The organism is Micromonospora sp. BRA006-A, assembly GCF_033433935.1.
In the GTDB taxonomy this organism is placed as follows: domain Bacteria; phylum Actinomycetota; class Actinomycetes; order Mycobacteriales; family Micromonosporaceae; genus Micromonospora; species Micromonospora aurantiaca.
Map to the genome: position 1 here is coordinate 1,268,407 of NZ_JANCLW010000001.1, position 56,157 is coordinate 1,324,563.

52 protein-coding genes and 1 tRNA gene are annotated in these 56,157 nt (G+C 73.7%); 24 read left to right on the forward strand and 29 right to left on the reverse strand.

The genetic code is table 11. From position 1 onward, the window contains the following. The first annotated feature begins 1,191 nt into the window (after window positions 1-1,191). From NMK34_RS06280 to NMK34_RS06290, 3 genes are all read left to right on the forward strand, one after another. On the forward strand, window positions 1,192-2,076 hold the full coding sequence (locus tag NMK34_RS06280) for a hypothetical protein (protein WP_318332593.1): 885 nt from the start codon (window positions 1,192-1,194) through the stop codon (window positions 2,074-2,076). Window positions 2,077-2,201: 125 nt separating this feature from the next. After that, entirely contained in the window at window positions 2,202-3,104 is a 903-nt protein-coding gene (locus NMK34_RS06285) for a hypothetical protein (protein ID WP_318332594.1), read from the forward strand. 87 nt (window positions 3,105-3,191) lie between these two features. After that, entirely contained in the window at window positions 3,192-3,503 is a 312-nt protein-coding gene (locus NMK34_RS06290) for a hypothetical protein (RefSeq protein ID WP_318332595.1), read from the forward strand. Window positions 3,504-3,524: 21 nt separating this feature from the next. Here NMK34_RS06290 and dacB read toward each other — a convergent pair whose 3' ends face one another. Beyond that, a complete protein-coding gene (gene dacB / locus NMK34_RS06295) occupies window positions 3,525-5,108 on the reverse strand; it encodes a D-alanyl-D-alanine carboxypeptidase/D-alanyl-D-alanine-endopeptidase (RefSeq protein ID WP_318332596.1) in 1,584 nt (527 codons plus the stop codon). A 318-nt stretch (window positions 5,109-5,426) separates the two neighbouring features. Between dacB and NMK34_RS06300 the strand changes: the two genes are divergently transcribed. Beyond that, complete coding sequence (locus NMK34_RS06300; RefSeq protein WP_047894073.1) at window positions 5,427-5,708, forward strand: iron-sulfur cluster biosynthesis family protein; 282 nt, start codon at window positions 5,427-5,429, stop codon at window positions 5,706-5,708. A gap of 2 nt (window positions 5,709-5,710) precedes the next feature. Here the strand turns inward: NMK34_RS06300 and NMK34_RS06305 are convergent, their stop codons facing one another. Then, a complete protein-coding gene (locus NMK34_RS06305) occupies window positions 5,711-6,685 on the reverse strand; it encodes a beta family protein (protein WP_318332597.1) in 975 nt (324 codons plus the stop codon). A 373-nt stretch (window positions 6,686-7,058) separates the two neighbouring features. Between NMK34_RS06305 and NMK34_RS06310 the strand changes: the two genes are divergently transcribed. Further along, window positions 7,059-7,412 (forward strand): hypothetical protein, encoded by a 354-nt coding sequence (locus NMK34_RS06310; RefSeq protein WP_318332598.1) that lies wholly within the window; start codon window positions 7,059-7,061, stop codon window positions 7,410-7,412. A 249-nt stretch (window positions 7,413-7,661) separates the two neighbouring features. Continuing rightward, complete coding sequence (locus NMK34_RS06315) at window positions 7,662-8,054, forward strand: cupin domain-containing protein (RefSeq protein WP_013284343.1); 393 nt, start codon at window positions 7,662-7,664, stop codon at window positions 8,052-8,054. 48 nt (window positions 8,055-8,102) lie between these two features. On the opposite strand, the gene NMK34_RS06320 is transcribed toward NMK34_RS06315, so the two are convergent. Together NMK34_RS06320 and NMK34_RS06325 are read right to left on the reverse strand one after the other, a co-directional pair. Beyond that, window positions 8,103-9,284 (reverse strand): threonine synthase, encoded by a 1,182-nt coding sequence (locus NMK34_RS06320; protein WP_318332599.1) that lies wholly within the window; start codon window positions 9,282-9,284, stop codon window positions 8,103-8,105. 8 nt (window positions 9,285-9,292) lie between these two features. Further along, window positions 9,293-10,327 carry a DNA polymerase ligase N-terminal domain-containing protein gene (locus tag NMK34_RS06325; protein ID WP_318332600.1) on the reverse strand — a complete coding sequence of 345 codons (1,035 nt, stop codon included), beginning with the start codon at window positions 10,325-10,327 and terminating at the stop codon, window positions 9,293-9,295. A 78-nt stretch (window positions 10,328-10,405) separates the two neighbouring features. Between NMK34_RS06325 and NMK34_RS06330 the strand changes: the two genes are divergently transcribed. After that, complete coding sequence (locus tag NMK34_RS06330; protein WP_318332601.1) at window positions 10,406-11,188, forward strand: aldo/keto reductase; 783 nt, start codon at window positions 10,406-10,408, stop codon at window positions 11,186-11,188. A gap of 59 nt (window positions 11,189-11,247) precedes the next feature. On the opposite strand, the gene NMK34_RS06335 is transcribed toward NMK34_RS06330, so the two are convergent. Beyond that, on the reverse strand, window positions 11,248-12,381 hold the full coding sequence (locus NMK34_RS06335) for a GH12 family glycosyl hydrolase domain-containing protein (RefSeq protein WP_318332602.1): 1,134 nt from the start codon (window positions 12,379-12,381) through the stop codon (window positions 11,248-11,250). 329 nt (window positions 12,382-12,710) lie between these two features. On the opposite strand from NMK34_RS06335, the gene NMK34_RS06340 reads away from it, so the two are divergent. Beyond that, entirely contained in the window at window positions 12,711-13,817 is a 1,107-nt protein-coding gene (locus NMK34_RS06340; RefSeq protein ID WP_318332603.1) for an FAD-dependent monooxygenase, read from the forward strand. 127 nt (window positions 13,818-13,944) lie between these two features. Beyond that, window positions 13,945-15,702, forward strand: a complete 1,758-nt coding sequence (ctaD, locus tag NMK34_RS06345) for a cytochrome c oxidase subunit I (protein ID WP_013284349.1) — start codon at window positions 13,945-13,947, stop codon at window positions 15,700-15,702. A gap of 545 nt (window positions 15,703-16,247) precedes the next feature. Here ctaD and NMK34_RS06350 read toward each other — a convergent pair. The 4 genes from NMK34_RS06350 to NMK34_RS06365 are packed head-to-tail and all read right to left on the reverse strand — an operon-like array spanning window position 16,248 to window position 22,101. Further along, entirely contained in the window at window positions 16,248-17,489 is a 1,242-nt protein-coding gene (locus NMK34_RS06350; protein ID WP_318332604.1) for an MFS transporter, read from the reverse strand. A 39-nt stretch (window positions 17,490-17,528) separates the two neighbouring features. Continuing rightward, window positions 17,529-18,110, reverse strand: a complete 582-nt coding sequence (locus tag NMK34_RS06355) for an isochorismatase family protein (RefSeq protein WP_114919561.1) — start codon at window positions 18,108-18,110, stop codon at window positions 17,529-17,531. Window positions 18,111-18,125: 15 nt separating this feature from the next. Further along, window positions 18,126-19,412 carry a nicotinate phosphoribosyltransferase gene (locus NMK34_RS06360; RefSeq protein ID WP_318332605.1) on the reverse strand — a complete coding sequence of 429 codons (1,287 nt, stop codon included), beginning with the start codon at window positions 19,410-19,412 and terminating at the stop codon, window positions 18,126-18,128. A gap of 16 nt (window positions 19,413-19,428) precedes the next feature. After that, the gene (locus NMK34_RS06365; protein ID WP_318332606.1) at window positions 19,429-22,101 is read right to left on the reverse strand and encodes a LuxR C-terminal-related transcriptional regulator; all 2,673 of its coding nucleotides are present in this window, start codon (window positions 22,099-22,101) and stop codon (window positions 19,429-19,431) included. Window positions 22,102-22,324: 223 nt separating this feature from the next. Between NMK34_RS06365 and NMK34_RS06370 the strand changes: the two genes are divergently transcribed. From NMK34_RS06370 to rdgB, 9 genes are all read left to right on the forward strand, one after another. Further along, a complete protein-coding gene (locus tag NMK34_RS06370; protein WP_318332607.1) occupies window positions 22,325-23,836 on the forward strand; it encodes a hypothetical protein in 1,512 nt (503 codons plus the stop codon). 115 nt (window positions 23,837-23,951) lie between these two features. Continuing rightward, the gene (gene clpS / locus NMK34_RS06375) at window positions 23,952-24,242 is read left to right on the forward strand and encodes an ATP-dependent Clp protease adapter ClpS (RefSeq protein ID WP_018786685.1); all 291 of its coding nucleotides are present in this window, start codon (window positions 23,952-23,954) and stop codon (window positions 24,240-24,242) included. Next, window positions 24,239-24,742: a DUF2017 domain-containing protein gene (locus NMK34_RS06380; RefSeq protein WP_318332608.1), complete on the forward strand. Its 504-nt coding sequence runs from the start codon at window positions 24,239-24,241 to the stop codon at window positions 24,740-24,742. Before clpS ends, NMK34_RS06380 begins: the two co-directional genes overlap by 4 nt. A 55-nt stretch (window positions 24,743-24,797) precedes the next feature. Continuing rightward, window positions 24,798-25,286 carry a Mov34/MPN/PAD-1 family protein gene (locus NMK34_RS06385; protein ID WP_013284357.1) on the forward strand — a complete coding sequence of 163 codons (489 nt, stop codon included), beginning with the start codon at window positions 24,798-24,800 and terminating at the stop codon, window positions 25,284-25,286. 67 nt (window positions 25,287-25,353) lie between these two features. Continuing rightward, window positions 25,354-25,692: a MoaD family protein gene (locus tag NMK34_RS06390; protein ID WP_047892373.1), complete on the forward strand. Its 339-nt coding sequence runs from the start codon at window positions 25,354-25,356 to the stop codon at window positions 25,690-25,692. Window positions 25,693-25,704: 12 nt separating this feature from the next. After that, a complete protein-coding gene (locus NMK34_RS06395) occupies window positions 25,705-26,670 on the forward strand; it encodes a PLP-dependent cysteine synthase family protein (RefSeq protein WP_318332609.1) in 966 nt (321 codons plus the stop codon). Window positions 26,671-26,895: 225 nt separating this feature from the next. Next, a complete protein-coding gene (locus tag NMK34_RS06400; RefSeq protein WP_318332610.1) occupies window positions 26,896-27,642 on the forward strand; it encodes an MBL fold metallo-hydrolase in 747 nt (248 codons plus the stop codon). Window positions 27,643-27,713: 71 nt separating this feature from the next. Continuing rightward, window positions 27,714-28,442 carry a ribonuclease PH gene (rph, locus tag NMK34_RS06405; RefSeq protein ID WP_269701793.1) on the forward strand — a complete coding sequence of 243 codons (729 nt, stop codon included), beginning with the start codon at window positions 27,714-27,716 and terminating at the stop codon, window positions 28,440-28,442. Next, window positions 28,439-29,056, forward strand: a complete 618-nt coding sequence (gene rdgB / locus NMK34_RS06410; RefSeq protein WP_318332611.1) for an RdgB/HAM1 family non-canonical purine NTP pyrophosphatase — start codon at window positions 28,439-28,441, stop codon at window positions 29,054-29,056. The genes rph and rdgB overlap by 4 nt, the downstream gene beginning before the upstream one ends. A 67-nt stretch (window positions 29,057-29,123) precedes the next feature. Here the strand turns inward: rdgB and hutH are convergent, their stop codons facing one another. The 6 genes from hutH to NMK34_RS06440 are packed head-to-tail and all read right to left on the reverse strand — an operon-like array spanning window position 29,124 to window position 36,925. Further along, window positions 29,124-30,662 carry a histidine ammonia-lyase gene (hutH, locus tag NMK34_RS06415; RefSeq protein ID WP_318332612.1) on the reverse strand — a complete coding sequence of 513 codons (1,539 nt, stop codon included), beginning with the start codon at window positions 30,660-30,662 and terminating at the stop codon, window positions 29,124-29,126. Next, window positions 30,659-31,825, reverse strand: coding sequence for an imidazolonepropionase (gene hutI / locus NMK34_RS06420; RefSeq protein ID WP_318332613.1), 1,167 nt, complete (start codon window positions 31,823-31,825; stop codon window positions 30,659-30,661). Before hutI ends, hutH begins: the two co-directional genes overlap by 4 nt. Next, entirely contained in the window at window positions 31,825-33,189 is a 1,365-nt protein-coding gene (locus NMK34_RS06425; protein ID WP_318336283.1) for a formimidoylglutamate deiminase, read from the reverse strand. The genes hutI and NMK34_RS06425 overlap by 1 nt, the downstream gene beginning before the upstream one ends. Then, on the reverse strand, window positions 33,186-34,406 hold the full coding sequence (locus NMK34_RS06430; protein ID WP_318332614.1) for an allantoate amidohydrolase: 1,221 nt from the start codon (window positions 34,404-34,406) through the stop codon (window positions 33,186-33,188). The genes NMK34_RS06425 and NMK34_RS06430 overlap by 4 nt, the downstream gene beginning before the upstream one ends. 11 nt (window positions 34,407-34,417) lie before the next feature. After that, window positions 34,418-36,067 (reverse strand): urocanate hydratase, encoded by a 1,650-nt coding sequence (gene hutU, locus NMK34_RS06435; RefSeq protein ID WP_318332615.1) that lies wholly within the window; start codon window positions 36,065-36,067, stop codon window positions 34,418-34,420. A 12-nt stretch (window positions 36,068-36,079) separates the two neighbouring features. Then, window positions 36,080-36,925, reverse strand: coding sequence for a MurR/RpiR family transcriptional regulator (locus NMK34_RS06440; protein ID WP_318332616.1), 846 nt, complete (start codon window positions 36,923-36,925; stop codon window positions 36,080-36,082). A 114-nt stretch (window positions 36,926-37,039) separates the two neighbouring features. Between NMK34_RS06440 and NMK34_RS06445 the strand changes: the two genes are divergently transcribed. Next, window positions 37,040-38,242, forward strand: coding sequence for a hypothetical protein (locus tag NMK34_RS06445; protein ID WP_318332617.1), 1,203 nt, complete (start codon window positions 37,040-37,042; stop codon window positions 38,240-38,242). A 4-nt stretch (window positions 38,243-38,246) separates the two neighbouring features. Here NMK34_RS06445 and NMK34_RS06450 read toward each other — a convergent pair whose 3' ends face one another. Genes NMK34_RS06450 through NMK34_RS06480 form a run of 7 tightly spaced genes read right to left on the reverse strand, consistent with a single transcriptional unit; the run spans window position 38,247 to window position 46,232 of the window. Further along, entirely contained in the window at window positions 38,247-39,926 is a 1,680-nt protein-coding gene (locus NMK34_RS06450) for a glycosyltransferase family 39 protein (protein WP_318332618.1), read from the reverse strand. A gap of 54 nt (window positions 39,927-39,980) precedes the next feature. Next, entirely contained in the window at window positions 39,981-40,856 is an 876-nt protein-coding gene (locus NMK34_RS06455) for a glycosyltransferase (RefSeq protein WP_318332619.1), read from the reverse strand. Next, a complete protein-coding gene (locus NMK34_RS06460) occupies window positions 40,856-41,773 on the reverse strand; it encodes a glycosyltransferase family 2 protein (RefSeq protein ID WP_318332620.1) in 918 nt (305 codons plus the stop codon). The genes NMK34_RS06455 and NMK34_RS06460 overlap by 1 nt, the downstream gene beginning before the upstream one ends. Then, a complete protein-coding gene (locus tag NMK34_RS06465) occupies window positions 41,770-43,104 on the reverse strand; it encodes a hypothetical protein (RefSeq protein WP_318332621.1) in 1,335 nt (444 codons plus the stop codon). The genes NMK34_RS06460 and NMK34_RS06465 overlap by 4 nt, the downstream gene beginning before the upstream one ends. Next, window positions 43,091-44,185 carry a glycosyltransferase family 4 protein gene (locus NMK34_RS06470; RefSeq protein WP_318332622.1) on the reverse strand — a complete coding sequence of 365 codons (1,095 nt, stop codon included), beginning with the start codon at window positions 44,183-44,185 and terminating at the stop codon, window positions 43,091-43,093. The genes NMK34_RS06465 and NMK34_RS06470 overlap by 14 nt, the downstream gene beginning before the upstream one ends. Continuing rightward, entirely contained in the window at window positions 44,182-45,033 is an 852-nt protein-coding gene (locus tag NMK34_RS06475) for a glycosyltransferase family 2 protein (RefSeq protein WP_318332623.1), read from the reverse strand. Before NMK34_RS06475 ends, NMK34_RS06470 begins: the two co-directional genes overlap by 4 nt. 2 nt (window positions 45,034-45,035) lie before the next feature. Next, window positions 45,036-46,232, reverse strand: a complete 1,197-nt coding sequence (locus tag NMK34_RS06480; protein WP_262014852.1) for a hypothetical protein — start codon at window positions 46,230-46,232, stop codon at window positions 45,036-45,038. A gap of 173 nt (window positions 46,233-46,405) precedes the next feature. Between NMK34_RS06480 and NMK34_RS06485 the strand changes: the two genes are divergently transcribed. Next, a complete protein-coding gene (locus NMK34_RS06485) occupies window positions 46,406-47,167 on the forward strand; it encodes a lipopolysaccharide biosynthesis protein (protein WP_318332624.1) in 762 nt (253 codons plus the stop codon). Here the strand turns inward: NMK34_RS06485 and NMK34_RS06490 are convergent. Both NMK34_RS06490 and rfbA read right to left on the reverse strand, forming a co-directional pair. After that, window positions 47,113-47,721, reverse strand: coding sequence for a dTDP-4-dehydrorhamnose 3,5-epimerase family protein (locus NMK34_RS06490; RefSeq protein WP_318332625.1), 609 nt, complete (start codon window positions 47,719-47,721; stop codon window positions 47,113-47,115). The genes NMK34_RS06485 and NMK34_RS06490 overlap by 55 nt on opposite strands. Further along, the gene (gene rfbA, locus NMK34_RS06495) at window positions 47,718-48,605 is read right to left on the reverse strand and encodes a glucose-1-phosphate thymidylyltransferase RfbA (protein WP_318332626.1); all 888 of its coding nucleotides are present in this window, start codon (window positions 48,603-48,605) and stop codon (window positions 47,718-47,720) included. The genes NMK34_RS06490 and rfbA overlap by 4 nt, the downstream gene beginning before the upstream one ends. 86 nt (window positions 48,606-48,691) lie before the next feature. On the opposite strand from rfbA, the gene rfbB reads away from it, so the two are divergent. Together rfbB and rfbD are read left to right on the forward strand one after the other, a co-directional pair. After that, on the forward strand, window positions 48,692-49,693 hold the full coding sequence (gene rfbB, locus NMK34_RS06500; RefSeq protein ID WP_318332627.1) for a dTDP-glucose 4,6-dehydratase: 1,002 nt from the start codon (window positions 48,692-48,694) through the stop codon (window positions 49,691-49,693). After that, window positions 49,690-50,568, forward strand: a complete 879-nt coding sequence (gene rfbD, locus NMK34_RS06505; protein ID WP_318332628.1) for a dTDP-4-dehydrorhamnose reductase — start codon at window positions 49,690-49,692, stop codon at window positions 50,566-50,568. Before rfbB ends, rfbD begins: the two co-directional genes overlap by 4 nt. On the opposite strand, the gene NMK34_RS06510 is transcribed toward rfbD, so the two are convergent. Next, complete coding sequence (locus NMK34_RS06510) at window positions 50,537-51,991, reverse strand: sugar transferase (protein WP_318332629.1); 1,455 nt, start codon at window positions 51,989-51,991, stop codon at window positions 50,537-50,539. The genes rfbD and NMK34_RS06510 overlap by 32 nt on opposite strands. Before the next feature lie 109 nt (window positions 51,992-52,100). After that, entirely contained in the window at window positions 52,101-53,168 is a 1,068-nt protein-coding gene (locus NMK34_RS06515; RefSeq protein WP_318332630.1) for an LCP family protein, read from the reverse strand. A 165-nt stretch (window positions 53,169-53,333) separates the two neighbouring features. Between NMK34_RS06515 and NMK34_RS06520 the strand changes: the two genes are divergently transcribed. Together NMK34_RS06520 and NMK34_RS06525 are read left to right on the forward strand one after the other, a co-directional pair. After that, window positions 53,334-53,633 (forward strand): hypothetical protein, encoded by a 300-nt coding sequence (locus NMK34_RS06520; protein WP_318332631.1) that lies wholly within the window; start codon window positions 53,334-53,336, stop codon window positions 53,631-53,633. Window positions 53,634-53,687: 54 nt separating this feature from the next. Next, complete coding sequence (locus tag NMK34_RS06525) at window positions 53,688-54,737, forward strand: expansin EXLX1 family cellulose-binding protein (protein ID WP_318332632.1); 1,050 nt, start codon at window positions 53,688-53,690, stop codon at window positions 54,735-54,737. Between the two features lie 170 nt (window positions 54,738-54,907). Here NMK34_RS06525 and NMK34_RS06530 read toward each other — a convergent pair whose 3' ends face one another. The 3 genes from NMK34_RS06530 to bcp form a co-directional block, all read right to left on the reverse strand. Continuing rightward, complete coding sequence (locus tag NMK34_RS06530) at window positions 54,908-55,435, reverse strand: GNAT family N-acetyltransferase (RefSeq protein ID WP_318332633.1); 528 nt, start codon at window positions 55,433-55,435, stop codon at window positions 54,908-54,910. A gap of 64 nt (window positions 55,436-55,499) precedes the next feature. After that, window positions 55,500-55,585, reverse strand: a tRNA-Leu gene (locus NMK34_RS06535). Between the two features lie 77 nt (window positions 55,586-55,662). Then, a complete protein-coding gene (bcp, locus tag NMK34_RS06540) occupies window positions 55,663-56,133 on the reverse strand; it encodes a thioredoxin-dependent thiol peroxidase (RefSeq protein ID WP_318332634.1) in 471 nt (156 codons plus the stop codon). Window positions 56,134-56,157: the final 24 nt, after the last annotated feature.

The window sequence follows — 56,157 nt, forward strand, 5'->3', positions numbered from 1 at the left end:
CCCCACTCCCGCCGCCTGTCACCCGCCCGCCGCCTGTCACCCGCCCGCCGCCCGTAGCCCGGCCGCGCCTGCTCCCGTCGATCATGAAGTTGACGGCGTTCCGCGCCCGAAATGTCCCCGCCAACCTCATGATCAACGGGGTCGGCGAGGGGGCGCGTCTGCCACGCCTGGCCGGGGGAGATCTTGGTAGGAATTGGCCCCTATGGGGGCCTAATTCTTCCAAGATCTAGTCCGTGTAAGGGCTCGGCGGGGTGTGGTGCGTGGGAATTGCGAGGACCGATGGCCTTCTCCAAGATCGCTTTCTGTGTCATCCTCCCTACGGCGAGCCACGGGGCCGGGCCGCTCGCCGCCGGTGGCCGAGGAGGGTCGGTGGCTGAGGACGACATCGCGCGGACCGGAATTCGGGTCGGGGGTTGGCTGCCCACACCGGACGAATCGACGGACGCGCTGGAGGAGCGCCCCACCGGTCCACGCCGCCTGCCCGGGGACACCGACCCCAGCGCATCCCAGTCGGTGACGCCCCCGGACGCCGAGCGTTCGCCCTCCGACGCGGACGATCCGGTGCCGCCGCTCGACCTGGATCCGCCCGGTACCGCTGTCTGGCCGCCTCCGCGCGCCGCCGGCCCGCCGACTCCCGAGCTTCCCGCAGGCCCGCTCCCGGCCGACACGTCCGCGCCGGGCACGGGCTCGGCTTCTCCCGTCGTGCCGAACCCCCGTCCGGCGGCTCCCGTCGCGCCCGGCCCGCTCGCGCCTGGCCCGCTCGCGCCTGGCCCGCTCGCGCCTGGCCCGCTCGCGCCCGGCCCGCTCGCGCCCGGCCCACTCGCGTCCGCTCCGCTCGCTCCGGGCCAGCTCGGGCCAGGCCCGCTCGTCCCCGTGGCGTCGGCGCCCGTCGGTCCCGAGCTGCGTCCGAATCCGCCCGGCGGCCGGGTTCCGCTGGTCGGGCCGGCGCCGATCGGACTGCACCTGTCCGGTCCGTCGCCGGTCCGGCCGGCCGCCGTTCACGGTCCGGCCGGCTCGGCCGGGGCTGTCCACGGTCCGGCCGGCACCATCCACGATTCGGCCGACCCGGCAGGCGCCGCCCTCGGCCCGACCGGGTCGGCGGGAGCGGCCCACGGTCCGGCCGAGCCGGCCGGGTCGGGCCCGCTGGCGGAAGCGCGCCCGGGCCGGCACTCCGCCCCGGAGAGTCTGACGGTGCGCCTCGCCGACCTGACCAGCGGGATCGGCGACCTGGCGGGCGGGATCGGCGTCCGGCTGCGCGACGCGGCGCGGACCGGGCTGAGTCGGACGCCCGGTCCGATGCGTCCCCCGCCCGACGCCCCGGCCACCCGGGTCGCGGCGGCCCGGGCCCGGCGTCGACGCCGGCGCGCGGTGCTGGCGGCGGTGGCCGTGACCGGGCTGGTGGCGGCGCTGGCGTACGCGCTCCGGTCACCCGCGTCACCCCCACGGGAGACCGCGCCGGTGGCGGCACCGACGGTGCAGGCACCCGGCGATCAGGCGCCGGTCGTGCCTGTTACCGGCGATCCGGTCTCGCCCGGCGGGCCGCTGCTCGACGTGGACCTGGCGCCGCTGCCGGGGTCGTTGTCGCTCACCGACCTCGGTACGCGGGACTGGCGGCACTGGGGCGGTACCGGCGCGGACAGCTTTCACCGCAAGGCGGGCGGCACCGGCGAGATCCAGGACCCGGGTGGCGAGCGGCTCGAGCACAACGCGGGCGCCTGCGATCTTCAGTGGACCGACGGCACGCCGACGGCGCGTCAGGAGGGCACCCGGGCGGGTGTCTTCCAGCGCGGCGCCGGGAAGAGCTTCACGCTCGGCGTGGCCGGGAGCGGGGATCTGCGTACGGTCCGGTTGTTCGTCGGCACGTTCTCGGCCGGCGCGCGGCTCGACCTGTCGCTGTCCAGTGGTGGTGATCCCGCCGTCCGCGAGGTCGCCCTCGCCGCTGGCGACCGCTTCTACCAGTACGTCATCCGCTTCCGGGCGGCCCCGGGGGAGCGGCTGCTGATCAGGTGGCAGGCCCTGACCGTGACCGGCGGCCAGAACGACGGGGTGGCGTTGCAGGCGATCACGGTAAGCTGAGCGGCCGGTCCGGCGAGCGGTCGTCAGGTAACGAACTGGAAACGCCCGTCACTCGACATATGGCGCAAAGAGCCGTGCGGTGACACCGTGAAGCCCGTCGCGCACCTGTCGTATCCGGCGGTGTCGTGACCGAAGTGGAGGGTGTGGTGGGCCAGGAGGACCGTCCGCGTATCGGCCCCGGCTCGCACCGGCACGGCCTTCCGCGTACCCGGTCCGCGTTGCGCCGGCTGCGCCGCCGGCGTCGGCTGATGCTCGAAGGGCTGGCCGCCCTTCTCTGCCTGGCGGCGCTGGCCGTCTACCTGGGCGTCGAGCGGCACGACGCGCCGCGCGAGGAGCACGCCGGCTTGCCGGTGGCACCGCCCGGCCGGGTCGGGCTGCCGAACGAGGCCGACGACACGGTGGTCAACCCGGGGCTGCGTCCCCGCCAGCGGCCGCCGTCGCCGAGCCCGTCGCCGTCCACGCCGTCACCGTCACCGACGCCCGCGCTGCCGCCGACCGTCACCGTGACCCGCGCCGACGTGCCCGCCACCGTCGATCTCACCGCCGCCGGCCCCACCGACTGGGTCCACTGGGGGCTCACCGGCGCCGACCGGACGGTCCGCAAGCGGGGCGGCTCCGGCGAGATCCGCGACGAGGGCGGCCGGGGGCGGCGGGAGAGCTTCAGCAACAACCCCGAGGCGTACGCCTGGCGTGACGGCAACCCGGTCGCGTCGGCGAGCGGCACCATGTCCGGCGTCTACACCTGCCACCGGGGCAGCGGGTTCAACCTGTCGGTGGCCGCCGACGGGCAGCAGCGCACGGTGCGTCTGTACGCCGGGCTCTGGATGGCCCGGGGCCGCCTCGACGTGCGCGTCTCCGGCGGCCCGGTGACCACGCTCCGGATGGAGGATCCGCACACCGCGCTCACCACCGAGTTCACGATCAGGTTCCGCGCCCCGCGCGGCGCGAAGCTGCTGCTGAACTGGACGGTGGAGGAGTCACTGGGCGACTGCGGCAACGTCAGCCTGCAGGCGGTGGCGCTGCGCTGAGCGGGGACAGTTTGTCCGTCGCGTACCCGGCCGGGCGTCGTACGTTTCGGTTGTCCCGTCCGACCATCCTCTGTGGAGGCCCGACCGATGACCGGCCCTGCACCCGTCGCACCCACCCGCCCGCGCACCGACTGTGACGTGCTGCGCGAGATCCCGATGCCGCCGTACGTGACGGTCGAGGACGTCCAGTTCGCGGTGCGGGCGGTGGTGGTGCACGCGCCGCGGGCCTGGTCGGGCGGGACCATCTGCCGCAACGACGCCAGCCCGCACCCGTGCCGGCTGCACGTGTGGGGCCGCCGGGTGCTCACCCTGCGCGGACTGCCGGCGGCCGAGATCGACGCGCTCGTCGAACGCGGCGACCCCGCCGCCGACCCGCGCCCGTACCGCCCCGGTGCCTGAGCACCGGGGCGGCCGGACCGGTCAGCAGAGCGCGGGCTTCACCCAGGAGCACTCCCGCCCCTCCGGTACGCGCGGCGACTCGGGCGCGACCGGCACGGTCCGCCGGGCGGTCGCCGTCTCCTTCTCGGTGTACGAGGCGAGCGCGATGGCGATCTGGTCCTCCAGCCCCTTCACCGACGAGGTGAGGTAGTTGTTCAGCACGATCGAGAAGGCGAGCAGCCGTCCGTCGGCGTCGGTGACGTAGCCGGAGAGCGCCGACGCGCCGGTCAGGCTGCCGGTCTTGGCGTGCACGTTGTTCGCGGCGGCGGTGCCGCCCATCCGGCTGCGCAGCGTCCCGCCCACGAACCGGTCCGGGTTGCCGGCCACCGGCAGGGCGGCGTACCAGGTGTCGAACCACGGTTCGGCGCGGACCGCCGAGAGCAGCGTGACGAACTGGGCCGGCGGGACGAGGTTGCGCCGGGACAGGCCGGATCCGTCGCGCTGGCGCAGTGTGCCGGTGTCCACTCCGGCGTCACCCACGTATCCGCTGATCGCCGACAGCCCGGCGGCCCAGGTGCCGGCCCCGGACAGCTGCCGGCCGAGTTCCTTGGTGAGCACCTCGGCGTGGCCGTTGTTGGAGAGCTTGAGGAACGGCACCATCAGGTCGGCCAGCGGCATCGAGTCGTGCCGGGCGAGCGGCTTGGCCGTGTCCGGGGCGGCGGTGCCGAGCACGGTCCGGCCGAGCACCCGTACGCCGTGCCGCCGCAGCGCGGAGCGGAACACGTCGGCGGCGTACCCGGTCGGTTCCCACACGGTGACCCAGTCGCTCTCGGCGGCCTGGCCGACGGCGATCTGGCCGGTCACCACCACGGTGTTGCCGCCGTGTTCGCGCTCGAAGGAGATGGTGGTCTCGCCGTCGGCGACCGTCTCGGCCCGGTTGTCGATCCGCAGCCAGCCGTTCTCCGGCGTCATGGTGATCTTCGGGCGGGCGCCGGCCCGCGTGCCGGGAGCGGCGTGCACGATCACGGTGCCCGCGTCGTAGTCGGTGTCCGGGGCGACTGTCAGCGCCGACACCTGGGCGGAGTAGTAGTAGGGCTCGTCGTCCCAGGTCCAGTCCGGACCGAGCCGGCCCTTGTCGTAGCGGGTGTCGTCGGCGACGAGATCGCCCGCGACCACGCGTACGCCGGCCGCGGCGACCTGCTGCGCGAGGCGGTCGTAGTCGGCGGCGAGGATGGTGGGGTCGCCGCCCCCGCGCAGGTAGAGGTCACCGGAGAGCATCCCGGCGCGGCGCGGCCCGTCGGCGCTGACCTCGGTGGTGAAGCGGTGCCCCGGTCCGAGGAGTTCCATCGCCGCAGCCGACGTGAGCAGCTTGGTGTTGGAGGCGGGGATGAGCCGCCGGGTGCCGTTGCGGTCGTAGAGCGTACGACCGGTGGTGGTGTCGACGACGACCACGCCCGCCTGCGCCCCGTTGAGGCGGCTGTCGGCGAGGACCGCGTCGATTGTGGCGTTCAGCCGGGTCTGCGCGGGGGTGGGCGCTTCGGCGGTGGCGGTGGTGGTGCCGGCGGCGGCCGCGGTGGCGACCAGCGCCAGCACCGCGAGCGCCCGGGGGAATAGGCGTCGATGCATGGGACGATGCTGCCACGGAGATTTCCTGCGGGAAAGGCTCCGGCGCGAAAGGTTATTTGCGGGCCGCCGACGCGGGCACCGCGATCCCCCGGGTGTTCCCGGTACGGCTCGGGGAAAACACCTGTTCACCGGGGAGCGGCCGATCGCCGGGTTCCGTTTGACGGATGACCTGGCAGCGGGCACGGTGGGGGTGAGGGCCGGGGAACCGCCCTGCTTCCAGCGCGGCGGGACCGTGTCTCGCCCGCTTCCGGGTCGCGAGCCGACCGCGTGGGCCGTGTCGCCCGCGAAACCCGACATCCAGCCATGAGGAGTTCAGCCATGCTGACCATGACCGACAACGCCGTCCTGGTGATCCGTGACCTCGCCGCCCAGCAGGACGTCGCCGACGCGGGCGGGCTGCGCATCGCCGCCGACACCGACGCCGGTTCGCTCTCGATCGAGCTGGTGCCGCAGCCGGTGCAGGGCGACCAGGTGGTGGACACCGAGGGGGCGCGCATCTTCCTCGACTCGGACGCGGCCGAGCTGCTGAACGACACGTCTGTGGACGCGGTCGTCGACGAGGAGGGCGTGGTCCAGTTCGGGTTCACCGAGAAGGAGTGAGCTCAGCCGGCCCGCTGGTCCGGTTCCGGCCGGACCAGCGCGGCCAGCACGTGCGCCAGATGGTGCGAGGTGCTCCACGCGATCCAGTTGGCCGGTGAGCCCGCGCCGGCGCCTCGCCGGGCCCGCCGGACGATCTCGTGGTCGCCCCAGGAGAAGCCGGCCCCGGCCGGTGACCAGTGCGGCGCGGTGGTGAGCGTGCGGCACAGGTCGGCGAAACGTTCGTCGCCCCGCCCGCCCCGCCGCGACCAGCGGTACACCCACCATGCGTCGTCGGCGGCCCAGCGCAGCGTCGGGGTCCGGTCGCCCGGCTCGTCCGCGTCCCGCACCGCGCAGCAGACGCCGTAGTCGCCGTACCCGAGGTCCAGGTCGGCCAGGCGTCGCCAGAGCGACCAGTCGTAGCGGTCCAGCCGCACCGGTTCGTCCACCGGCAGCCGGGACAGCGACGGCGGCATTCCGCCCGCGGCCACCGTGACCGAGCGCCAGGCGTGCCGCCGGGCCCACTGCGCCGCCCGCCGGACCCTGGGCTCGGCCAGCCGGACGTCGGCCCGGCAGCACACGTCCCCCGCGTCGAGCAGCAGATCGCACTGCTCGGGCAGTAGTCCGGTCACCCGCCACACCCGTTCCGCCGCAGCCGTCGTGGCGTCCGGTCCGGCCCGGTCCGGGCCGACCCGCAACCGGACCACCGCGTGGTGCGTCCAGGCCCGGGCCGCCGCGCCGTGCGCGGCCAGCCGCCGGTCACTGTCCGCGAGACCGATGACCGGCACCAGCGGTACGCCCCAGCGGGCCGGATCGTGGTCCGCGCTGTCCGGCAGCGCCGACACGTCGACGGCGGGCAGCAGTCCGTCGGGCAGCCGGTTCAGCGCGTCCACGATGGACGGCGCGTCGGCCGGAACGTCGAGGATCGGTGCGAGCAGCGCGGCGGAGGCGTCGTCGAGCCGGGTCAGCGCCTCCAGCTCCCCGCGTCGTGCGGCCAGCACCGGGCGGTAGACCGGAGGTCGACCTCGGAGCGACGGCACCATACTTCAATGTAGCCAGACGATTGCGCTGCGTCAGGGTTTCCGGTCGGCTCCGGTTCCGGGAGAAGGGGTCGCGGGGTCGGCGGAGCGAGCCGTGAAGTCGACGTTCAGGCCGACGTTTCCGCAGCTCAGAGCCGTCCACTGTCATTGATCGGACAGTCCTCCGGCTGGTTGCCGGGCGGTTCGCCGACATAGCGTCGGAATCACCGAGGGGGACCGCCGACGATCGCCCGGAAGTGCACGAACGCCTCCTGCCGGCGTACCGGCGGGAGAGAGGATCACCATGCCGAGCCGTAGGGCAAGGAGGGAAACCACCGGCCAGCCGATCCCGAGCATGCGGGATGCCGCGCGCACCGACACCGAGATCAACTCGTGTTCGCCGGTCGGGTTGCCGGCCACCGCGCGCATGCTGTTCGCCGTGGTCGACGCCAATGGACGGCTCGTCCGGGGCCTCGGCGCCACCTCGGCCACCCGGCTCGCCGCCGGGATGTACCAGGTGGCGTTCGACCAGGACGTGGCCGGGGCGGCGTACGTCGGGACGGTCGGCCCGGCGACGGCGAACGGGCTGGTACCGCAGGGCGTCATCACTGTGGCGCCGCGCTCGGGCATCGCCAACGCGGTGTTCGTCGAGACGCACGGCGCGAGCGGGCACGCGGACCGCCCTTTCCACCTGGCCGTGCTGGCCTGACCGGACCCGCAGACGAGCGCACGGCGCCGCACGACCTCCGGTCGTAACGTCGCCGCGCTCCGGCCGTCTCCCACCACCGCAGCCGTACGGCGGTACGCCGGCGGGGACCTGGCTCGACCGGTCCAGCCCGCACCGGTCTTGTCGGCAGCACATGCCCCTTCTCAGGGCATGCAAACCGGGTCGGCGTGGGGAATTCCACCATCTGCGACTCCCGGCGTGGCGGGCGCGTGATCGGGGTATGAGCGGGCCATGGAGCATTTCACGATCGCGACCGTCGCCGAGAAGAGTCCCGACTTCCGCCGCGTGCTCTGGACCGGGGAGCACACCCAGCTGGTCATCATGACCATTCCGCCGGGCGGCGAGATCGGCGAGGAGGTCCACGAGGGCATCGACCAGATCCTGACGTTCGTCAGCGGCACCGGCGAGGCGCGGGTGGCCGGGGAGAAGAAGGAGGTCGTCTCCGGCGACCTGGTGGTCGTGCCGGCCGGCACGAAGCACAACTTCGTCAACACCGGGCCGAACCCGTTGGTGCTCTACACCGTCTACGGCCCGCCGGAGCACGCCGACGGCGCGGTGCACAAGACGAAGGAGGAGGCGGACGCCGCCGAGGAGGCGGGCGAGGACGAGCCGCCGACGTCCTGACGCCCGGTGCGCACGTGTTAAGCGGGGGCCCCTGCTCTACCGGAGACGTTAAGAAGGGGCCCCTCCTTGCGCCAGGCCGGGGTATTTCAGGCCGGCGCCGGTGTTCAGCACCACCACGCGCTCGCCGGGCCGGATCCACCCGCCCGCGCGCAGGTGCCGGGCGGCGGTCAGGCAGGCCGCGCCCTCCGGGCAGAGCAGCAGCCCCTCCCGGGCGGCGAAGTCGCGCAGGTCGGTGAGGATCTCCGCGTCGTCCACCGCGATCGCGGTGCCGGCGCTCTCCCGCAGCGCCGACAGGATCAGCTCGTCGCCGAGCGGCGCGGGCACGGTGATGCCGAACGCGACGGTGTGCGCGTCCTGCCACGGGGTGACGCGCTCCTCGCCGGCCGCGAACGCCCGCACGATCGGCGCGCACCCGGTGGACTGCACCGCGACCAGCCGGGGCAGCCGGTCCTCCACCCAGCCCAGCTCGCGCAGCTCGTGCAGCGCCTTGTGGATGCCGATCAGCCCGACGCCCCCGCCGGTCGGATAGACGATCACGTCGGGCACCTGCCAGCCGAGCTGCTCGACGATCTCGTACCCCATGGTCTTCTTGCCTTCGAGGCGGTACGGCTCGCGCAGCGTCCCGGCGTCGAAGATCCCGCCGTCCGACCCGGCGATCAGTTCGGCGATGTCCCGCCCCGCGTCGTTTATCAGGCCGTCGATCAGCCACAGGTCGGCGCCGGCGGCGAGGCACTCCTCGCGGCAGATCGTCGGCGCGGCCAGCGGCATGGCGATCGTCGCGCCCATCCCGGCCCGCGCCGCGTACGTGGCCCAGGCCGCTCCCGCGTTGCCGTTCGTGGGCATGGCGATCCGCCGCACGCCCAGCTCCCGGGCCCGGCTCACGCCCACCGACGCGCCGCGCGCCTTGAACGACCCGGTCGGGGTCAGCCCTTCGTCCTTGACGATCAGATCCGCGATGCCGATCTCGTGGCCGTACGCCGGCGCGCGCCACATCGGCGTCCAGCCCTCGCCCAGCGTGGTCACGCACCGGGGGTCGGCCACCGGCAGCAGTTCCCGGTAGCGCCACAGGTCGGCCGGGCGCAGCCCGAACTGCTCCGGCGCGACGGTGGCGGCCACCGCGGCGAGATCGTAGCGGGCCAGCAGCGGCGAGCCGCAGCCGCACAGGTTCTGCAACACGTCGGCCGGGTGTTCACTGCCGCAGCGCGGGCACTCCAGGTGCGTCAGGTGCACGGTGGTCCTCAGCTCGCGTCGATGCTCAGCCAGTGCCGGCTGCGCCGGCCCGGCTCGTACGGGGAGTCGAGGCGTTTCGCCACCGCTCCCGGGAGCCCCTGCTCACGGGCGGCCCGTAGGGCGTCCGCGCCGACTCCCGGGAACCACGGCGGAGTCTGCCAGTGCGGACCGGTGAGCGCCAGACCGTCGAGCAGGTCACGGCGTTGCGCGTACGGCACGTCGAGGCTGGACACGCCCTCCAGCCAGAGCAGGTCGACGGCGAGGAACTGACCGTCGCGCCGGGTCGGCGGACGGACCCGCCCGGCCGGGTCGATCCGGACCAGCACGCCGTCGAGCACCGCCTCGGCCGGGGCGAGCGCCTCGGCCATCGCCCGCGCCCACGGGTACGACCCGGTGACGTCGGTGTCGTCGCCGTCGAGCAGCCGCAGCCGGCCGCCCGAGACGTACGCCATCGCGCGCACGCCCGCCCAGCGCAGCTCGTACCCCCAGGAGGCGGCGTCGCGCGGCAGCCGCCCGCCCTCGGCGGGCAGCATCGGGCGGACCAGCTCGGGCATCGGCGTCCAGCCCTCCGGCGCCGGGTCGGTACGCCTGATCATCCAGTCCCGGCCCCGGCCGCCGGTGGCGAACAGCACGTACCGGCCCTTCGTGCGCTCGCCGTCGAGCACCACGATCACCTCGTCGTCGCGCCACTTCTCCGCGCGGTAGGTGCCGGTGTCGTGCACGATCATCCGCCCGCCGCCGTACTCCCCGGCGGGGATCTCCCCGTGGAACGTCAGGTACTCCATCGGGTGGTCCTCGGTGTGCACGGCCAGGTGGTTGCGGCCCGGGTCGCGGGGCAGGCCGCGCGGCACCGCCCAGGAGGCCAGCACGCCGTCGTGCTCCAGGCGCAGATCCCAGTGCAGGCTCCGGGCGTGGTGCTGCTGGATGACGAAGCGGGGTGCGCGCCGCGCGGACCGCTTCCGGCCGGCAGCCCGCTCGGGCACCGGTTCCGGGGTACGCGCGGCGTCCCGTTTCCGCCGGTACTCCTCCAGCCGGTCCGCCATCCCCGCATCCTCCCCCAGACCCGCCGTACGCGCCGGGATGCCGGTGTGTGTGCGGCCAACCGGGGTAGAACGGGGGACATGGACAGCGACCAGCCCACCCTCCCGCTCGCCGGCGACGTCCGGATCCCGCTGCTCGGCTTCGGCACGTGGCAGGCCACCGGAGAGGCCGGTTACCAGGCGGTGCTCGCCGCGCTGGACGCCGGCTACCGCCACATCGACACGGCCACCATGTACGGCAACGAGAAGGAGGTCGGGCGGGCGGTCAAGGAGAGCGGCCTGCGCCGCGAGGACGTCTTCATCACCACCAAGCTGCCGCCGGACCGGGTGGGCCGGGAGCGGGAGACCATCGAGGCCAGCCTGGCCGCCCTGGACACCGACTACGTCGACCTGTGGCTGGTGCACTGGCCGCCGTCCGCGCCGGGCGACAGCATCCCGGTGTGGCGGGAGATGCTCGCCGCGCGGGACGAGAACATGGCACGCACGGTGGGGGTGAGCAACTACTCGATCGGGCAGATCGACGAGCTGATCCAGGCCACCGAGGAGACGCCGGCGGTCAACCAGATCCGCTGGAGCCCGTCCCTGTACGACAGGCACACACACGCCGCCCACCGGGACCGGGGCGTGGCGCTGGAGGGGTACAGCCCGTTCAAGACCAGTGACCTGTCCGACCCGGTGCTGGTCCGCATCGCCCAGGCGCACGACGTGTCGCCGGCCCAGGTGGTGCTGCGCTGGCACATCGACCACGAGATCGTGGTGATCCCGAAGTCGGTCACGCCGGAGCGCATCCGGGCCAACGTCGACGTGTTCGGGTTCTCGCTCACCGCCGAGGAGATGCGCGACGTCGACGCACTCGCCGGCTGAGGCGTACACGGGAAGGGGCGCGGTCCGCAGCGGACCGCGCCCCTCGCCGTGTGCGGTGGTCAGCCCCGGGCGCAGGTGGAGCCGTTGAGCGTGAAGCTGCTCGGCGCGGAGTAGCTGCCGTTCAGCGTCGCCTGGTAGCCGAAGCTGGTGGACGCCCCGGGCGCCAGCGTGCCGTTGTAGCCGGCGTTGCGGGCGGTCACCGCCGAGCCGCTCTGGCTCACCGTGGCGTTCCACGCGTTGGTGACGTTCTGCCCGGAGGGCAGGTTGTAGTTCAGCGTCCAGCCGTTGATCGTGCCGGAGCCGGTGTTCTTGACCGTCACGTCGGCGGTGAAGCCGTTGTTCCACACGTTCGCCGCCTTGTAGGTGACGGTGCACGACGCACCGCCCGACGGCGGGGGCGTGGTCGGCGCGGACGTGGTCGGCGGCGGGTTGGAGCCGGTGTTGACGTTCTGCGAGAACGAGTTGACCGCCAGCCCGACGCCGCCCTGCCACGGCTCGAAGCCGGCCTGGATGCTGGTCAGGTACCAGTCATTGGTGATCGCGCCCCGGTTACGGGTGTCGTTGATGAACGCCAGCGCGTCGAAGCTGAAGCTGGGGATGGCCGACGGCGACAGGTACGAGATGACGTTGTTTGAGCCGTTGCTGCCGCGCCAGACCTCCCAGGTGCGGCCGGCGATGCTGGCGGTGCCCACCGGCGAGCCGATGGGCTGGATCGAGCCCTGCCGGTTGAGCCAGATCATGATCTCCATCTGGTTCACGCCGTCGCGCTTGGGCGACGGGTCGAGCCAGATGTCGTACGACGCGTTGAAGGTCGCGCCGCTGACGTAGTTGTAGCTGATGCTGGACGGCGCGCTGCTGATGTTCTTCACCTGCACGGGCAGGTTCGTGCCGGGCGAGCAGTTGGTGTAGTGGCAGCCCACGAAGATCGACGGGTACGCGACCGGCGCCCCGTTGGTCGGCGCGGAGCCGTCCGCGCGGGTGATCGAGAAGCCGGTCGAGGTGACGTTGATGCACTGCTGGGCACTGGTGCCCCAGCGGTTGTTCTGCACCACGTACTTGCCGCCGATCGTGGTCGAGCCGTACTGCTCGCAGATCTGGGTGTCGGCGGAGGCGGTGCCGCCGAGCGCGACGGCGACGAGGGTGCCGGCGGCGAGCAGTCCGGCCGCCGCGAGGGCCCTGAGTGGACGCTTCATGATGCTCCTTGGCTCGGCGCGGGACGGCGCCGGTTCGGTCGGTGGTACGGGCGGGAGCGCTCCCACGATGCACTAAACACATTTACATGTCTCGAATCATTGCGCAAATGCGCCGGGCTCGTTAACGCTCCGCGTCCGGTCGGTGGCGCGAGCAGCCGCCGCGACCGCCGCCTTCCCCCAGATGGAGGCGGGATTCCTGCCGGTGGGACGGGGTGCGCCGCCGACCGGCGGCCCGCACCAGGGCACATGGGCACTTCCGCCGCCTGGTTGCGGCGAGTAATGTCTTGCCTCCAACGCGTTCCGATCCCCCTCCGGAGGCGTACCCCGTGATGGGTGGTTCCCCCCTGCGCATCCTCGTCGTCGGCGCGGGCATCGCCGGCCTCGCCGTGGCCCGGGCGCTGCGCCTGGCGGGGTTCCGGCCCGACGTCACCGAGCGGCTTCCACCCACCGAGTCGACCGAGACCGGCCTCTACCTGCCCGGTAACGCCGCCCGGGCGATGCGCCGGCTCGACCTCGACGGGCCGCTGCGCCCGCTCGGCCAGGTGATCCACCGGCAGCGCTTCCTCGACGCCGCCGGGGCGCCGCTGTGCGAGGTCGACCTCGACGCGCTCTGGGCCGGCGTGGGGGAGTGCCGGGCGCTGCCCCGGGCCGAACTGCACCGGGTGCTGCTCACCGGTGCCGGCGGCGCGGTGCGCCACGGCGCCGAGGTGAGCACCGTCGACCCGCTGCCCGGCCGGGTCGCCGTCGGCTTCACCGACGGCACCACCGCGGAGTACGACCTGGTCGTCGGCGCCGATGGGCCCCGCTCGGCGGTACGGACGCTCGCCGCGCTCGGCGGACCGCCACGCCCCGCCGGGCAGGTGGTCTACCGCGCACTGGTGCGCGGCGGCCCCCGCATCGCGGACTGGACCGCCCTGCTCGGCCAGCGGGCCGGGTTCCTCGTGGTGCCGCTCGGCGCCGGGCGGCTCTACTGTTATGCCGACGAGGCCGGCACCGACCTGCCCGTCGACCCGATCGCCCGCCTGCACGAGCTGTTCGGCTCCTACGGCGGCCCGGTGCCCGAGGTGCTGGCCGCGCTGGAGACCGTGTGCGTGGAGCGCACCGAGGAGGTCGAGCTGGGACGCTGGTTCCACGGCCGGGTGCTGCTCGTCGGTGATGCCGCTCACGCCACCGCGCCGACGCTGTCCCAGGGTGCCGCCATGGCGCTGGAGGACGCCGTCGTGCTCGCCGAGTCGCTGCGGGCCGCCGGCAGCGTCGACGCCGCGCTGATCGCGTACGAGAGTCGCCGCCGCCCGCGTACCCGCTGGGTGCGGGACCGGACCCGGGACCGCAACCGCACCCGCGACGTGCCGCCGGCGCTGCGCGACCCGTTGCTGCGCGGACGCGGCGGCCGGATCTTCCGGGAGCACTACCGGCTCCTGACCGGTCCCCTCTAGCGGGCGGGAGATCGTAGCCGCCCACCCCACGCGGCGGGGCCACCTACCGGGGACTATCCTCCTTGCGGATGACGGCTGCGCCGATGACCAGCGCGCCGAGCGGGACAACCAGAACCGGAGGCCACTCGTGACCACCGTCGCACCCAAGCCGGTCGTGACCCGGCCCTGGCCGGTCCGCGAGCCGGTCAAGGGGTCGGCCATCGCGCGGCTGCTGCGCACCACGGACGCGAAGCAGATCGGGATCATGTACATGGTCACCGCGTTCGTGTTCTTCATGATCGGTGGCCTGATGGCCCTGATCATGCGTGCCGAACTCGCGCGACCGGGCCTGCAGTTCCTGTCGCCCGAGCAGTACAACCAGCTCTTCACGATGCACGGCACGATCATGCTGCTGTTCTTCGCGACGCCGATCGTGTTCGCCTTCGCGAACTACGTGGTGCCGCTGCAGATCGGCGCGCCGGACGTGTCGTTCCCCCGGCTCAACGCCTTCGCCTACTGGCTGTACCTGTTCGGCGGCACGCTCGCCACCGCGGGCTTCATCGCCCCGGGCGGCGCGGCTGACTTCGGCTGGACTGCCTACACGCCGCTGAGCACCGCCGACCACGCCCCGGGCGTGGGCGCGAACATGTGGGTCGTCGGCCTGGCCATCTCCGGTCTGGGCACGATCCTCGGCGCGGTCAACCTGATCACCACGATCCTGACCCTGCGCGCGCCCGGCATGACCATGTTCCGGATGCCGATCTTCACCTGGAACATGCTGGTCACCAGCCTGCTGGCGATCCTGGTCTTCCCGCTGCTGGCCGCCGCGCTGTTCGCGCTCGCCGCGGACCGCCTGATGGGCGCCCACGTGTACGACCCGGCGACCGGCGGGCCGATGCTGTGGCAGCACCTGTTCTGGTTCTTCGGTCACCCCGAGGTGTACATCATCGCGCTGCCGTTCTTCGGCATCATCAGCGAGATCATCCCGGTGTTCTCCCGGAAGCCGATCTTCGGCTACAAGGGTCTGGTGGCCGCCACCATCGCCATCGCCGCCCTGTCGATGAGCGTCTGGGCGCACCACATGTTCGCCACCGGCCAGGTGCTGCTGCCGTTCTTCAGCTTCCTGAGCTACCTGATCGCCGTGCCCACCGGTATGAAGTTCTTCAACTGGATCGGCACCATGTGGCGGGGCCAGATCACCTTCGAGACGCCGATGCTGTTCTCGATCGGCTTCCTGGTGACGTTCCTCTTCGGTGGTCTCACCGGTGTGCTGCTGGCCAGCCCGCCGCTCGACTTCCACCTGCACGACTCGTACTTCGTGGTGGCGCACTTCCACTACGTGCTCTTCGGCACGATCGTGTTCGCGGTGTTCGCCGGCATCTACTTCTGGTTCCCGAAGATGTTCGGCCGGATGCTCGACGAGCGGCTCGGCAAGATCCACTTCTGGCTGACCATGATCGGCTTCCACACCACGTTCCTGGTGCAGCACTGGCTGGGCAACGAGGGCATGCCGCGCCGGTACGCCGACTACCAGGCCGCCGACGGCTTCACCACGCTGAACACGATCTCCACGATCGGCGCGTTCATCACCGGTATCTCGACGCTGCCGTTCATCTGGAACTGCTGGAAGTCGTACAAGACCGGCCCGGTCGTCGAGGTCGACGACCCGTGGGGCCACGGCAACTCGCTCGAGTGGGCCACCAGCTCCCCGCCGCCGCTGCGCAACTTCGACCGCATGCCGCGCATCCGCTCGGAGCGGCCGGCGTTCGACGCGAAGTTCCCCGAGCTTGCTGCCGGGCAGAGCCTGGCCGGTCCGCCCGAGGGTGGTGCCAAGCCGCTGACCAGCGAGGTCAACGGTGGCGCCAGCTACCAGGAGGACACCGCAGGCAACCTCGACCAGCGCTGACGCAATCCAAGGCCGGGCGCCGCACCCCTCATAGGGGCGCGGCGCCCGTCCCTTTCCGCCCGCCCCCTGTCCCCGTCCCTCCCTCTCCCCGTCCCCGCCCGCCTGTCCCCGTCCCCGTCCCCGTCCCTCCCTCTCCCCGTCCCCGCCCGCCTGTCCCCGTTGATCATGAAGATGGCGACAGGTTCGTGCCCGATTTGTCCCCGCCAACCCCATGATCCCGAGGCGAGGGCGGGGGCGCGGAACCAGCCCGGGGAAGTGGTGGGGTCCGGAGCACCTGGACCTAGCCACTTCCCCGTACTGGCCTCTGGCGCTCCGGTGATCAAGGGGTTTGTGTCGTCTTGCCCTGCCTGAGGGGACGCCAACTCCTTGGTCAACTTCGGGAAGGTGGGGTTTGGGTCGAGGGGCGGGGGCGCGGCACCAGCTCGGGGGAGTGGTGGTGTCCGGGGTGCCTGGACCCAGCCACCTCCCCGAACTGGCTCGCCGCCCGCCTGCGGGAGGCGCGAACTGCTGGCGGGGCGGGCGGACGGCGGGACTTCGGCCGGGGGTCAGCGGGAGGCGAGGGCCAGGTCGGGGTCCACGGTCGGGGTGGGGACCGGGGTGCGGCGGTGGCGGATCTCTATCGGAAGCACCGCCAGCGCCACCAGCGCGCCGATCGCGCCGGTGACCACGAAGCCCCACGCGGGCGCGGAGGCGTCGATGACCGCGCCGGCCAGCGGTGCGCCGAGCGCGATGCCGACAGTCACGGCGGAACCGTGCAGGCCCATCGCCAGACCCCGGACGGAGGGCGGGGCCAGCCGGCTGACCGCGTCGGAGGTGGACGCGATGGTGGGCGCGCAGAGCGCACCGGCCGGGATCAGCGCCAGGCAGAGCAGCCACCAGTGCGACCCGCCCAGCCCGACCGGGATGGTGGTGAGGCTCAGCGCGGCCATCAGCGCCAGCGGGGAGAACGAGCGGCGTACCGCGCCGTAGGCGAAGCCGCCGGCCAGCGAGGCGACCGCCCAGGCGGCCAGCACGGCGCCGGTCCAGCCGACCTCGCCGCCCTCTCTGAGCACGGCGACCACCGCGACGTCGGTGCCGCCGAGCACCAGGGTGGCGGCGAGGCTGACCGCCAGAACGGCCAGCAGGCGCGGGGTGAGCCATTCGCGGCGGTGCACCGGGCGCGGCGGACCGGCCGGCTCGTCGGCGGCCCGGATCGGCGGGTCGAGCAGCCAGAAGCAGATGCCGGAGGCGACGATGCCGGCGCCGACCGCCCAGAGCGTCAGGCGCGGCGTGACGGCGGTGGCCAGTGCCACGGCGAGTGCCGGGCCGACCATGAACGACAACTCCACGGCCATCGAGTCCAGCGCGTACGCGGGGCGGCGCTTCTCCACCGGCACGAGCGCGGCGATCGACTGGCGGACCATCGAGAAGATCGGCAGTGCGAGCAGCCCGGCGAAGAATGCGGCCGGTAGGAGCACCGGGTACGGCAGCGTGGGCGCGGCGGACCAGAACAGCGCCTCGGCGACGGTGGTGAGCACCAGCACCGGGCGGAGCCCACGGCGGTCGATGAGCCGCCCGAGCAGCGGGGCGCCGACCGCCGCGCCGACCGTCGACGCGGCACCGACCAGGCCGGCGGCGCCGTAGCCGCGGCCCAGGTCGAGCACCACGTAGAAGGTGAGCGTCACCCCGGTGGCGGTCAGCGGCACACGGGCCAGCACCGACACCAGCAGCAACGATCGGAGACCGGGTAGGGCGAGCGCCTCCCGGTAAGGCTTCAGGTTCACGACGGTCCGTACCTCCGGCGCCATCCTGGGGCCGGGGTACGACACCCGCAAGCGATTACCCGGTCAAGCGGCAGTGATCACAGGCTCGCCCACCATTGTCACCCCGGCGCCGTCGAGCGCCCGCAGCGCCACGTCGAGCGTGTCCGGCGCGACAGCGGCGGTCAGATCGAGCAGCACGGTGGTCCGGAAGCCCTCCCGGGCGGCGTCCAGGGCGGTCGCGCGCACGCAGTGGTCGGTGGCGATGCCGACCACGTCGACCCGGTCCACGTCGTGGCGGCGCAGCCAGTCGGCCAGGCACTCGCCGTCGGGGCCGTGCCCCTCGAAACCGGAGTACGCGGCCGCGTGCTCGCCCTTGTGGAAGATCACCTCCACCCGGTCGGTCACCAGCTCAGGGTGGAACTCGGAACCGGAGGTGCCGACCACGCAGTGCCGGGGCCAGGAGTCGACGTAGTCCGGCGGGTCGCCGAAGTGCGCGCCCGGGTCGACGTGGTAGTCCTTGGTCGCGACCACGTGGTCCCATCGGTCCGGCTCGGCGGCCAGTAGCCGGGAGATGCCGGCGGCCACGCCGGCTCCGCCACCGACCGCGAGGGAGCCGCCCTCGCAGAAGTCGTTCTGCACGTCCACGATGATCAGGGCGTTCGCCATCTGACGGGTTCCTCCTCAGCTCGCGGGTACGACGGTCACCGGTACGGCGGGATCCCCGGCGGAGAGCTTGAGCCCCTCCCACGGGATCGAGATCAGGCACTGGCGCAGGTGGTCCCGGGACTCCTCCAGCGTGGGCAGCGTCTCCGGCTCGCCCGACACCACGTACGAGTGCTGGAGCAGCCGGTCGTTGGGCTGCCGGTCCGGTACGCCCTGCGGCACGATGACCTCCTCGGTGGCGGTGCCGGTGGGCTTGTGCCGGCGGACCGCGACCTTCCGGCCGCCGATGGTGGCCTTGTGCTCGGAGCGCTTGACCACCGGCCGCCCCTCCACCTCGACCAGCTTGTAGACCAGGCCGGCGGTGGGCGCGCCGGAACCGGTCACCACCGCGGTGCCGGCGCCGTACATGTCGACCGGTTCGGCGGCGAGCGCGGCGATGGCGTACTCGTCGAGGTCGCCGGAGACGATGATCTTCGTCTCGGTGGCGCCGAGCGAGTCGAGCAGCTCGCGGGACTGCTGGGCGATCACCGCGAGGTCGCCGGAGTCGATCCGGACCGCCCGCAGCTCCGGCCCGGCCACCGCGATCGCGTTGCGGATGCCCTGGGCGATGTCGTACGTGTCGACGAGCAGTGTGGTGTCCTTGCCCAGCGTGGCGACCTGGGAGGCGAACGCGGCCCGCTCGTCGTCGTGCAGCAGCGTGAAGGCGTGCGCGGCGGTGCCCGCGGTGGGGATGCCGTAGCGCTGCCCGGCGGCCAGGTTGGAGGTGAACCGGAACCCGGCCAGGTACGCGGACCGCGCCGCCGCGACGGCGGCCTCCTCGTGCGCCCGGCGGGAGCCCATCTCGATCAGCGCCCGGCCCCGGGCGGCGGTGACCATCCGGGCCGCGGCGGCGGCGACCGCGCAGTCGTGGTTGAGCACCGACAGTACGAGCGTCTCCAGCACCACGCACTCGGCGAACGTGCCGGACACGGTGAGGATCGGGGAGCCGGGGAAGAACAGCTCGCCCTCGGCGTAGCCGTCGATGTCGCCGGTGAACCGGTAGCCGGCCAGCCACTGCGCGGCCGGCTCGTCCACCACACCGGTACGGCGCAGGAAGTCGATCTCCGCCGGGTCGAACCGGAAGTCTCGGATCATCTCGATCAGGCGGCCGGTTCCGGCGACCACACCGTACCGGCGCCCGGCCGGCAGCCGCCGGCTGAACACCTCGAAGACGCAGCGTCGGTCGGCCGTGCCGTCACGCAGGGCCGCGCTGACCATGGTCAGCTCGTAGTGGTCGGTCAGCAGTGCGGGACGAAGGGTGCTCACCGCCCCAGCCTAGAGTTCAGTCCGGGTCCGCGCCGTCGTGGCCCGGCATCGACCGCAGGGCGGCCCGCAACTCGCCGCGCCCGGCGACGCCGAGCTTGCTGTAGACGCGCTGGAGATGGTTCTCCACGGTGCGGGTCGACAGGAACAGCCGCTCGGCGATGGCGCGGCTGGTCACGCCGTCCGCGGCCAGCCGGGCGACCTCCCACTCCCGCTCGCTGAGCGCCGGGCGCAGCAGCCGCAGCGCCGGGGTGGAGATCTCGTCGCAGCGGCGCAGCAGATCCGCGAGACGTTCCCGGATCGGCCCGGTGGCGCCGGCCCGGACGTGTCGCGTCCGATGCAGGGCCAGGGCGGTCGCCTCGGCCGCGTACACGATCAGCTCCCGGTCGGCGAAGGCGTCGGCGACCGCGAGCAGCGCGTCCGGCGAGCCGTCGACAGCGGCCCGGCCGAACCGGGCGACGAGCGGCGGCAGGACACCGTCGACCTGCTCGGAGAGTTCGGCCAGGCGTTGCGCCACAGTGCGCCGGCCACCGTCGGTGCAGGTCGGCCCGACCGGCGCGGCGGCCTGGTCCAGCCGGACCAGGTCGAGCAGGACGAGCAGCTCGTGCCCGGCCAGGCCGTCCTCGCGCAACCGGTCGGCCAGCGCGCACAGGTGCTTGGTGGCCGCCGGCACGTCACCCGTGGCGGCCTGGACCGCGCCCCGGGCCTGTTCCAGCCACGGGTAGAGCACGGCCATGCCGGGCGCGTGCGTCCGGTCCGCCTCGGCCATCGCGTCGGCCGCGTGCGTCACGTCCCCGCGCAGCGCGGCGGCCTGGGCGCGCTCGGCGTGCGCGAAGCCCGCGTACACCCGGCTGGTGGCGAGCACCGCGCACGCCTCCAGGCTGGTCCGCAGCGCCTCGTCGCCGCGCCCGCGCAGCCGCGCCGCGTACGCCTGCAGGATGGCCAGGTAGCCGGTGCCGAGCCGGAAGTCACCGGCCCCGGCCAGGTCGGCGAACTCGTCGGCGACGATCGCGTCGATGCCGGGCAGGTCGCCGGAGAGCGTCAGCCGGGTGCCCCGGGCCAGCTCCATGGCGAGCTGGAGGTAGGGCATGTCGGCCCGCCAGCACGCCGCCTCGGCCTGCACCCGGGCGATCGCTGTGGCGCTGCGCAGGTATTGCCCCTGCGCGGCCTGGAGGTGGGCGAGCGTGCAGCGGGCCAGCTCCCGGGCGGCCATCGGGGCGGCGGGCCGGTCCAGCACCTCCTGGGCCAGCCGGACCGCGACGTCGACGTCGAGGCGGTGCAGCCGCATGATGGCCTCGAACGCGCGTACCCGGGCCCGGTCGGCGGGGTCGCTCAGCTCGTCGCCACGCGCGGCGATCTCCTCCACCGTGGACTCGCGGTTGAGTCCCCAGTAGCTGACCATGCCCCGGACGGTCAGCCACCGGCTGCGCCGCCGGTCGTCGTGGATCTCGCCGGCGACCTGGTCGAGCACGCCGATCGCCTCGTCCGGCCGGTCGCCGAACATGAGGATGGTGGCGAGCAGTTCGGCCGCGTCGGTGCCGCCGCCGGCCTCCAGCGCCGCGCGGGCCAGCCGGGTGGCCAGCGGCACGTCGTACCTGCCGAACGCCTGCACCGCCGCTTCGAGCAGCAGGGCCACGTCCTGTGCCGTCCCCGAGTCGAGCCGCCACACCGCGACGCGCAGCAGATCCTCCCGGCGGCGCTTGCCGACCTGTTCCAGCAGCCCGGCCAGGGTGGCCTGGAGCCGGCGGGTGCGGCTGACCGGGCAGTGCCGGCGCATCACCTCGCCGTAGAGCGGGTGCGCCAGCCGGACGTTGAGCCGCCGGTCGTCGTGGACCAGCGTGATGAGCCCGCGTTCCTCGGCCGTCTCCACGTCCGCGGGGTCGACCGCCCGTTCCAGCAGTTGCAGGCCCAGCGGCTCGCCGAAGGCGACAAGCTCGACGACCGCCCGGACGCCGGGGGTGAGCTGGCCGATCCGGGTGTCGATCAGCTCGGTGAGGTTGGGCGCCAGCTCCAGCCGGCCGGTCCAGGTCCAGAGCCCGTACCTGCGGTCCAGCGCGTCGTCGGCGGCGAGCACCAGCTCCCGCAGCAGCAGCGGGTTGCCGGCGGAGAGCTGGAACAGCCGGTCCGAGGAGCCGGCGTCGACCGGGCCGCCCAGGATGGCGGCGAGCAGCCCCGAGGTCGCGGTGCGGCACAGCGGGCCCAGTTCGACCAGGTCGGCCAGGTCGTCGGTCCAGAGTGCGCGGATCGGCAGCGGGACCTGTTCGCCGTTGCGCAGCGTCCCGACGACGTACGCGTTCTCCGAGCGGGCGACCAGGTGCACGAGCGCCGCCGAGGGCGGGTCGAGCAGATGCGCGTCGTCGACGGCGAGCACGATGGGCCGGCCGGCGGCCTGTTCCTGGAGGACGTCCAGGGCCCAGCGCAGGATTCCGGCGGGGGAGAGTCCCTGCGGCTGCGAGGCGGGCAGCACCTGGACCAGCCCGCCGAACGGCAACGCGGCGGTGGTGGCGCTGGCGGCGATGGACCAGATCGCGTACCGCTCGGGGGAGAGCGCGGCCACCCCCTCGCGCAGCAGCCGGCTCTTGCCGACCCCGGCGTCGCCGCTGAAGAGCAACCCGCGCCCTTCGGGGCCGCCGACCGCCGACAACAGACGGTTGAGTTCATCAGTACGGCCGACGAACTCCCACCTACTCATCGATGCAGCATATCGACCGTGTTCCGTCCGCGTACGTATCGTCACGCAGTGAAGTTGAGTAATCTGTTCATTACCCGTGAGTACCGGAGTTGTTGGCTGTCGGATGGCCGACACCCTTACTCTTCCGGCAGTCCCCGTAACCAGGGAAGATCCGCGACCGGCACCCCGGTCGCCCGACCGGGAGGCCCACCTGATGACACCGGGTCCGCTCCCATCGGTCGACGTGCCCGACCCGAGCCGTCAGGCCGAGTCCCCCTCCGGAAGCGCCCCGCTGCCGACCCGGCTCGGTGTGACTGCGCCCGGTCCGGACGAGCCGATGGCGGTGGTCGTCGCCGGTCCGGCCGGCGCGAACCGGCGGGAGCTGATCGCCGGTCTGCTCGGGATCGAGGCCGCGACGCTCGCCGTGCCGCCGGGGAGCAACCTGCTGGTCCAGCACGCCGCCACCGCCACCCGCGCCGCGTACGTCCCGGGCTACCGCCAGCCGCACTCCTACGGCGCCGACCCGCTCGCGGCCGGCCCGGCGCTGGCCCGGCCGCCCCGCCGGGTCGAGCTGAGCCTGCCCGATCCGCTGCTGCGGCACTTCGCGGTGGTCGACACGCCTGATACCGGCACGCTCGGCGTGGCCGGCGGCCGGGTGCTGCGCGACGCCGTCGGCCGGGCCGGCGCGCTGCTCTTCGTGATCTCCGCCGACCAGGCGTTCAGCGCGGCCGAGCTGCACCTGCTGGCCGAGGTGGCGCGTACCCGGGTCGAGGTGTTCTTCGCCGTCACGCCCGGCGTGACCGGCCCGGCACCGGGCGACGGCGCGCGGGCCCAGGACCGTCCGGCGTCCGGCCGGGCCGGGTCCGCCCGCCTGCTCGACCCGGTCTCGGTCTCCATCGAGGCGCACCGCGCCGCGCTGCTGGCCGCCGTGCCGGCGCTCGCCCCGGCGCGGTGGTTCCCGGCCCGCCGCGCCGAGCTGCCGAACGTGCGCCGCGCGCTGGTGAACTGGGCCGCCGGCGAGGTGCTGCGACGCGGCAGCGCCCACCCGCCGGTGCCGGTCGGCGGGCACGGCCGGGTGCCGGTGCTCGCCGGTGTCGAGCCGGGTGAGCTGGCCGACGGGATCGACCGGCAGGCCCGCGCCTGCGCCCGCCGGATCCGTCAGTACCTCGCCCTGGAGCTGGCGAACATCCACCTGCGGGTGGTGCAGGAGATCGTCTTCGGGGTCGGCTGCGCCGGCCTGCCGCATATGCTCGACCGGGAGCTGGAGGCGCTGTCGCTGCTCGCCACCGCCCAGTGCGACGAGGCGGTGCGGGGCCTGGTCGACGAGGCCGCCGCCCGGGTCTTCGGCGCGCCGCTGGCCGAGGGCGTACGCCGGCGGATCATCCACGCGGTGCGCTGGGGCCTGACCGACAACCCGGACGTCCCCGAGCTGGATCGGGTGCTCCTGGTCACGAGCACGGCCGGGGTCGCCGGCCTGACCGGCGCGGGTGCCCTGGACGCGCTGGCCGGGCTGCCCGGCGCGCAGCGGGACGAGGTGCTCCCGCCGGTCGGCGTCGCCCTCAACGGCGGCTGCTGGCAGCACTGGCGGGCACCGGGCAACGACGACCCGAACGCCGCCCGTTCCTGGGCCCAGCGCGCGCTGCGCGAGGTCGAGCTCGAACTGTCCCGCGAGGTGTCCCGCCGCTTCGAGGTGATCCGTCTCTCGCTCGGCGGGGTGCTCGCCGATGCGGTCGACCACGGCATCCTGCTTGCCTGACCACGCCGCGGGCACACCGCGACCCGGGCTCGCGTACGCGGCCCGGGCGGGTGACGACGACCGCCGCACCGTTCCGGTTCATCGGTTCCCCGGATCCGGTGGCACGATGGGGGGCATGGCGGCTCCACAGGTTGCGCCGGTCGAGACGCCGGACACCGAAGAGGTGCCGGTCTCCGACCGGCCATGGGTGACCATCGTCTGGGACGATCCGGTCAACCTGATGACGTACGTGACCTGGGTGTTCCAGAAGCTCTTCGGGTACAGCCGGGAGAAGGCGGAGCGGCTCATGCTGGACGTGCACCACAAGGGCAAGGCCGTGGTCTCCAGCGGCGCCCGGGAGCGGATGGAGCATGACGCGGCGCAGCTGCACGCGTACGGGCTCTGGGCGACGGTGGACAGGTCATGAGCATGTTCCGCCGCCGGGGCGACCACTACGTGGCCACGTTCGCGGTCGACGAGGTCCGGGTCCTGCGCAAGGTCGCAGGCGAGGTGGTCGGCCTGCTGACCGACGGCTTCGACCACGGTGACCCGGTGGTCGGGCGGCTGTTCCCCGACGTCTACCCGGACGACGACGCCGGCACCGCCGAGTTCCGCCGCTACACCGAGGGCGACCTGAAGACCGGCAAGATCGACCAGGCGGGCGCCGTGCTCGCCGCGCTGCCCGACGGGGACACCGGTGGCGAGGTGCGGCTGGACGCGGAGGCCGCCGAGGCGTGGCTGCGGGCACTGAACGACGCCCGGCTGGCGATGGGCGTACGCCTGGAGATCAAGGACGGCACCGACCTGGGTGAGGAGCTCGACGACGCGGTCGCCGCCGACCCGGGTTCGTCCCGGGTGTTCCAACTGTCGGTCTACGCCTATCTCGGATATCTCCAGGAATCCCTGCTCAACGCGCTCATCGACTGAGTGGTGACGGTCGCCACCTCGCCGCCCGGCCGGGCCAGGGGCTACGCTTGGCGGCGTGCTGAGCATCGACCGGTCGATCATCGACGCGATCGTCGCCCACGCGCGTCGGGACCACCCGGACGAGGCGTGCGGCGTGGTCGCCGGCCCCGTCGGCAGCGACACCCCGACCCGGCACATCCCGATGGACAACGCCGCCCGCTCCATGACGTTCTACGAGTTCGACTCGATGGAGCAGTTGCGGGTGTGGCGCGAGATGGACGACCGCGACGAGGAACCGGTCGTCATCTACCACTCGCACACCGCGACGGAGGCCTACCCGTCGCGTACGGACGTCTCCTTCGCCGGCGAGCCGGGCGCGCACTACCTGCTCGTCTCGACCCGCGAGCCCGACACCGAGGAGATCCGCTCCTTCCGGATCGTCGACGGCGTGGTCACCGAGGAACCGGTGGAGATCGTGGATGCCGCCGTGGACCCGAACGCCGTCCAGTCCTACATGTTCGGGCAGAGCCCGGCGACGGTCGACTACGAGTGTTCCGACCGCTGACCTTCAGCGCCGGCACCTTCCTTTTCCCGTCACCTGGCACGATCCCGAACGAGGAGCACGAGACACCATGGCCATCGAGGTTCGCATCCCCACCATCCTGCGTAGCTACACCGGCGGCGCGAAGGTCGTCGAGGGCAGCGGCGACACGCTCGCCGACCTGATCGCCGACCTGGACTCCCGGCACGGCGGCCTGAAGGCCCGCCTGGTCACCGACGCGGGCGCGCTGCACCGGTTCGTCAACGTCTACGTCAACGACGAGGACGTCCGCTTCCTCGGCGCGCTCGACGCCAAGCTCAACGACGGCGACAGCGTGACCATCCTGCCGGCCGTGGCCGGTGGCGCGTTCGGCTTCGCGGCCGCCGCGGCGATCGCCTCGCACGCGGTCTCCACGCGCGCCGCCCGCTGAGGGGGCCCCGCGATGGCGCGGTACGACAGTCTCCTCGACGCCTGCGGCGGCACGCCGCTGGTCGGGTTGCCCCGGCTCTCGCCGACGGTCCCGGCCGGGGCGCCGCCGGTGCGGCTCTGGGCCAAGCTGGAGGACCGGAACCCGACCGGCAGCATCAAGGACCGCGCGGCCCTGTTCATGGTGCGCGCGGCCGAGGAGTCCGGCCGGCTGCGTCCGGGTGACACGATCCTGGAGCCGACGAGCGGCAACACCGGCATCTCGCTGGCGATGGTGGCGAAGCTGCGCGGCTACCGGCTGGTCTGCGTGATGCCGGAGAACGTCTCCACCGAGCGGGTGCAACTGCTCCGCATGTACGGCGCGGAGATCATCTTCTCGCCGGCCGCGGGCGGCTCGAACCAGGCGGTCGCGACCGCGAAGCAGATCTCCGCCGAGCACCCGGACTGGGTGATGCTCTACCAGTACGGCAACGAGGCGAACGCCCGGGCGCACTACGAGACGACCGGGCCGGAGCTGCTCCAGGACCTGCCGGGCATCACCCACTTCGTGGCCGGGCTGGGCACCACCGGCACGCTCATGGGCACCGGGCGCTTCCTGCGGGAGAAGGTCGAGGGCATCCAGATCGTGGCGGCCGAGCCGCGCTACGGCGAACTGGTCTACGGTCTGCGCAACATCGACGAGGGCTACGTGCCCGAGCTGTACGACGCCGGGGTGCTGTCCCGCCGGTTCTCCGTGGGCACCCGGGACGCGGTGCTGCGTACCCGGCAGCTCGTCGAGGTGGAGGGCATCTTCGCCGGGTTCTCCACCGGCGCCATCCTGCACGCCGCGCTCGCGGTGGCGCACGAGGCGGTCCGCGACGGCCGCGGCGCGGACGTGGCGTTCGTGGTCTGCGACGGCGGCTGGAAGTACCTCTCGACCGGCGCGTACGGCGGCACCCTCGCCGACGCGGAGGAGGCCCTGGAGGGCCAGCTCTGGGCCTGACGGACCGATGGCCGGTCCGGTCGGTGGCGTGCCCGCCGGCCGGACCGCCGGTCTCGTCCGGAGCGGACGTGTATGGGTGTCACGTTGATGACAACTTCCGGCAGATGATTCTTGCCCGACCGGGGCGACGCGTAGGCTGCGCAGCGTGGCGAGCGCGTCGGTAGAGATCATCGGCGGTGTCGCCGCCGGCGCATCGACTACTCATGGTGAGATCGAGGCCACCGGATGAGACTGACCGTCCTCGGCTGCGCGGGCAGCTTCCCGGGCCCCGAATCCCCCTGTTCGGCCTATCTCATGGAAGCCGAGGGCTTCCGGCTCCTGATCGACTTCGGTGTGGGCTCGCTGTCCACGCTCCAGCGCTACGTCGGGCTGCACGCCCCCGACGCCATCCTCCTCACCCACCTGCACTGCGACCACATGTTCGACGCCGTGTCCTACGTGGTGGTACGCCGGTACGCGCCGGACGGCCCGTACCCGCCCCTGCCGATGTACGCCCCCTCCGGCGCGCCCGACCGGCTCGCTACCGCGTACGGGCAGGAGGAAGGCTCGGTGGAGGACGTCTACCAGTTCTACGGCCTCCAGCCGGGCACGTTCCCGATCGGCCCGTTCTCCGTCACCGTCGACCGGATGAACCACCCGGTCGAGACGTACGGGGTGCGGCTGGAGCACGGCGGCCGGGTGTTCTGCTACTCCGCCGACACCGCGCCCTGCGAGGCGCTGCTGCGCCTGGCCCAGGACGCCGACGTGTTCCTCTGCGAGGCGAGCTACATGGACGGCGTGGAGAACCCGCCGGACCTGCACCTGACCGGCCGGGAGGCCGGCGAGGCGGCCACCAAGGCGGGCGTGGGGCGGCTCCTGCTCACCCATCTCGTACCCGCGTGGGGCAGCGAGTCGCAGACGGTGGAGGCGGCGGCCGGGGCGTACGCCGGGCCGCTGGACGTGGTCCGGCCCGGCGCCTGCTACGAGGTCTGAGCCCGGCGGCGGCCCTGTCGTCGGCGGGCACCCGCGGGCGGTGCGATCACCGCACCGCATAGGGTGCAGGCATGGCGCGACCTGACGGGCGGCGGCCCGACCAACTCCGACCGGTGACCCTGACCCGGGGCTGGAGCACCCACCCGGAGGGCTCGGTGCTCGTCGAGTTCGGCGCGACCCGGGTGCTCTGCACGGCGAGCGTCACCGAGGGCGTGCCCCGCTGGCGCAAGGGCTCCGGGCTGGGCTGGGTGACCGCCGAGTACGCGATGCTGCCCCGGGCCACGAACACCCGCTCGGACCGGGAGAGCGTCCGCGGCAAGGTCGGCGGGCGGACCCACGAGATCTCCCGGCTGATCGGCCGCAGCCTGCGCGCCTGCGTCGACCTGAAGGCGCTCGGCGAGAACTCGATCGTGCTGGACTGCGACGTGCTCCAAGCCGACGGCGGCACCCGTACCGCCGCGATCACCGGCGCGTACGTCGCGCTGCACGACGCGGTGACCTGGCTGGCCGAGCGCAAGGCGCTGGCCGGCAAGGTGGAGAAGGTGATGCACCGCTCGGTGGCCGCGGTGAGCGTCGGGGTGATCGGCGGCGAGGCGATGCTCGACCTCTGCTACGCCGAGGACGTCACCGCCGAGGTCGACATGAACGTGGTCTGCACCGGCACCGGCGACTTCGTCGAGGTGCAGGGCACCGGTGAGGCGGGCGTCTTCGCCCGCGACCAGCTCGACGCGCTGCTCGACCTGGGTGTGGCGGGCTGTCTGGAACTAACCGACGCGCAGCGGAAGGCGCTCTCGTCATGAACAAGGTCCTGCTCGCCACCCGGAACCGGAAGAAGCTGGTCGAACTCCAGCGGATCCTGGACGGCGCGCTCGGCGCGCACCGGATCGCCCTGCTCGGGCTCGACGACGTCGAGGAGTACCCGGAGCCGCCGGAGACCGGCCTCACGTTCGGCGAGAACGCGCTGATCAAGGCGCGGGAGGGCTGCCGGCGTACCGGCCTGCCGACCATCGCCGACGACTCCGGGCTGGCGGTGGACGCCCTGAACGGCATGCCCGGTGTGTTCAGCGCCCGCTGGTCCGGCCGGCACGGCGACGACCACGCCAACCTCCAGCTCGTGCTGGACCAGGTCGCCGACGTGCCGGACGAGCACCGGGGGGCGGCGTTCGTCTGCACCGTCGCGCTGGTGCTGCCCGGCGGCAAGGAGCACCTGGTCGACGGCCGCCAGTCCGGCCGGCTGCCGCGCGCGCCGCGCGGCGACGGCGGCTTCGGCTACGACCCGATCTTCCTCGGTGACGGGCAGGAGCGGACGAACGCGGAGCTGACGCCCGAGGAGAAGGACGCGGTCAGCCACCGCGGCAAGGCACTGCGGGAGCTGGCCAAGCTGGTCGCGAAGGTGCTCCCGCCCGCCGCCTGAGCCGCTCCCGCCGGGCGCCCGGCCGGCGCACCGGCTGGACGCCCGACCGGACGCCGGATCGGCCCGCTCAGCCGAGCGGGCCGATCTCCCGCTCGATCGCCGCGCGCAGCTCCGGGCCGCGTACCACGTCCCGCGCGGACTCCATGAGCGGCGCGAGGAACACGTCCGGTCCCGGCTCGCCGATGGTGCGGCCGAGCACGTCGAGCGCCGCCCGCCCGGCCGGTGACGGGGTCAGCGGCGCGCGGAGCTGGAGCCCGCGTACGGCCGCCAGCAGCTCCACCGCGAGCAGGCTGGTCAGGTTGTCCAGCACGGTGCGCAGCTTCTTGGTGGCCGCCCAGCCCATCGACACGTGGTCCTCCTGCATGCCGCTGGTCGGCAGCGAGTCGATCGAGGCGGGCGCGGCGAGCCGGCGGTTCTCCGCGACGATCCCGGCGGCGGTGTACTGAGCGATCATCAGCCCGGAGTTCACCCCGGCGTCCGGGGACAGGAACGCGGGCAGCTCCCGCGAACGGGTCACGTCCAGCAGCCGGTCCACCCGCCGCTCGGCGATGGCGCCCACCTCGGCGGCGGCGATCGCCAGGTAGTCGGCGGCGAAGCCGAGCGGCGCGCCGTGGAAGTTGCCCGTCGACTCGACCCGCCCGTCCGGCAGCACCACCGGGTTGTCCACCACCGACAGCAGCTCCCGGCCGGCCACCACCTCGACGAAGTCGAGCGTGTCCCGCGCCGCGCCGGCGACCTGCGGGGCGCAGCGCATCGAGTACGCGTCCTGCACCGCGTGCGCCAGGTCGTCGCGGTGCGAGTCCATCACCGCCGAGCCCTGCAACAGCCGATGGATGTTCGCCGCCGAGGCGGCCTGGCCGGGGTGCGGGCGGATCGCGTGCAGCTCGGGCAGGAACGGCCGCTCCGAGCCGAGCATCGCCTCGATTGCGAGCGCCGCCGTCACGTCCGCCATGGCGAACAGGTGCCGGGCGTCGGAGACGGCGAGCAGCAGCATGCCGAGCATGCCGTCGGTGCCGTTGATGAGCGCCAGCCCCTCCTTGGCGGCCAGCGACACCGGCTCGAGCCCGACCCGGCGCAGCGCGTCGGCGGCCGGGATGCGGTCACCGGCCGGGCCGAGCACCCAGCCCTCGCCGAGCAGCACCAGCGCGCAGTGCGCCAGCGGCGCCAGGTCGCCTGATGCGCCGAGCGAGCCGTGCTCGGGCACCCACGGGGTGACCTCGTGGTTGAGCAGGTCGACGAGCGCCTCGGCGACCAGCGGGCGGACTCCGGAACGGCCGAGCGCCAGCGAGCGGACCCGCAGCAGCATCATGGCGCGTACCACCTCGCGCGGCATCGGCGCGCCCACCCCGGCGGCGTGCGAGCGGATCAGCGCGTGCTGAAGCTCGGCCCGCCGCTCCGGGGCGACGAACGTGTTGGCCAGCGCCCCGAAGCCGGTGGAGACGCCGTACACCGGGCGGCCGGCCGCCTCGATGCCGTCCACGATGGACCGGGAGGTCGCCATGGCCTCGGTGGCGGCCGGGTCGAGCACGACCTTGGCGGTGCCGCGGGCCACCGCGAGCACGTCGGCGGCGGTGACGCCGGTGGACAGGATGGTCACGGTGGTCATCGCGGTACTCCGTTGTGCAGGACCTGGCGGATCAGTGGCACGCCCGGCCGGTAGGCCAGGTGCAGGTGGGACGGGGCGTCGAGGACGATCAGGTCGGCCCGCGCCCCGGTGGTCAGCCGCCCCACGTCGGTGCGGCGCAGCGCCGCCGCCCCGCCGGCGGTCGCGGCCCACACCGCCTCCGCCGGGGTCATCCGCATCTCGCGTACGGCGAGCGCGACGCAGAACGGCATCGACGACGTGTACGACGAGCCGGGGTTGCAGTCGGTGGCGAGCGCGACCGTCACGCCCGCGTCGAGCAGCCGCCGGGCGTCCGGGTACGGCGACCGGGTGGAGAACTCGGCGCCCGGCAGCAGCGTGGCGACCGTCTCCGAGCCGGCCAGCGCGTCGACGTCGGCGTCGGTCAGGTGGGTGCAGTGGTCGACGCTGGCCGCGCCCAGCTCCACGCCGAGCCGTACGCCCGGCCCGGGGCCGAGCTGGTTGGCGTGCAGCCGTACGCCCAGACCGGCGGCCTGCCCGCAGGCGAGGATCGCGCGGGCGTGGTCGGCGTCGAACGCGCCCCGCTCGCAGAACACGTCGATCCAGCGGGCGTACGGCGCGGCGGCGGCGAGCATCGGCCCGCAGACCATGCCCACGTAGTCGTCCGGGCGGTCGGCGTACTCGGCGGGGACGACGTGCGCGCCGAGGAACGTGGTGTCCTCGGTGAACTCGGCGGCGATCCGCAGCGAGCGGGCCTCGTCGGCGACGGTGAGGCCGTACCCGCTCTTGATCTCGACGGTGGTGGTGCCCTGCCGCAGCATCTCCGCGTGCAGCCGGCCCACAGTGGCGCGCAGGTCGTCGTCGGAGGCCGCGCGGGTGGCGCCCACAGTGGTCCTGATGCCGCCGCCGGTGTAGGGCTCACCGGCCATCCGGGCAGCGAACTCGGCGGCCCGGTCCCCGGCGAAGACCAGGTGGGCGTGGCTGTCCACGAAGCCGGGCAGCACCGCCGCGCCACCGGCGTCGATCCGCCGGTCGGCGGCGGGCGCGTGCCGGGCCGGGCCGGTCCAGGCCACCTCGCCGTCCTCGATCAACAGTGCGGCGTCGCGCCGGACGCCCAGCGGGTCGCCGTCGCGGCCGTCGTTCGTGACCAGCTCGCCGATGTGGTCGACGAGCAGGCTGCCGCGCATCACGAGTCCTCCTTCGCGGTCACCGCCGCGATCGCGTCCCGCAGCTCGGTGGGTACGTCCACGGTCAGGTGCCGGCCGCCGTCCACCACGGGCCGGCCGTCCACCACGACGCTCGTCACGTCGGCGGCGGTGGCCGCGAAGAACGCGCCGACCGGCGGCACCCCGGCGGTGCGGGCGCTGTCCAGCCGTACCGTGACCAGGTCCGCCCGCTGCCCGACGGAGAGCCGCCCGGCGTCGCCCCAGCCCAGCGCGGCGTGCCCGCCGACGGTGGCGGCGCCGACCAGCTCGGCCGGCGTGAAGTGCCCCCGCCGCCGGGTACGCAGCCGCTCGTCCATCTCCAGCGCGCGGGCCTCCTCGAACAGGTCCACCACCGCGTGGCTGTCGCTGCCCAGGCTCAGCGGGCTGCCCGCGTCGGCCATCCGGCGCACCGGGCCGGCCCCGTCGGCCAGGTCGCGTTCGGTGGTGGGGCAGACGCAGACCCGGGTACGGCTGTCGCCGAGCAGCGCCACGTCGGCGGCGGTCGGGTGGGTGGCGTGCACGGCTGTGGTGTGCGGGCCGAGCACGCCGTGGTCGGCCAGCAGCCGCGTCGGCGTGCAGCCGTGCACGGCCCGGCAGGCGTCGTTCTCGGCCGGCTGCTCGGACAGGTGCACGTGCAGCGGCAGCCCGTTGCGGTCGGCCCAGCCGGCCACGGTGGCGAGCTGATCGGCCGGGACCGCGCGCACCGAGTGGATGGCCGCGCCGAGCCGGACGTGGTCGTCGGCCGGGCGGAACGCGTCCACCCGCGCCGCCCAGCGCAGCGCGTCGCCGTCACCGAAGCGGCGCTGTGGCCCGGCCAGCGGTGTGCCGTCCACGCCCCCGGCCAGGTACGCGGTGTCCAGCAGCGTGAGCCGGATCCCGGCGTGCGCGGCGGCCTCCACGAGGGCGGCGGACATGGCGTTCGGGTCGTCGTACGGGGTGCCGCCGGGACCGTGGTGCAGGTAGTGGAACTCGCCCACGCAGGTGATCCCGGCCAGCGCCATCTCCGCGTACACGGCGCGGGCCAGCGCCAGGTAGGAATCGGGGTCGAGCCGGATCGCGACGGCGTACATCAGGCTGCGCCAGGACCAGAAGTCGCCGCGCCCGTCGTGGGTGCGCCCGCGCAGCGCCCGGTGGAACGCGTGCGAGTGGGCGTTGGCGAGGCCGGGCACCGTCAGGCCGGGCAGCCGGACCGCGTCGCCGAGCACCTCGACCCCGGCGGTCGGCGGACCGTCCACGGTCAGCGGGGTGACAGCGGTGAGCCGCCCGTCGGTCGCCTCGATCAGCACGTCCCGGGTGGGCTCGGCGCGGCCGGGCAGCCAGGCGTACTCGGCCAGCCAGCGGGTCAGCGGCATGCCAGCTCCTCCAGCACCCGGGCCAGGGCGGCCACCCCGGCGGCGCAGTCGGCGTCGGTGGCCGCCTCGGCGGAGGAGTGCGACACCCCGGTCGGGTTGCGCACGAACAGCATCGCGGTGGGCAGGTGCGCCGCCAGCACGCCCGCGTCGTGCCCGGCGCCGGTGGGCAGCACCGGCGCGTCGAGCAGCGCGGCCAGCCGGTCGGCCAGCCCGCGGTCGAACGCGACGAGCGGGGTCGCCGACTCCTGCGTGCAGGTCAGCGCGGTGCCGTCGCGGCCGGCCCGGTCGGCGGCCTTGGTGCGTACCGCCTCGACCAGACCGTACAGCGTCTCCGCCTCGGCCGCCCGCGCGTCCAGCCAGCCGGTGACCCGGGATGGGATCGCGTTCGTGGCGTTCGGCTCGACCGACACCCGGCCCACCGTGGCGTGCGCGTCGCGCAGCCGGGCCTCCTTGTTCGCCGCCAGCACGGTGAACGCGTAGGTGAGCATCGGGTCGCGGCGGTCGGCCATCCGTGTCGTACCCGCGTGGTTTCCCTCGCCGGTGAAGTCGAACCGCCACCGGCCGTGCGGCCAGATCGCGGAGGCCACCGCGACCGGCGCGTCCAGGTCGACCAGCGCGCGGCCCTGCTCGACGTGCAGCTCCACGAAGGCCGCGAAGCGGCCGAGCAGCGCCCGGTCGGCGCCCGCCGGCCGCTCGCCGAGCGCCTGCGCGAAGGTCGTCCCGGCCTGGTCGCGCAGCCCGGCCGCGCGGTCGATGTCGATCTCGCCGGTGAGCAGCCGAGACCCCAGGCAGGGTACGCCGAACCGCGCGCCCTCCTCCTCCACGAACGCGGCCACCACCACCGGCCGGTCCGGGGTGAGGCCCGCGGCCCGCAGCTCGTCCACGGCGAGGAACGCGCTGACGATGCCGAGCGGACCGTCGTACGCGCCGCCGTGCGGCACCGAGTCGAAGTGGCTGCCGGTCAGCACCGCGTCGCCGGCGGCCGGGTCGCCCCACCAGGCGAACAGGTTGCCGTTGCCGTCCTCGGACACCGGCATCCCCCGCCGGTCGGCCTGTTCCCGGAACCAGCCGCGCAGCGTGCGCTCCGGTTCGGTGAGCGCGTAGCGCAGGTAGCCGCCGCTGCCGGCGTCCCGCCCGACCGGGGCGATCTCGTCCCACAGCTCCCGGAACCGGTTAGCAGGGGACCCTTCACATGCAGAATGCGTTAACAAGGGGCCCTTCCTTACGCTTCGGCCATCGGGACGCGGACGCCGGTGCGCTCGGCGACCGTGCGGGCGTCGTCGTAGCCGGCGTCGACATGCCGGATGACGCCCATCGCCGGGTCGTTGGTGAGCACCCGCTCGATCTTCTGCCCGGCCAGCTCACTGCCGTCGGCCACGCAGACCTGGCCGGCGTGGATGGACCGGCCGATCCCCACGCCGCCGCCGTGGTGGATCGACACCCAGGACGCGCCGCTGGCGGTGTTGACGAGCGCGTTCAGCAGCGGCCAGTCGGCGATCGCGTCGGAGCCGTCGGCCATCGCCTCGGTCTCCCGGTACGGGCTCGCCACGCTGCCGCAGTCCAGGTGGTCCCGGCCGATCACCACCGGGGCGCTCAGCTCGCCCGAGGCGACCATCTCGTTGAACCGCACCCCGGCCCGGTCGCGCTCGCCGTAGCCGAGCCAGCAGATCCGCGCCGGCAGGCCCTGGAACGCGACCCGCTCGCCGGCCATCCGGATCCACCGCGCCAGGGACTCGTTCTCCGGGAACAGGTCGAGGATGGCGCGGTCGGTGGCGGCGATGTCCTTCGGGTCGCCGGAGAGCGCGGCCCAGCGGAACGGTCCCTTGCCCTCGCAGAACAACGGCCTGATGTACGCGGGCACGAACCCGGGGAAGTCGAACGCCCGCTCGTACCCGCCGAGCTTGGCCTCGCCCCGGATCGAGTTGCCGTAGTCGAAGACCTCGGCGCCCGCGTCCAGGAAACCGACCATCGCCTCCACGTGCTTCGCCATCGACGCCCGCGCCCGGTCGGTGAACTCGGCCGGCTTGGCCGCCGCGTAGTCCCGCGCGTCGCCGAGGTCCACGCCCTCCGGCACGTACGACAGCGGGTCGTGCGCGCTGGTCTGGTCGGTGACGATGTCGATGGCGACGCCCCGGCGCAGCAGCTCGGGGAAGACGGTGGCCGCGTTGCCGACCACCCCGACGCTCAGGGCCCGCCGGTCCCGTTTCGCGGCGAGCGCCCGCTCGACCGCGTCGTCGAGCGAGTCGGCGATCTCGTCGAGGTAGCGGTCGTGCGCCCGCCGCTCCAGCCGGGTCCGGTCCACGTCCACGATCAGGCAGGCGCCGCCGTTCATGGTGACCGCCAGCGGCTGCGCGCCGCCCATGCCGCCGCAGCCGGCGGTGAGCGTCAGAGTGCCGGCGAGCGTGCCCTCGAAGCGCTTGGCGGCGACAGCGGCGAACGTCTCGTACGTGCCCTGGAGGATGCCCTGGGTGCCGATGTAGATCCAGGAACCGGCGGTCATCTGCCCGTACATGGTCAGGCCCAGCGACTCCAGGCGGCGGAACTCCGGCCAGGTGGCCCAGTCGCCGACCAGGTTGGAGTTGGCCAGCAGTACGCGCGGCGCCCACTCGTGGGTGCGCATCACCCCGACCGGGCGGCCGGACTGCACGAGCATCGTCTCGTCGTCGCGCAGCTCGGTCAGCGTGCGCACGAGCGCGTGGTACGACGGCCAGTCCCGGGCCGCCTTGCCGGTGCCGCCGTAGACCACCAGATCCTCGGGGCGCTCGGCCACCTCCGGGTCGAGATTGTTCATCAGCATCCGCAGGGCGGCCTCCTGCGGCCACCCCTTCGCGGTGCGTGCGGTGCCGCGGGCGGCGCGGACGGGCTGGTGCATCTCGTACTCCTCTCAGCCGAGGAACAACTGGCGGCGGGCGGCGGACGACTCGAATGCCTCGAGCCGGTTCTGGGTCTCGGCCGGTGCGGCGTCGCAGATCGCCTGGAGCACCACCATGGCCAGCGTCATCGGGGCGGTGTGCAGGTCGAAGACCAGGTCGGCGCCGACGGCGGCGGGCAGCACCACCTCGGCGTGCTCGGTGGCCGGGCTCACCGGCGAGTCGGTGATCGCCACGACGGTCAGGCCGGCGTCCCGGGCCTCGCGCAGCGCGTCCAGGGTCTCCCGGGGGTAGCGGGGCAGCACGAACGCGAGCATCGCCGTCGCGCCGGCCGCTGCCGCCTGGTCCAGGCGGTCGACGAGCATGCTGCCGCCGTCGTCGAGCACCCGCACGTCCGGGTGCACCTTGGCGGCGAAGTACGCGAAGTACGCGGCCAGCGGCGCGGCGGCGCGCAGCCCGAGCACCGGCAGCGGACGGCTGGCCGCGAGCAGCTTCCCCACCTCGGCGACCCGCTCGGCGTCGGCGAGCTGCGCGGCGAGCCGGTCGAGATTGTCCCGCTCGGCGTGCACCGCCCGTTGCAGGGCGTTGCCGGCGGCCGGTCCGGCCGACCCGGTGACAGTCAGTTCCCGCAGGCGGCGGCGCAGCGCGGGGTAGCCGTCGTGCCCGAGTGCCATGGCGAACCGGGTCACCGACGGCTGGCTGACACCTGCCAGCTCGGCCACCTCGGCGGCGGACAGGTACGCCGCCGCGCCCGCGTGCCGCACCAGGCAGTGGGCGATGCGGCGCTGGGTCGGGGTGAGCCGTACGCCGTGGAAGAGGTCGAGCAGGCGGTCGGGGGCGGCCGCACTGCTTTCATTCACCCCGCGACTCTATGCATGAAAACTTTCAGAGCGCAAGAGTGGCCCGACCGCAGGGAGATCCGGTGAGCGTGCTCTCTGTACTATCCGCACGGCGGGTGAGCAGAGGAGTGGGGCATGCAGCCGGAAGGTCCGTACAGGTTCACCGAGGTGCTGGGCGAGTGCCAGGTCGGCAGGGCCTGGGCCGCGCTCGACGGGCAGGACCGCGCGCTCACCGTGGCGGTCCTGGACGGCGCCGCCGCCGGTGACCAGCGCTGGCGCGAGGCGTTCACGAACGCGGCGAACGTGCTGGCCCAGACGCCCGGCGGCCACCGGTACGTGAACTCCGACTTCGCCGCCGGTCAGCCCTGGGTGGCGTATCCGTCCGACGAGGACGGCGCCGCCGAGCGGCTGTTCCGCAGCCTGGGCATGGATTATCAGCGCACCGCCACCGGCGAGATGCTCCCGCCGCCCCCGCCGGTGTCCGCGCCACCGCAGCAGGTCTCGTCGCCGCCGCAGTTGCCGTGGAGCCCGCAGCCGTGGGCGATGACGCCGCAGCAGCCGGTCTCCGGTGCGCCCGTCTCGTCCGGTGCGCCCGTGTCACCGGGCATGCCGGTGTCGCCGGGCATGCCGGTGCCGACGATCCCGGCCCAGGCCACCGCCCCGGATCCGCTCGTGCCGACCGGCGGTCCCCGGATCGCCCCGGTCGCACGCCCGTCGAAGAGCCGTACCGGCCTGTGGATCGGTGGCGTGGTCATGGCGGCGGTGCTCGCCGGCGGCGCCGGTCTGCTGGCCGGGCGGTCGCTCGCCGACGGCGGCGAACCGTCCACTCCGGCTGCCAGCGCCTCCCCGGCGCTCTACGAGGCCACCCAGCAGTCGCTGAACAAGGCGAAGTTCGACGCCACGCTCATGCCGATCGCCGAGCCGTGGCTCGACGGGGTGGGCGGCTGCGCGATCAACACCGAGAAGAGCGGGCCCGGGCTGGCCGCCGGCGAGAAGCAGCACGTCTTCTGCCGCTACCTGGGCGTGTCGCTGCACTTCGCCGAGTACGAGTCGGCCGAGAAGAAGGAGGCGGCGCGCGCCTTCCGCCAGCAGATGGGCATCATCGGCCGGGCGCTCGCGCCGGGCATGCGGGAGGCCGGTCCGGCCACCGGCGGCGTCAGCGGGGCGCAGGGCAGCTACGTCGAGTACGCCGGCAACGGCCAGGACGGCCGCCCGGTCTGCGGCATCTGGTGGGGCCGCGACGACGACACCAGCGCGATCTACATGGAGACGCCCTGCGGCGCCGGCCTCGGCGGCAACTGGGACGCGCTGCGCGACCTCTGGCAGCGCCACAGCTAGGCGGCTAACGGACGGCGGCGCCGTTCGGCGGCGGCACCAGGCAGACGTCGCTGCCCTTGGTGACGCCCGCGGCCAGGTCGAAGCGGACCACGCGCGCCCCGCTGAACTGCCGCTCGGTGACCGCCACGCCGCTGCCGCCGAGCCGGACGATGACGTCCCGGTTCGCCCCGTCGGCCCAGTCGGTGGCCTGGAACAGCCAGACCCGGGACCGTCCGGGCAGCAGCGCCGACACGGTCCGCCCCGGGCAGCCGCCGGGGCCGGCCGCTACCACGTAGGCGTCCGCCGCCGGGCCGTACCAGGCCTGGGCGTTCCACGACACGGTGCTGGCCAGCACCAGGTCACCCGGTCGGCGCTTGTCGTCCAGGTAGCCCAGCGCGCCCCGGTAGTCGACAGCGTTGGCGCCGCCGCCCTGGGCGAAGGCCCGTGCCGGATGCACAGTCGCCACCACGGCGGTCGCCAGCTGCGGAACGGCGAGCGCGAGCACCAGCACCACGCCGACCATCCACCTGATCCGGGCGGGCAGGCCGGCCCGCATCGGCGGCGGCGCGACGGCGAGCGCGGCGAGCAGCAGGCAGGCGGGCACCGCGTAGAGCGCCAGCCGGCCGTTGAACGGGTAGACCGACACGGCCGCACCGGCCAGCCCGGCCGCCAGCGGCGTGAGCAGCACCAGCACCGCCACCGTGGAGAGCCGGCGCAGCCCGGCGGCCGTGCCCAGCACCAGCAGCGGTACGACGACCCACGCCGACCAGGCCACGAACGGCACCGTGGCGAGACTCCGGTAAGTCGCCGCGAGCCATTCCACAGTGGCGGCCAGGTCGGTGAGCGGGTGCGCCGGGTAGATCGACTTCGCCCGCCAGTACGCGGCGAGCTGCGGATCGGCGAGCCCCGGTGCCAGGAACAGCACGTACACCACGAGCGCCACCACGGCCCAGGCCGGCGCCGGGGCGAGGAACCGGCCCAGATCGCCCCACCTGGTCGCCCGGGGGAGGCCCGGGCGGGACAGCGCGTACCCGGCCAGCAGCACGCCGAGCGCGCCGGTGACCGGAATGGACAGTGTGCTGACGAACGCCATGACCGCCGCGGCCGACCAGAACACCGCCGACCCGGCCCAGGTGACGCCGTCCCGGACGAGCAGCAGCGCCAGCCCGACCACGAGCGTGACGCCGAACGCCTCGGCGCTGTACTGCTTCAGCTCGTTGGAGTAGCCGATCAGGAACGGCGCGACGGCGACCAGCAGCAGCGCCGCCAGCGCGGCGAGCGGTGGCAGGAGCCGCCGGCCGAGCCAGGCCACGAGCGGCAGCAGCGCCAGCCCGAACAGCAGCGGCACCAGCCGCAGCGCCCGCTCACCGTCGCCGAACTGCGCGAACGCCAACCGTTCCAGCCACAGCCAGCCGGGCGGCGCGGACTGGCTGAACGCCAGCGGCCGCAACAGATCCAGGTAGCCGCGCTCCCGGATGTTGTGCGCCACGTACAGCTCGTCGCTCCAGAAGCTGCGCGCGTATGCCCACTGCCGGATCCGCAGCACGGCGCCCAGCGCGACCAGCAGGCCCGCGACGGACCAGTACGGTGACCGGCTCAGCCGGGCCCACGCGACGGCGACGTACGCCACCGGCGTGCCCGGCCGCGACGGCGCCGGTGTCGCGGGCGCCATCGAGGGGGAGAAGGCCGGGCGTGTCACGGACACGGCGAGACGGTATCAAAACGTCTTTCACGTCAGCGGCCCCGCGACCGGCTCCGATCACTCCCCGGCGCGGTCCGGAGCGGGAGGCAGGTCTGGAGTGGACGACAGGTCCGGAGTGGACGGAACCGACGGCACCGCCGTACCGACCAGACCGGCGGCCCGGCGGTGCCGACGCGCGGGACGCGGCAGGCCGACCAGGAACTCCGGGTACAGCCCGAAGAACGTCCGGGCGCTGCGCAGCTCCAGCGTGTGCGCCCGGGACCAGCGCACCGAGTTCGTCGCGCGAGCCCAGTGGTGGGTCCACCGCACGTCACCCAGCACCGCCACCGGCATCCCGTGCCGCCAGGCGCGCAGCCCCAGCTCGTGGTCCTCGTAGTAGAGGAAGAACCGCTCATTCCACCCACCCAGCTCGATGACGTCGGCCGTACGGCCGGCCACCGCCGCGCCCATCACCCAGGCGACGTGGCGCGTCTCGCCGGGCGCGGCCACCAGCCGGTACGCGGCGTGCAGCCGGGACAGCGGCCACACCTTCCGGTTGCCGAGCTTCGCCGTCGCGTACGGGAAGCCGCGCCCGTTGGCCTGCGCCGTGCCGTCGGTGCCGAGCAGTTGCGGCGCGACCAGTCCGCCGTGCGTGTCCAGGTGCCGGGCCAGCGCGTCCAGGTCGTCCGGGCGTACCTCCAGGTCCGGGTTGGCGAACAGCACGTACCGGCCGGTCGCCTCGCGCAACGCGACGTTGTTGGCGCGGGAGAAACCGACGTTCTCCGGCAGCCGGATCACCCGCGCGCCCAGCTCCTCGGCGACCGCCGCCGAGTCGTCGGCCGAGGCGTTGTCGACCACCAGCCACTCGTACGGCTTCGGGCCGCGCCAGCAGCGGCGCAGCGTGTCCGCCGAGTGGTAGGTGACCGTCACCACTGTCCACGGCTGTGCCGTCATCACGCCCTCCGAGCGGTCAGGTAGCCGAGCAGCGACACGAACCCGAACCGCCGCCCGGTCCAGCGGCGGCGGGCCGCCGGCCCTTCGGCCAGCCCGCGTCCGACGCCGCGCAGGAACGGGCGCAGCAGGCCCTGCCGGACCCGCCGGGCGGCCAGCGCGAGGTGCGCGAGCGCCAGCACCGGCACCGCCACGAGCAGCAGCGGCCAGGTGAACGTGCGGGACGCGACCAGCAGCCGGTTGCGGGCCAGCAGGAACGCCCGGAACCCCTGCAACCGGCCGTCGCCGTCCACGCTGTGCCCGCCCGCGTGCGGCAGCACCACGTCCAGCCCGCGCGTGCGCAGCCCGGAGGCGTAGAGCCGGAACGCCAGGTCGGCGTCCTCGCCCCAGGCGAACAGGTGTTCGTCGAAGCCGCCGAAGCGCCGGTACAGCGCGGCCGGGAAGACCGCCGCGCCGCCGGACGGGCCGAGCGGGGCACGACTCGCCGTGGACCGCCTGTCGATGAACAGCGACACCGGGTTCAGGTCGATGCCCACGTACTCGCCGCCGTGCATGGCGAGGCCGACAGCGAGCGGGGCGTCCGGGCCGGCGGCGACGGCGGCGCAGATCCGGGCCAGCGCGTCGTCCGGCAGCCACACGTCCGGGTTCAGCAGCAGCAGGTGGCTCGTGGCGACCGTCGCCGCCCCCCGGTTGCAGCCGGCCGCGAAACCCGGATTCGTGGAGTCGGGCAGGTACGCGTACCGGTCGGCCGGCAGGTTCCCGGCGATCACCTCGGCGCATCCGTCGGACGGCCAGTTGTCCGCGAAGACGAACCGGATCGGCAGGTCACCCGCGCTGCGTACCCAGGTCGGCAACGTCTCGGCGAGCATGCCGGCGGACCGGTAGAGGACGGTGACCACGGTGAGCCCGTCGAACGTCATGCCGTGCTCCTGCCCAGCCGGTACAGCACCCAGAGGCCGGGCACGAGGCTCAGCCAGGTCGGATGGATCAGCGGATACAGCTCGTAGACGCCGAACAGCGCGAAGTAGACGACGAACGCCCGCGCCAGTTGCCCGGCCGGCGCGCGGGAGAACTCGAACCACCGTTCGGTCGCGCCCACCGCCAGCCCCAGCGCCGCCAGGAAGAACACCGCGCCCAGTGGGCCGTAGTCGAGCAGCGGGATGGCCACGAACGTGGCCGTGTTCATCAGGTACGGCTGGCTGAGCTGGGACGTCAGCCCGTACAGGTCCGCCTTGCCGACGATCGGCTCGACCCGGGAGCCGAGGAACGTCAACGAGTACGTGCCGTACCGGGGTTCCAGGTGCTCCCGCTGCGACCACACCCGCCCGAACGTCTCGGTGGACGAACTCAGCGACAGGTCGAGCGATCCGGCGCTGCTGGTCAGCGCGTTGCTGCCGTAGCGGGCCCGGAACTCGGTCTCGAACGCGCCGGTGCCGGCCATGGTGCGCTGCCCGCCGAGGAACACCGCCGCGCCGAGCGCCACCGCGCCGATCAGCAGCACCACCGGTGTCCGCGCGGCCAGGAACGACGCGGCCCGCCCCCGGGTACGCCGGACCGACAGCGCCGCGATCAGCGCGGGCGCGATGCCCACCAGCACCGAGTTCTTGCTCGCGCCGAGCGCCGCGCCGACGGTGAAGACAGCGGTGAGCGCGTAGTAGACGGGCAGCGCCCGGCCGCGCGCGGACAACGCACGCAGCAGCGAGACGGCCATGCCGAGCGTCCACGCCTCGGACAGCAGCCCGATGACCAGGTTCGACTGTTCGCGCAGCACCTGCCGGGCGGCGTCCGGGTTGTCGGCGAGCAGCGGCGGCACCGTTCCCCGGAACCGGATCGCCGCGGTCACCACCGCGATGCCGAGCAGCACGGACAGGTACGTCAGCAGGCGCCGCTCGGACGGCCAGGACAGCGCCGGACGGGTGCGGTCGCCGTCCTCGTCCCGCCTGTCAATCAGCCGCCGGCCCACCGCCCAGGCCAGCAGGAAGACGGTGACGTAACCGGCGAGCACCGGCAGCACCCCGCGACCGGCCCACGAGTCGTACGGGCCCGGCAGCACCCGTACGGCGAGCAGCGCGGCGGTCCAGACGGCGGCGCAGGCGGCGAGCGCCCACATCCGCAGGCGCGCGGCGAACAGCGTGCCGGCCGCCAGCGCGAGCGCGACGGCGACCCCGGCGTCGAGCGTGGCCAGCAGCAGGGCCGCGCCCAGCGCGAACGGGATCCCGACCGACCAGAGGCGTCGCTCAGCGGGTGTCACGGGCGACCGTCCGGTACAGGTCGTGCCAGTCGTCCACGCATCCGTCGAACGAGTGCCGGTCCGCGTACTGCCGGGCCAGCTCGCGCCGCCGCTCGTCCCACGCGGCCGGGTCGGTGGCCGTACGCACGGCGGCGGCCAGCGCCTGCGGCGTCAGCTCCGCCCGGTACGCGAGCACGCCGTCACCGGCGGCTGTCACCTCGGTCAGGCCGCCCGCGCCGGAGTGCACCACCGGTACGCCGAGCGACATCGCCTCCAGCGCGCTGCGCCCGAACGCCTCCACCCGGGACGGCACCAGCAGGCAGTGCAGCCGTTGCAGGAACGGCGCGGCGTCGACCCGGCCGACCAGGTGCAGGTTCGGCCGCTCCTCGACGGCGACGGTGCCCGCGCCGGCGACCAGGAACTCCACGTCCGGCAGCGCCGCCGCTACGTCCCCGAGCAGGTCGGCGCCCTTCTCCCGTTCCAGCCGGCCGAGGAAGCCCACCCGCACCGGGCCGTCCGGTGCGAGGCCACCGGTGTCGGCCACCTGCGGCCAGATGGCGGGCAGTGGGTTCGGGATCACCCGCACGTCGCGGATCCGCCCGCGTACCCGAAGCTCGTGGGCCTCGAAGCCGGAGACCGCGACCGTCGCGTGCGGCCTCAGCCGCCGGAACATCAGGTCGGTGCTGATGTTCGCCTGCACCGCGGCCTTCGCGCGTAGCGTCTCCGCCGTGTCGCGGTACTGCCAGAGGCTGTTGTGCAGCGTCACCACCAGCGGTGTGCGACGGCCCCGCACGCCCAGGCCGGCGCGGGCGTGCATCGCGGCGGAGAGCAGATGCGCGCTCACCACGTCCGGCCGCAGTTCCTCGACGAGGGCGCGGATGCCGCGCGCGTACCCCAGGTCCACCCGCTTGGCCGCGCCCAGCGGACGCCACGGCACGCCCGCGTCCCGCAACGCCGCCGCGACCTCGTCGTCCGGGGTGGCGGCGACCACGTCGACGCCGCGGGCCGCGAGCGCCGGCAGCATCTCGATCAGGAAGCGCTCGGCGCCGCCGAGCTGCCGCCGCCCCGACCCGCCGGTGGTGCAGACGAACAGCACCCTCATCGGACGCCCATGCCTTCCAGGGCTCCGCGGGCGATCGCCCGCCGCGCCGCCCCGCCGCCCACCGCCGCCCGGGCCAACACCCCCAGCGTGTACGCGGAGCAGGCCACAGTGCCCCGCCACCCGGCCAGCTCACGGCTGGCCCGGATGAACTCGCGGGTCTGCCGGCGGGAGATCTCCTCGGCGGCCCACCGGCGCTTCGCGCTCGCGTCGTCCTCGTGCGTGACCACGGCGTCCGGCAGGTACGCCAGGCGCAGCCCGAGCCGGCGCACCGCCCAGCACAGCCGCAGGTCCTCGGAGTAGAAGAACGACGACTCGTCCACGCCGCCGATCCGGTCCAGCGTCTCCCGCCGGATCGCCACGAACGGCCCGGAGAGCCAGTCACCCCGCTCGGGAGGCGCCACGATCCGCAGCCTCGGGAACACCAGGCTGAGCCCGGTGGCGTGCGCGACGCCGGTGCCCACTGTGAGGAACCGGCCGGCCGCGGTCTGGTCCCGGCCGGTCGCGTCGAGCACCTTCGGGAACGCCGCGCCCACAGCCGGGTCGTCCAGTTCGGCGGCCAGCCGCTCGATCGCGCCCGGCCGTACGAGGATGTCGTTGTTCGACAGCACCACCCGGGACCGGGTGCTGTGCCGGACGCCGAGGTTCATGCCCTTGGCGTAGCCGAGGTTCGTCTCCGAACGCACGTACCGCGCGCCGGTCTCGGCGCACATCGCCCGCAGCCTGTCGCTGATCTCGGCGGCACTGCCGTTGTCCACCACGACGGCTTCCGCATCCTCGGGCAGCGAACGGACGCAGCCGTCGGTGCGCTCGAAGTCTTCCCAGGTCAACACGACGATTGAGACGTCCACCGCTAGGCCATCCGATTGACGAGGAGGTGCGTGGACCGCTGGAGTCGCTGCCGGGTGCGCAACGCGTAGACGCCGTAGGCGACAGACGACGCGACCGCGGCGCCGAGCGCGCCGGCCCACGGGATGAGCAGAACGTACAGCACCACCGACACCGACATGGTGACCAGGGCCACGGCGGTGGTGGCCTGCTCACCGGCGCGCTTGAGCAGCGCGGCGCTCCACGTCTTGCCGGCCGACAACGCCAGCGTCCCCGGCAGCAGGAGCAGCCCGAAGATCCAGGCGTCGTGGTAGTCGGGCGCCAGCACGCCGAGCACCGCCAGGCCGATCACGGCGAGCGCGGCGATCGGCAGCGCCGACCTGACCACGTCGCGGCCGTGGTCGCCGATCGCGTCCGGGTCGCGTTCGGCCAGGATCCGTTGCGCCCGGACCACCGCGCCGGACTGCGCGAACTCCAGCGCCGCCACCGCCAGCGCGAACACGCCGAGCGCGCCCGCGCCGGCGAACCGGGCCACCAGGACCTGGCTCAGCCGGTACGTCAGCATCTGCGCGCACACCCCGACGTGCAGCCGGCCCACCGCGAGCAGGTCGGCGCGGTACTCCGTGCGCCCGGCCGTCGCCGCCGGCACCGGACCGAACCGCCGCGCCCAGCCCAGCACCGCCACGCCGAGCACCGTCGCGGTGGCGACCTGCACACCCAGCCAGAGGACGCTCCACAGGCCACCGTCGAGCCGGTGCCCCAGCCACAGCAGCCCGTACCCGGCCACCAGCACCGCGCCGCCGAGCGCCCGCATGGTGTAGACGAACCAGAACCGCTTCAGGCGCAGGCCGAGCGAGGCGGCCGTGTTGAACACGGTGAGCGCGCAGCCCGCGCCGATGCCGACCGGGTGGCTGCCCAGCCCGGCCAGCGTGGTCAGCAGCGCCGCGGCCAGCGCGGTGAGGCCGAGCGAGACGGTGAGGATGCCGGCGATCCACAGGCGACCGCGCGACATGATCCAGCCGGCCGGGCGGGACAGCAGGAACGTGTCGACGGACAGGCCGCCGAGTGCCGCGCCCACAGTGGCGCTGACCATGTTCGCCGCGAGTTCGCCGCGTTCCGCCGCCGGCAGCGTCACCGACACCAGCGCGGCGAGCCCGGTCAGGCCCAGGGCGACCAGATAGAGACGCTCGGGGGAGACGATCCGCCGGAGTCGGCCTAACACCCGGCGCCCAGGCGCCGGCGCCGGCCACGAGCCGGCCACGCGGAATCCACTCGTCTTCCCCCGAGATGCGCGGATGTGTGCGGGCCTGTTCTACCCGACATGAGCGCCGCCGCGCAATGGACCCGGCGGGCGGGTACGCCCAGGGCTCCACGACGCCGGTAGGGTGACCGGTCGTGGACCTCGCCCACTTCCGCGACACGATCGGCAGGCGGTGGCCGATCGTGCTGGCGCTGACGCTGCTGTGCGGCGCGTTCACCGGGGTCCTCGCCGAACGCCGGCCGCCGGTCTACCGGGCCGAGACCCAGATGCTCGTCACGTTCGCCGCCGAGAAGTCGGCCGAGCCCCAGCCCCGCCCGCCGGCCGACGAGGCGGGCCGGCTGATGCAGCGGCGGGTGAAGACGTACGCCACCATGATGAACACGCCCCGGCTGACCCGCCCGGTGATCGGCTCGCTCGGACTGCCGTACACCACCGACGACCTGGCCGGCCGCGTCGTCGCCTCGTCCACTGTCGACTCGCTGGCGATCGACGTGGCGGTCACCGACCGGTCCGCCGGCACCGCCGCGGCGATCGCCGCCGCGCTCGCCGCCGAACTGCAGCGGATCGCCGAACGCGACCTGCCGCCCGCCGGGCTCGGGCTCAAGGCCCACGTCGCCGTGGTCCGGGCCGCCGCGCCGCCGCCACGTCCGGAGCCGGTGCGGTGGCAGTGGTACGCCCTCGGCGGTGCGCTCGGTGGCCTGGCCGTCGGGGCCGGCATCGCGCTGGTACTCGGCTATCGCCGGGCCGGCACTCCGGTGAGTGCGGACGTGCGGGCGCTCTGGGCGACGACGGTGCGCCGTCACCCAGCCGACGCCGTCGCGGAGCCGGCGGGTGCGCCGGGTCAGAGCGACGGCCGGGTGTCCAACGCCTCGGTGAAGGAGCGGCAGACGTCGTAGGCGGGCAGCAGGCCCGCCGCGCGCGCCTCGGCCAGGCGCGGTGCCGACGCGTCCCGCTCGGACAGCAGCGGCGTCGCCGCCGGCCAGTCGATCCCGAGGTCCGGATCGAGCGGGTGCACCGTGTGCTCACCCGCCGGGTTGTACGTGGCGGAGCAGAGGTAGCTGAGCGTCGCGTCGTCGGTGAGTGCGCAGAACCCGTGCCCCAGCCCTTCGGCCAGGTAGACGGCCCGCCGGTCGGTGTCGTCGAGGCGTACCGCCTCCCACCGGCCGTACGTCGGCGAGCCGGCCCGCACGTCCACCACCACGTCCAGCACCGCCCCGCGTACGCAGGTCACGTACTTGGCCTGGCCGGGCGGTACGTCGGCGAAGTGGATGCCGCGCACCACGTCCCGCGCCGAGACGGACAGGTTGCCCTGCGCCAGCCGCAGCGGATGCCCGACCGCCTCGGCGAGCCGGTCGAACCGGTACCACTCCAGGAACAGGCCCCGCGGGTCGCCGTGCAGGCGCGGGGTCACCTCCCAGGCACCCTCGATGCCCAGCGGACGGATCTTCACGACGCGCCCCCCGTCCCGGACCGGTCGGCGAGCAGGCCCAGCAGGTAATCGCCGTAGCCGCTGCGGGTCAGCGGATGGGCCAGCATCCGCAACCGCTCGTCGTCGATCAGCCCGGACCGCCAGGCGACCTCCTCGACGCAGCCGATCTTCATGCCCTGGCGTTCCTCGATCACCCGGACGAACTCGGCGGCCTGCATCATCGACGTGAACGTGCCGGTGTCCAGCCACGCGGTGCCCCGGTCGAGCACCGTCACCGTCAGCTCGCCCCACGACCGGTACGTCTCGTTGATCGCGGTGATCTCCAGCTCGCCCCGGGCGCTCGGGGTCAGCTTGCGGGCGATGTCGACCACCCGGTTGTCGTAGAAGTAGAGGCCCGGCACCGCGTACCGGGACCGGGGGCGGGCCGGCTTCTCCTCGATCGACAGCACCCGGCCGGCGTCGTCGAACTCGACCACGCCGTAGTCCTGCGGGTTCGCCACCGGGTACGCGAAGACCCGCCCACCGGCCGGTTCGCCGTGCTGCGCGAGCTGCCGGCCGAGCCCGACGCCGTGGAAGATGTTGTCGCCGAGGATCAGCGCCACCGACTCCTCGCCGACGAAGTCGGCGCCGAGCAGGAACGCCTGCGCGATGCCCTCCGGGCGGGGCTGCTCGGTGTACGACAGGCACAGCCCCCACTGACTGCCGTCGCCGAGCAGCCGCTCGAACTGGGCGCGGTCCTCCGGTGTGGTCACCACCAGGATGTCCCGCACACCGGCCATCACCAGGGTGGAGAGCGGGTAGTAGACCATCGGCTTGTCGAACACCGGCATCAGTTGCTTCGAGACGGCCCGGGTGATCGGCCAGAGCCGGGATCCGGTGCCACCGGCGAGAAGGATTCCGCGCACTCGCGGAGACTACCCGCGACGCCGCCGCCCCCGTGGCCCGTCGACGTCGCGCCGGGGCTGCCGCTACGGCGTAGACTCCACGACCCGTGAGGATCCTCGTCACCGGCGGCGCCGGCTTCATCGGGTCGGAGTACGTGCGGATGCTGCTGGGCGTGCCCGGCGGCGACGCGGCCGGGGTGCCGGTCGAGGGCCCGGCCGCGCTCACCGTGCTGGACAAGCTCACCTACTCCGGCAACCTGGCGAACCTGGCGCCGGTACGCGCCGATCCCCGGCTGCGCTTCGTCCGCGGCGACATCTGCGATCCGGCGCTCGCCGACGAGGTGGTGCCGGGCCACGACGTGATCGTCCACTTCGCCGCCGAGTCGCACGTGGACCGTTCGATCACCGGCGCGGCACCGTTCGTCACCACGAACGTGCTCGGCACCCAGACGATGCTGGACGCCGCACTGCGGCACGGCGTCCGCCGGTTCGTGCACGTCTCCACCGACGAGGTGTACGGCTCGATCGACTCCGGCTCGTGGACGGAGGACTGGCCGCTGTCGCCGAACTCGCCGTACTCGGCGTCCAAGGCCGGATCGGATCTGCTGGCGCTGTCCTACCACCGCACCCACGGCCTGGACGTCGTGGTGACCCGCTGCTCCAACAACTACGGGCCGTACCAGTTCCCGGAGAAGGTCGTCCCGCTGTTCGTGACCAACCTGCTCGACGGCGGCACCGTGCCGCTCTACGGCGACGGCGGAAACGTCCGGGACTGGCTGCACGTGCACGACCACTGCCGGGGCGTGGCGATGGTGCAGGAGAAGGGGCGGGCCGGCGAGGTCTACCACATCGGCGGCGGCACCGAGCTGACCAACCGGCAGCTCACCGAGCGGCTCCTGGCGGCGTGCGGGGCCGGCTGGGACCGGGTCGTGCCGGTCACCGACCGCAAGGGCCACGACCGCCGCTACTCGCTGGACATCGGCAAGATCAGCAGCGAGCTGGGGTACGCCCCGAGCATCGACCTCGACCGGGGCCTGGCCGAGACGATCAGCTGGTACCGGGACAACCGGGCCTGGTGGGAGCCGCTGAAGACGGCCGGCCCCGAATGACGCGGATCCTGGTCACCGGCGCGGGCGGGATGCTCGGGCGGGATCTGCTCGCCGTGCTGCGGACCCGGCCGGACCTGTCGTTCACCGCCGCCGGCCGCGCCGACCTCGACGTCACCGACACGCACGCGGTCCGGGACGCGGTGGGCGGCCACGACGTGGTGTTCAACGCCGCCGCGTGGACCGACGTGGACGGCGCCGAGAGCCGCGAGCGGGACGCCACCGCCGTCAACGGCGACGCGGTCGCCGCGCTGGCCGGCGCCTGTGCCGTGTCCGGCGCGCGCCTCGTGCACGTCTCCACCGACTACGTGTTCGCCGGGGACGCCACCGAGCCGTACCCGGAGGACGCCCCGACCGGCCCGGTGAACGCGTACGGGCGCAGCAAGCTCGCCGGGGAGCGGGCGGTGGCCCGGCTGCTGCCCGAGACCGGGTACGTGGTGCGCACCGCCTGGCTCTACGCAACCCACGGGCGCAACTTCGTCACCACCATGCTGCGGCTGGCAGCCGAACGCGACCGGCTCGACGTGGTGGACGACCAGCGCGGCCAGCCCACCTGGTCGTACCGGTTCGCGGAGCGTCTCGTGGCGCTCGCCGACGCGGCGCTCGCCGGCGACGCCGCGCCCGGGACGTACCACGGCACCGCCGCCGGTGAGACCACCTGGTACGGCCTGGCCCGCGCCGTCTTCGCCCTGCGTGGTCTCGACCCGGACCGGGTCCGGCCGACGACGAGCGACCGCTTCCCGCGCCCGGCGCCGCGCCCCCGCTACAGTGTGCTGGCACACGGCCGGTGGGCCGCCGCGAAGCTGCCGCCGCCGGGGGACTGGCACGCGGACCTGGCCGAGGCGCTCAGCGCCCTCCGCCCCGGAACACCTCGGTGACGGTACGCAGGACGATCTTGATGTCGAGCCAGAGCGACCAGTTCTCGACGTAGTAGTTGTCGAACCGCGCCCGGTCCGAGATCGGCGTGTCCCCGCGCAGGCCGCTGACCTGCGCGAGCCCGGTGAGTCCGACCGGTACGCGGTGCCGCATCGCGTACCTCGGGTACTCCATGGAGAACTTCTCCACGAAGTACGGCCGCTCCGGCCGGGGCCCCACCACGCTCATCTCGCCGCGCAGGATGTTCCACAGCTGCGGCAGCTCGTCCAGCGAGGTCCGCCGCATGAACCGCCCGATCGGGCCGACCCGCTCGTCGTGCGCGATCGACCAGGTGGTCTGCGACTCGTACTCGTCGGCCGGGCGCATCGACCGGAACTTGATCACGTGGAACGGCTTGCCGTACCGGCCGATGCGCTCCTGGCGGAAGAACACGCCCCGGCCGCCGTCGAGGAACGTGGCGGCGGCGCAGAGCAGCAGCAGCGGGCTCAGCACCAGCAGGGCGGTCACCGCGAATACCACGTCGGACGCGCGCTTGAGCCGCCACCGGGGTCCGGTGAGCGTGGTGTCGCCGATCTTGACGATCGGGATGGCGCCGATGTGGTCGGGGTAGCCGCCCTGCGACCGCGAGCCCCACAGGCGCGGCACCGCCCACAGGTCACAGCGGGAACTGGCCGGGCGCAGCAGCGACTCCATCAGGTCGGCCTCGGAGCAGTCCGGGTCCGCGATGACGAGGACCTCGCACTCCAGCATCTCGGCGAGCTTCTCCAGGTCGTCGATCGTGCCGATGAGCGGCAACGCGCCGATCCGCGGCCGCGACGGGGCGTCGACGGCGCCGACGAACCGCAGCCCGTACTGCGGGTAGCGCCGCAGCAGCCGGGCCAGCTCACCGCCGATCGGCCCGCCGCCGATGACTATGGCGTTGTGCTCCACCCACCGGCGCTTGCGGGCCAGCAGGATGAGCCGGCTGTTCAGCGCCCGCCCGACGATCACCAGGCCGGCGGAGAGCGCGACACCGCGCATGAACCCGCTGACGTACGGCACCGAGTCGTGCCGCAGCGCCGCGATGATCGCCCCCACCGCGCCGGAGGCCAGCAACCGGCCGCCGAGGCTCGGCAGTTCGTCCAGGATGCTGATGTGCCGGCGCGGCCGGTAGAGCCCGCCCGCGGCGAACAGGCCCACTGTGAGCGCGGCGTTGAACAACGTGCCACGCCAGTAGGTCTGGCTGAGCAGCAGCGGCGTGAGCAGCGCCGCGACGTCGATGGGCGCGGTCACCATCCAGGCCCGCAACCATCGGGTACGCGTCGACGCCCGCGACCCCGCGTACGGCAGCACCGTGGTCGTGTCCATGCCGCTGTCCATCGGCGGGTTCATGGCCACACCGGACGGCGGCGCAGACGGATGCTCGAACGCCGGCAGGCGTGGCATGGTCGATCCTCCCCCGTGACGCCACCGGCCCGGATACAGAGACCGACGGCGATCGCAGGATACGAGCGACCCCGCCCCGCCGCCAGCACCGGCATGGCAGATCGACGTCCTACTTTCCGCTGATGGCGAGGATCTCGGGGACCGAGTCGCGGCGCACCGCGTCGAACAGCGTCTTCGAGCGCGCCGGATCGGGGAACACGACGCTCTCGCTGCCGACCCGGCCGGTGCCCTTGACCGGGCAGGTGAAGAACGTCAGGTTGCCGCCGCGCAGGCCCCGCATCTCCATCGCGAGGTCCACCAGCGACAGTGACTTGTCGACAGCCACCGAGTCGGACGTGGCACGGACGAACGAGTTCAGCTTGGCCGGGCTGGTCATCACACCGCCCGAGGCGGCCTTGTCCAGGATCGCCTTGATCACCTGCTGCTGGTGCCGGATACGCGCAAAGTCGCCGTCCGGGAAGGCGTGCCGCTCCCGCGCGTAGTCCAGCGCGGCGGCGCCGTCCATCGTCTGCCGGCCCTTCTCGAAGGTCCGCGTGCCGATCAGCGAGTACTTCGTGGTGAAGCCCTTCTCCACGTCGATCTCGACACCGCCGAGCGCGTCGATGATCTCCTTGAAGCCGGCGAAGTCGACCATCGCCACGTTGTCCACCCGTACGCCGCTGAACTTCTCCACCGTCTGCACCATCAGCGGCACGCCGCCCCAGGCGTACGCGGCATTGATCTTCGCGTCGCGACCGCCGCGGCCCTCCTTCGACTTCGGGACGGCCGTCCAGGTGTCGCGGGGGATCGAGATGAGCTGGGCGCTCGACCGGTCCTTCGGCAGGTGGGCCAGGATGATCGTGTCGCTGCGTGAGCCGCCGGTGCTCTCCGGGTCGCGGGAGTCGCTGCCCAGGATCATGATGTTCATCGCACCCTTGGCCTCGACCTGCGGACGCGACTCCTCCGGTACGCCCTCGAAGGCGTCGACCCGCTCGATCGACTTGTCGACCGAGCGGTAGTAGAGGCCGCCGGCCACTGCCGTGCCGCCGCCCAGCAGCACCACCACGAGCAGCACGATCAGGGCGATCCGCCGGCCCCGTCGGCGCGGGGGCGCCTTCTCCTCCACCGGCCCGCCCGGCTCCACATCGGAGCCCTGCGCACGGCTGTCGGAATCGGTGAGCTGGTGGCGATCTGACATGCCGCGATGCTACTGAGTCACGTCGTACCGTGTGGACCCGCGCCCGGACGGTGACGCCCCGGCGGCGCGGGACCGCCGCGGTGAGGTGGCCGGGTCCGGGCCTTGCCGCCGGATGGCCGCCGGATCGATGATGGTGAGGAGTGCCACATCGACCGGGGAGTCGAGATGCAGGTTATCCACCAACCGCGGGTGGCGTGGGACGCCGCCCGGGTCATCGGCGGGGCGATCCACGACGAGCAGCTGTTCGGCTGGCTGCGCGGCGAACTCGGCGCCCTGATGGGCCCGGCGGCGGCGGTGGCCCTCGACGAGAGCCGGGACCGGGTCCGCTGGGCCGGCGACGCCCGGCTGCCGGTCGAGACCGGTGTGTGGCGCGTCCGCCTGGAGGACTCGCTGCGGCAGCGCCCCGAACTGGCCGGCGGGCTGGCCGGTGTCGTCTCCACCGCCCGTACGCTGCGCCCGGTTTAGCTTTCGCTTAGCTCGCTTGTCCCGCGGCACGCCGGTCCGGCAGCATCGACCGGCGTGACCGACGGCACCGCACCCCACCCGCCGACCACCGGCGCCGCGCCCGGACCCGCCATCCCGGACGGCCGGCGCCGCACCGCCTCCCGCCGTCGCCGCCTGGCCACCGCCGGGCTGGTCACCGTCGCCGCCGCGGTCGCGGTGACCCTCGCGGTACGCGGCGGTGCCGCCCCCGCCTGCGCGGCGCCGCCTCCGCGCGCTGCCGTGGCCGCTCTTCCGCCCGCCGTTCTGCCGCCCGGCGCTGCCCTGCCGGTGGCTGCCGCCCCGCCCGTCGGCGGGACGACGCACAGCGGCAAGGCCACCTTCTACGACTCCGAGGGCGCCGGCGGCAACTGCTCCCGGCCCGCCGCGCCCGCCGACCGGATGTACGTCGCGCTCGGCCCCAGCGACTACGCCTCCGGCGCCTCCTGCGGCGGCTTCCTCGACGTCACCGGCCCACGCGGCACCGTCCGGGTGCTCGTGATGGACCAGTGCCCGGAGTGCGCACCAGGTCACCTCGACCTGTCCGCCGAGGCGTTCGCCCGGATCGCCGACCCGGTGCAGGGGGTGGTGAAGGTCAGCTACCGCGCGGTGGTGAACCCGAGGCTGTCCGGCCCGCTCACCTTCCGGATGAAGGAGGGCTCGTCGCAGTGGTGGTTCGCCGTCCTGGTCGGTGACCACGGCAACCCGCTGCGCTCGGTCGAGGTACGGCAGAACGGTTCGTGGCGGGCGGCGCAGCGGCAGGACTACAACTACTGGCTGATCGCGTCCGGGGCCGGTCCCGGCCCGTACGAGATCCGGGTCACCGACGTGTACGGCCACCGCGCGACGGCCACCGGCATCCGGATGCTCCCCGGCCAGGTGCAGCGCGGCAAGACCCGCATGTACGGCGCCGATCCCGCCACCCCCAGACCCGCTCCGAAGAAGCCGACCCCCACACCCAGGACGCAGACCTCCAGTCCTCCGGCCTCTCTCACGCCGTCGTCCACCCCCGCCGCCCCCACCTCAGCCGCAACGGAACCCCTGGTGCAGGCAGCCGCCGCCCCTCCCACCCAGGCCCCCTGCTCCTGACCCAGCCCCTGCTCCTGCCCCCGCGCCCGCCCGCTCAGCTCGCCGATCTTGCCTTGCGGCCCTCGATCTGCCCGGGGATGCGGCTTTTGCGGGGGCGGAAAGTGCAAGATCGGCGAGCTGAGCGGGCAGGGCGGGGCAGGGCAGGGCGGGCGAGGACGGGACGGGGCAGGTCAGGGGGAGGTGGGGAGGTCCAGCCACATGAGGATCTCGTCGCGGGCGTCGGTGGGGGACAGGCGCAGCGCGGCGGGGAGGCGGCCGATCTCGCGGTAGCCGAGGCGCTTGTAGAAGCGGTCCAGGCCGAGCCCGTCGCGGACCGTCACGTGCAACGCCGCCAGGCCGAGCCCTCGGGCGATCCGCTCGGCCTCGCGCATCAGCGCCGCGCCGTGGCCGCGTCCCTGCGTGTCCGGGTGCACCATGACGCGCTTGAGCACCCGCCAGTGCGTCTTGAGGTGGAACAGGTTGTCGGCGATGACCAGGACGGCGACCAGGCGTTCGCCCTCGTAGCCGGCGAGCAGCCGGTCCGGCCCGTCCGCCACCTCGTCGAGCGTGGAGGTGGCGAGCGGGCGTACGTCGTCGGCCGTCACCGGGGCGACGAAGCCGACGGCGCCGCCGGCGTTCGTCACGTCCACCCAGAGCGCGATGATCTGCTCGCGCAGTTCGGAGGTCAGGTCGGGGTCGAGTACGAAGCGCAGGTCCACGACGCCATCCTGCGCGTGACGACGCAACCCGGACCCGCGTTCGTGATGCGGGCGACACAGTTGATGGTGCGGGAGGGGGGTTTCGAACCCCCACGTCCTCTCGGACACAGGCTCCTAAGGCCTGCGCGTCTGCCGTTCCGCCACTCCCGCCGACCCGCTGAGTTTAGAGTGTCGCGCCGCAGCCGTGTGTACTCCGGGCCGCGACCGGGGTGCGCCGCTCGGTGACCTCAGTCGAGGCCGAGGTCCCGGCGCAGCTTGGCGACGTGGCCGGTGGCCCGCACGTTGTAGAACGCCTGCTCGATCCTGCCGTCCTCGTCCACCACGAACGTCGAGCGGATGACCCCGGTGACGGTGCGGCCGTACATCTGCTTCTCGCCGAACGCGCCGTACGCGGTCAGCACCGCCTTGTCCTCGTCGGAGACCAGCGGGAACGTGATGGCGTCCCGGTCGCGGAACTTGGCGAGCTTGGCCGGCTTGTCCGGTGAGATGCCCACCACCTCGTAGCCGGCGGCCTGGAGGGAGGCGAGCGAGTCCCGGAAGTCACATGCCTGCTTCGTGCAGCCGGGCGTCATGGCGGCCGGGTACGCGTACAGGATGACCTTGCGGCCGCGCAGGCCGGACAGGGACAGCGTGCCGCCGTCGTCGGTGGGGAGGGTGAAGTCGGGGGCGGGGTCGCCGGGCTTGAGGCGGTCGGTCATGGCGGTGACGATACCGCCGGGCCG

Excerpts from the sequence above, each read along its gene's own strand:
- NMK34_RS06290 (WP_318332595.1), top strand. The coding sequence starts at position 3,192 with ATGACCGGCCCTGCACCCGTCGCACCCACCCGCCCGCGCACCGACTGT.
- dacB (WP_318332596.1), bottom strand. The coding sequence starts at position 5,108 with ATGCATCGACGCCTATTCCCCCGGGCGCTCGCGGTGCTGGCGCTGGTC.
- NMK34_RS06300 (WP_047894073.1), top strand. The coding sequence starts at position 5,427 with ATGCTGACCATGACCGACAACGCCGTCCTGGTGATCCGTGACCTCGCC.
- NMK34_RS06310 (WP_318332598.1), top strand. The coding sequence starts at position 7,059 with ATGCGGGATGCCGCGCGCACCGACACCGAGATCAACTCGTGTTCGCCG.
- NMK34_RS06315 (WP_013284343.1), top strand. The coding sequence starts at position 7,662 with ATGGAGCATTTCACGATCGCGACCGTCGCCGAGAAGAGTCCCGACTTC.
- NMK34_RS06325 (WP_318332600.1), bottom strand. The coding sequence starts at position 10,327 with ATGGCGGACCGGCTGGAGGAGTACCGGCGGAAACGGGACGCCGCGCGT.
- NMK34_RS06330 (WP_318332601.1), top strand. The coding sequence starts at position 10,406 with ATGGACAGCGACCAGCCCACCCTCCCGCTCGCCGGCGACGTCCGGATC.
- NMK34_RS06335 (WP_318332602.1), bottom strand. The coding sequence starts at position 12,381 with ATGAAGCGTCCACTCAGGGCCCTCGCGGCGGCCGGACTGCTCGCCGCC.
- NMK34_RS06340 (WP_318332603.1), top strand. The coding sequence starts at position 12,711 with ATGGGTGGTTCCCCCCTGCGCATCCTCGTCGTCGGCGCGGGCATCGCC.
- NMK34_RS06350 (WP_318332604.1), bottom strand. The coding sequence starts at position 17,489 with ATGGCGCCGGAGGTACGGACCGTCGTGAACCTGAAGCCTTACCGGGAG.
- NMK34_RS06355 (WP_114919561.1), bottom strand. The coding sequence starts at position 18,110 with ATGGCGAACGCCCTGATCATCGTGGACGTGCAGAACGACTTCTGCGAG.
- NMK34_RS06365 (WP_318332606.1), bottom strand. The coding sequence starts at position 22,101 with ATGAGTAGGTGGGAGTTCGTCGGCCGTACTGATGAACTCAACCGTCTG.
- clpS (WP_018786685.1), top strand. The coding sequence starts at position 23,952 with ATGGCGGCTCCACAGGTTGCGCCGGTCGAGACGCCGGACACCGAAGAG.
- NMK34_RS06380 (WP_318332608.1), top strand. The coding sequence starts at position 24,239 with ATGAGCATGTTCCGCCGCCGGGGCGACCACTACGTGGCCACGTTCGCG.
- NMK34_RS06390 (WP_047892373.1), top strand. The coding sequence starts at position 25,354 with ATGGCCATCGAGGTTCGCATCCCCACCATCCTGCGTAGCTACACCGGC.
- NMK34_RS06395 (WP_318332609.1), top strand. The coding sequence starts at position 25,705 with ATGGCGCGGTACGACAGTCTCCTCGACGCCTGCGGCGGCACGCCGCTG.
- NMK34_RS06400 (WP_318332610.1), top strand. The coding sequence starts at position 26,896 with ATGAGACTGACCGTCCTCGGCTGCGCGGGCAGCTTCCCGGGCCCCGAA.
- rph (WP_269701793.1), top strand. The coding sequence starts at position 27,714 with ATGGCGCGACCTGACGGGCGGCGGCCCGACCAACTCCGACCGGTGACC.
- rdgB (WP_318332611.1), top strand. The coding sequence starts at position 28,439 with ATGAACAAGGTCCTGCTCGCCACCCGGAACCGGAAGAAGCTGGTCGAA.
- hutH (WP_318332612.1), bottom strand. The coding sequence starts at position 30,662 with ATGACCACCGTGACCATCCTGTCCACCGGCGTCACCGCCGCCGACGTG.
- hutI (WP_318332613.1), bottom strand. The coding sequence starts at position 31,825 with ATGCGCGGCAGCCTGCTCGTCGACCACATCGGCGAGCTGGTCACGAAC.
- hutU (WP_318332615.1), bottom strand. The coding sequence starts at position 36,067 with ATGCACCAGCCCGTCCGCGCCGCCCGCGGCACCGCACGCACCGCGAAG.
- NMK34_RS06445 (WP_318332617.1), top strand. The coding sequence starts at position 37,040 with ATGCAGCCGGAAGGTCCGTACAGGTTCACCGAGGTGCTGGGCGAGTGC.
- NMK34_RS06455 (WP_318332619.1), bottom strand. The coding sequence starts at position 40,856 with ATGACGGCACAGCCGTGGACAGTGGTGACGGTCACCTACCACTCGGCG.
- NMK34_RS06460 (WP_318332620.1), bottom strand. The coding sequence starts at position 41,773 with ATGACGTTCGACGGGCTCACCGTGGTCACCGTCCTCTACCGGTCCGCC.
- NMK34_RS06470 (WP_318332622.1), bottom strand. The coding sequence starts at position 44,185 with ATGAGGGTGCTGTTCGTCTGCACCACCGGCGGGTCGGGGCGGCGGCAG.
- rfbD (WP_318332628.1), top strand. The coding sequence starts at position 49,690 with ATGACGCGGATCCTGGTCACCGGCGCGGGCGGGATGCTCGGGCGGGAT.
- NMK34_RS06510 (WP_318332629.1), bottom strand. The coding sequence starts at position 51,991 with ATGCCACGCCTGCCGGCGTTCGAGCATCCGTCTGCGCCGCCGTCCGGT.
- NMK34_RS06515 (WP_318332630.1), bottom strand. The coding sequence starts at position 53,168 with ATGTCAGATCGCCACCAGCTCACCGATTCCGACAGCCGTGCGCAGGGC.
- NMK34_RS06520 (WP_318332631.1), top strand. The coding sequence starts at position 53,334 with ATGCAGGTTATCCACCAACCGCGGGTGGCGTGGGACGCCGCCCGGGTC.
- bcp (WP_318332634.1), bottom strand. The coding sequence starts at position 56,133 with ATGACCGACCGCCTCAAGCCCGGCGACCCCGCCCCCGACTTCACCCTC.